This window comes from Phytohabitans maris, from assembly GCF_031085175.1.
GTDB classification, from domain to species: Bacteria; Actinomycetota; Actinomycetes; order Mycobacteriales; family Micromonosporaceae; genus Phytohabitans; species Phytohabitans maris.
Map to the genome: position 1 here is coordinate 115344 of NZ_JAVHUY010000013.1, position 55574 is coordinate 170917.

The 55574-nt window shown below is 72.2% G+C and carries 56 protein-coding genes and 1 tRNA gene (1 of these 57 only partly in view); 23 read left to right on the forward strand and 34 right to left on the reverse strand.

Annotated features, from left to right (window positions below; genetic code table 11):
• A protein-coding gene (locus tag RB614_RS15865; protein WP_308713257.1) for a helix-turn-helix transcriptional regulator crosses the window boundary here: on the forward strand, window positions 1-1750 show its 3' portion. Its footprint begins 1076 nt before the window's first position; 1750 of the gene's 2826 nt are visible here — the last part of the coding sequence; its start codon lies off the left edge, out of view; it ends in the stop codon at window positions 1748-1750.
• A 181-nt stretch (window positions 1751-1931) separates the two neighbouring features.
• Here the strand turns inward: RB614_RS15865 and RB614_RS15870 are convergent, their stop codons facing one another.
• The 5 genes from RB614_RS15870 to RB614_RS15890 form a co-directional block, all read right to left on the reverse strand.
• On the reverse strand, window positions 1932-2144 hold the full coding sequence (locus RB614_RS15870) for a hypothetical protein (RefSeq protein WP_308713258.1): 213 nt from the start codon (window positions 2142-2144) through the stop codon (window positions 1932-1934).
• 97 nt (window positions 2145-2241) lie between these two features.
• Window positions 2242-2445, reverse strand: coding sequence for a hypothetical protein (locus RB614_RS15875; protein WP_308713259.1), 204 nt, complete (start codon window positions 2443-2445; stop codon window positions 2242-2244).
• Window positions 2445-3500 (reverse strand): LacI family DNA-binding transcriptional regulator, encoded by a 1056-nt coding sequence (locus RB614_RS15880; RefSeq protein ID WP_308713260.1) that lies wholly within the window; start codon window positions 3498-3500, stop codon window positions 2445-2447. The genes RB614_RS15875 and RB614_RS15880 overlap by 1 nt, the downstream gene beginning before the upstream one ends.
• A 34-nt stretch (window positions 3501-3534) precedes the next feature.
• Window positions 3535-4167, reverse strand: a complete 633-nt coding sequence (locus tag RB614_RS15885) for a hypothetical protein (protein ID WP_308713261.1) — start codon at window positions 4165-4167, stop codon at window positions 3535-3537.
• Window positions 4168-4270: 103 nt separating this feature from the next.
• Entirely contained in the window at window positions 4271-4441 is a 171-nt protein-coding gene (locus RB614_RS15890) for a hypothetical protein (RefSeq protein WP_308713262.1), read from the reverse strand.
• Between the two features lie 1187 nt (window positions 4442-5628).
• Between RB614_RS15890 and RB614_RS15895 the strand changes: the two genes are divergently transcribed.
• A complete protein-coding gene (locus RB614_RS15895; RefSeq protein WP_308713263.1) occupies window positions 5629-8004 on the forward strand; it encodes a HelD family protein in 2376 nt (791 codons plus the stop codon).
• A gap of 132 nt (window positions 8005-8136) precedes the next feature.
• A complete protein-coding gene (locus RB614_RS15900; protein ID WP_308713264.1) occupies window positions 8137-9252 on the forward strand; it encodes a geranylgeranyl reductase family protein in 1116 nt (371 codons plus the stop codon).
• Between the two features lie 22 nt (window positions 9253-9274).
• On the opposite strand, the gene RB614_RS15905 is transcribed toward RB614_RS15900, so the two are convergent.
• From RB614_RS15905 to RB614_RS15915, 3 genes are read right to left on the reverse strand one after another with little or no spacing between them, the layout of a single operon-like run.
• A complete protein-coding gene (locus RB614_RS15905; RefSeq protein ID WP_308713265.1) occupies window positions 9275-10024 on the reverse strand; it encodes a hypothetical protein in 750 nt (249 codons plus the stop codon).
• A gap of 2 nt (window positions 10025-10026) precedes the next feature.
• Window positions 10027-10857, reverse strand: coding sequence for an endonuclease/exonuclease/phosphatase family protein (locus tag RB614_RS15910; protein ID WP_308713266.1), 831 nt, complete (start codon window positions 10855-10857; stop codon window positions 10027-10029).
• The gene (locus tag RB614_RS15915; RefSeq protein WP_308713267.1) at window positions 10767-12185 is read right to left on the reverse strand and encodes a prenyltransferase/squalene oxidase repeat-containing protein; all 1419 of its coding nucleotides are present in this window, start codon (window positions 12183-12185) and stop codon (window positions 10767-10769) included. The genes RB614_RS15910 and RB614_RS15915 overlap by 91 nt, the downstream gene beginning before the upstream one ends.
• Window positions 12186-12548: 363 nt before the next feature.
• Between RB614_RS15915 and RB614_RS15920 the strand changes: the two genes are divergently transcribed.
• From RB614_RS15920 to RB614_RS15935, 4 genes are all read left to right on the forward strand, one after another.
• Entirely contained in the window at window positions 12549-13469 is a 921-nt protein-coding gene (locus tag RB614_RS15920) for a MurR/RpiR family transcriptional regulator (protein ID WP_308713268.1), read from the forward strand.
• A gap of 30 nt (window positions 13470-13499) precedes the next feature.
• The gene (locus RB614_RS15925; protein WP_308713269.1) at window positions 13500-14807 is read left to right on the forward strand and encodes an extracellular solute-binding protein; all 1308 of its coding nucleotides are present in this window, start codon (window positions 13500-13502) and stop codon (window positions 14805-14807) included.
• 253 nt (window positions 14808-15060) lie between these two features.
• Window positions 15061-16041 (forward strand): carbohydrate ABC transporter permease, encoded by a 981-nt coding sequence (locus tag RB614_RS15930; RefSeq protein ID WP_308713270.1) that lies wholly within the window; start codon window positions 15061-15063, stop codon window positions 16039-16041.
• Window positions 16041-16883 (forward strand): carbohydrate ABC transporter permease, encoded by an 843-nt coding sequence (locus RB614_RS15935; protein ID WP_308713271.1) that lies wholly within the window; start codon window positions 16041-16043, stop codon window positions 16881-16883. The genes RB614_RS15930 and RB614_RS15935 overlap by 1 nt, the downstream gene beginning before the upstream one ends.
• A 417-nt stretch (window positions 16884-17300) precedes the next feature.
• Here RB614_RS15935 and RB614_RS15940 read toward each other — a convergent pair whose 3' ends face one another.
• The 3 genes from RB614_RS15940 to RB614_RS15950 all read right to left on the reverse strand — a co-directional run bounded on the left by RB614_RS15940 (window position 17301) and on the right by RB614_RS15950 (window position 19548).
• The gene (locus RB614_RS15940; protein ID WP_308713272.1) at window positions 17301-18242 is read right to left on the reverse strand and encodes a hydroxymethylglutaryl-CoA lyase; all 942 of its coding nucleotides are present in this window, start codon (window positions 18240-18242) and stop codon (window positions 17301-17303) included.
• A gap of 107 nt (window positions 18243-18349) precedes the next feature.
• On the reverse strand, window positions 18350-19117 hold the full coding sequence (locus RB614_RS15945) for an exodeoxyribonuclease III (RefSeq protein WP_308713273.1): 768 nt from the start codon (window positions 19115-19117) through the stop codon (window positions 18350-18352).
• A 23-nt stretch (window positions 19118-19140) separates the two neighbouring features.
• Window positions 19141-19548, reverse strand: a complete 408-nt coding sequence (locus RB614_RS15950; RefSeq protein ID WP_308713274.1) for a DUF2000 family protein — start codon at window positions 19546-19548, stop codon at window positions 19141-19143.
• 96 nt (window positions 19549-19644) lie between these two features.
• Between RB614_RS15950 and RB614_RS15955 the strand changes: the two genes are divergently transcribed.
• Window positions 19645-20493 carry an AraC family transcriptional regulator gene (locus tag RB614_RS15955; protein ID WP_308713275.1) on the forward strand — a complete coding sequence of 283 codons (849 nt, stop codon included), beginning with the start codon at window positions 19645-19647 and terminating at the stop codon, window positions 20491-20493.
• Window positions 20494-20503: 10 nt separating this feature from the next.
• Complete coding sequence (locus RB614_RS15960; RefSeq protein ID WP_308713276.1) at window positions 20504-22783, forward strand: alkaline phosphatase family protein; 2280 nt, start codon at window positions 20504-20506, stop codon at window positions 22781-22783.
• Here the strand turns inward: RB614_RS15960 and RB614_RS15965 are convergent.
• The 7 genes from RB614_RS15965 to srmL form a co-directional block, all read right to left on the reverse strand.
• Window positions 22758-23357, reverse strand: a complete 600-nt coding sequence (locus RB614_RS15965) for a DedA family protein (RefSeq protein ID WP_308713277.1) — start codon at window positions 23355-23357, stop codon at window positions 22758-22760. The genes RB614_RS15960 and RB614_RS15965 overlap by 26 nt on opposite strands.
• Complete coding sequence (locus RB614_RS15970; protein WP_308713278.1) at window positions 23354-24124, reverse strand: MBL fold metallo-hydrolase; 771 nt, start codon at window positions 24122-24124, stop codon at window positions 23354-23356. Before RB614_RS15970 ends, RB614_RS15965 begins: the two co-directional genes overlap by 4 nt.
• A gap of 55 nt (window positions 24125-24179) precedes the next feature.
• The gene (locus RB614_RS15975; RefSeq protein ID WP_308713279.1) at window positions 24180-24437 is read right to left on the reverse strand and encodes a Uma2 family endonuclease; all 258 of its coding nucleotides are present in this window, start codon (window positions 24435-24437) and stop codon (window positions 24180-24182) included.
• Window positions 24438-24509: 72 nt separating this feature from the next.
• A complete protein-coding gene (locus RB614_RS15980; RefSeq protein WP_308713280.1) occupies window positions 24510-24935 on the reverse strand; it encodes a type II toxin-antitoxin system VapC family toxin in 426 nt (141 codons plus the stop codon).
• Complete coding sequence (locus tag RB614_RS15985) at window positions 24925-25191, reverse strand: type II toxin-antitoxin system Phd/YefM family antitoxin (RefSeq protein ID WP_308713281.1); 267 nt, start codon at window positions 25189-25191, stop codon at window positions 24925-24927. Before RB614_RS15985 ends, RB614_RS15980 begins: the two co-directional genes overlap by 11 nt.
• Window positions 25192-25222: 31 nt before the next feature.
• A complete protein-coding gene (locus tag RB614_RS15990) occupies window positions 25223-26578 on the reverse strand; it encodes a lactate racemase domain-containing protein (RefSeq protein ID WP_308713282.1) in 1356 nt (451 codons plus the stop codon).
• On the reverse strand, window positions 26530-27660 hold the full coding sequence (gene srmL / locus RB614_RS15995) for a PheS-related mystery ligase SrmL (protein WP_308713283.1): 1131 nt from the start codon (window positions 27658-27660) through the stop codon (window positions 26530-26532). Before srmL ends, RB614_RS15990 begins: the two co-directional genes overlap by 49 nt.
• A 196-nt stretch (window positions 27661-27856) precedes the next feature.
• Here srmL and RB614_RS16000 point away from each other — a divergent pair, with 196 nt between their 5' ends.
• Window positions 27857-28708: a nucleoside hydrolase gene (locus RB614_RS16000; protein WP_308713284.1), complete on the forward strand. Its 852-nt coding sequence runs from the start codon at window positions 27857-27859 to the stop codon at window positions 28706-28708.
• 827 nt (window positions 28709-29535) lie between these two features.
• On the opposite strand, the gene RB614_RS16005 is transcribed toward RB614_RS16000, so the two are convergent.
• Window positions 29536-30279, reverse strand: coding sequence for a class I SAM-dependent methyltransferase (locus tag RB614_RS16005; protein ID WP_308713285.1), 744 nt, complete (start codon window positions 30277-30279; stop codon window positions 29536-29538).
• Entirely contained in the window at window positions 30276-31286 is a 1011-nt protein-coding gene (locus RB614_RS16010; protein ID WP_308713286.1) for an ABC transporter substrate-binding protein, read from the reverse strand. The genes RB614_RS16005 and RB614_RS16010 overlap by 4 nt, the downstream gene beginning before the upstream one ends.
• A gap of 570 nt (window positions 31287-31856) precedes the next feature.
• Between RB614_RS16010 and RB614_RS16015 the strand changes: the two genes are divergently transcribed.
• Together RB614_RS16015 and RB614_RS16020 are read left to right on the forward strand one after the other, a co-directional pair.
• Window positions 31857-32729 carry a helix-turn-helix domain-containing protein gene (locus RB614_RS16015; RefSeq protein WP_308713287.1) on the forward strand — a complete coding sequence of 291 codons (873 nt, stop codon included), beginning with the start codon at window positions 31857-31859 and terminating at the stop codon, window positions 32727-32729.
• Window positions 32726-32944: a DUF397 domain-containing protein gene (locus RB614_RS16020; protein WP_308713288.1), complete on the forward strand. Its 219-nt coding sequence runs from the start codon at window positions 32726-32728 to the stop codon at window positions 32942-32944. The genes RB614_RS16015 and RB614_RS16020 overlap by 4 nt, the downstream gene beginning before the upstream one ends.
• A 55-nt stretch (window positions 32945-32999) precedes the next feature.
• Here the strand turns inward: RB614_RS16020 and RB614_RS16025 are convergent, their stop codons facing one another.
• The 3 genes from RB614_RS16025 to RB614_RS16035 are packed head-to-tail and all read right to left on the reverse strand — an operon-like array spanning window position 33000 to window position 34976.
• Complete coding sequence (locus RB614_RS16025; RefSeq protein ID WP_308713289.1) at window positions 33000-33332, reverse strand: phospholipase; 333 nt, start codon at window positions 33330-33332, stop codon at window positions 33000-33002.
• The gene (locus RB614_RS16030) at window positions 33329-34693 is read right to left on the reverse strand and encodes a DUF4331 domain-containing protein (protein WP_308713290.1); all 1365 of its coding nucleotides are present in this window, start codon (window positions 34691-34693) and stop codon (window positions 33329-33331) included. Before RB614_RS16030 ends, RB614_RS16025 begins: the two co-directional genes overlap by 4 nt.
• Before the next feature lie 40 nt (window positions 34694-34733).
• A complete protein-coding gene (locus RB614_RS16035; RefSeq protein ID WP_308713291.1) occupies window positions 34734-34976 on the reverse strand; it encodes a hypothetical protein in 243 nt (80 codons plus the stop codon).
• A gap of 431 nt (window positions 34977-35407) precedes the next feature.
• Here RB614_RS16035 and RB614_RS16040 point away from each other — a divergent pair, with 431 nt between their 5' ends.
• Both RB614_RS16040 and RB614_RS16045 read left to right on the forward strand, forming a co-directional pair.
• A complete protein-coding gene (locus RB614_RS16040) occupies window positions 35408-35671 on the forward strand; it encodes a hypothetical protein (RefSeq protein ID WP_308713292.1) in 264 nt (87 codons plus the stop codon).
• 29 nt (window positions 35672-35700) lie between these two features.
• A complete protein-coding gene (locus RB614_RS16045) occupies window positions 35701-36660 on the forward strand; it encodes a TIGR03557 family F420-dependent LLM class oxidoreductase (protein ID WP_308713293.1) in 960 nt (319 codons plus the stop codon).
• Window positions 36661-36755: 95 nt separating this feature from the next.
• On the opposite strand, the gene RB614_RS16050 is transcribed toward RB614_RS16045, so the two are convergent.
• Together RB614_RS16050 and RB614_RS16055 are read right to left on the reverse strand one after the other, a co-directional pair.
• Window positions 36756-36959: a hypothetical protein gene (locus RB614_RS16050; RefSeq protein ID WP_308713294.1), complete on the reverse strand. Its 204-nt coding sequence runs from the start codon at window positions 36957-36959 to the stop codon at window positions 36756-36758.
• 213 nt (window positions 36960-37172) lie between these two features.
• Window positions 37173-38087 carry a diacylglycerol/lipid kinase family protein gene (locus RB614_RS16055; protein ID WP_308713295.1) on the reverse strand — a complete coding sequence of 305 codons (915 nt, stop codon included), beginning with the start codon at window positions 38085-38087 and terminating at the stop codon, window positions 37173-37175.
• A gap of 242 nt (window positions 38088-38329) precedes the next feature.
• On the opposite strand from RB614_RS16055, the gene RB614_RS16060 reads away from it, so the two are divergent.
• The gene (locus RB614_RS16060) at window positions 38330-40303 is read left to right on the forward strand and encodes an endo-1,4-beta-xylanase (protein WP_308713296.1); all 1974 of its coding nucleotides are present in this window, start codon (window positions 38330-38332) and stop codon (window positions 40301-40303) included.
• Between the two features lie 46 nt (window positions 40304-40349).
• On the opposite strand, the gene RB614_RS16065 is transcribed toward RB614_RS16060, so the two are convergent.
• The 3 genes from RB614_RS16065 to RB614_RS16075 all read right to left on the reverse strand — a co-directional run bounded on the left by RB614_RS16065 (window position 40350) and on the right by RB614_RS16075 (window position 43300).
• The gene (locus tag RB614_RS16065) at window positions 40350-41219 is read right to left on the reverse strand and encodes an ABC transporter permease (protein WP_308713297.1); all 870 of its coding nucleotides are present in this window, start codon (window positions 41217-41219) and stop codon (window positions 40350-40352) included.
• Window positions 41206-42138 (reverse strand): ABC transporter ATP-binding protein, encoded by a 933-nt coding sequence (locus tag RB614_RS16070; RefSeq protein ID WP_308713298.1) that lies wholly within the window; start codon window positions 42136-42138, stop codon window positions 41206-41208. Before RB614_RS16070 ends, RB614_RS16065 begins: the two co-directional genes overlap by 14 nt.
• 61 nt (window positions 42139-42199) lie before the next feature.
• A complete protein-coding gene (locus RB614_RS16075) occupies window positions 42200-43300 on the reverse strand; it encodes a LolA family protein (RefSeq protein ID WP_308713299.1) in 1101 nt (366 codons plus the stop codon).
• Window positions 43301-43397: 97 nt separating this feature from the next.
• On the opposite strand from RB614_RS16075, the gene RB614_RS16080 reads away from it, so the two are divergent.
• Entirely contained in the window at window positions 43398-44054 is a 657-nt protein-coding gene (locus RB614_RS16080) for a response regulator transcription factor (RefSeq protein ID WP_308713300.1), read from the forward strand.
• Window positions 44055-44095: 41 nt separating this feature from the next.
• The gene (locus RB614_RS16085) at window positions 44096-45415 is read left to right on the forward strand and encodes a sensor histidine kinase (protein ID WP_308713347.1); all 1320 of its coding nucleotides are present in this window, start codon (window positions 44096-44098) and stop codon (window positions 45413-45415) included.
• Between the two features lie 61 nt (window positions 45416-45476).
• Here the strand turns inward: RB614_RS16085 and RB614_RS16090 are convergent, their stop codons facing one another.
• On the reverse strand, window positions 45477-46883 hold the full coding sequence (locus RB614_RS16090) for a tetratricopeptide repeat protein (RefSeq protein ID WP_308713301.1): 1407 nt from the start codon (window positions 46881-46883) through the stop codon (window positions 45477-45479).
• Window positions 46884-46911: 28 nt separating this feature from the next.
• Window positions 46912-47376, reverse strand: a complete 465-nt coding sequence (locus RB614_RS16095; protein WP_308713302.1) for a MarR family winged helix-turn-helix transcriptional regulator — start codon at window positions 47374-47376, stop codon at window positions 46912-46914.
• Window positions 47377-47417: 41 nt separating this feature from the next.
• Here RB614_RS16095 and RB614_RS16100 point away from each other — a divergent pair, with 41 nt between their 5' ends.
• Window positions 47418-47939: a VOC family protein gene (locus RB614_RS16100; protein ID WP_308713303.1), complete on the forward strand. Its 522-nt coding sequence runs from the start codon at window positions 47418-47420 to the stop codon at window positions 47937-47939.
• Window positions 47940-47949: 10 nt separating this feature from the next.
• Window positions 47950-48819, forward strand: a complete 870-nt coding sequence (locus tag RB614_RS16105; protein ID WP_308713304.1) for a hypothetical protein — start codon at window positions 47950-47952, stop codon at window positions 48817-48819.
• Window positions 48820-48828: 9 nt separating this feature from the next.
• Here the strand turns inward: RB614_RS16105 and RB614_RS16110 are convergent, their stop codons facing one another.
• The 4 genes from RB614_RS16110 to RB614_RS16125 all read right to left on the reverse strand — a co-directional run bounded on the left by RB614_RS16110 (window position 48829) and on the right by RB614_RS16125 (window position 52616).
• Window positions 48829-49284: an RrF2 family transcriptional regulator gene (locus tag RB614_RS16110; protein WP_308713305.1), complete on the reverse strand. Its 456-nt coding sequence runs from the start codon at window positions 49282-49284 to the stop codon at window positions 48829-48831.
• Window positions 49285-49291: 7 nt separating this feature from the next.
• A complete protein-coding gene (locus tag RB614_RS16115; RefSeq protein WP_308713306.1) occupies window positions 49292-50287 on the reverse strand; it encodes an AraC family transcriptional regulator in 996 nt (331 codons plus the stop codon).
• Window positions 50288-50349: 62 nt separating this feature from the next.
• On the reverse strand, window positions 50350-51801 hold the full coding sequence (locus RB614_RS16120; protein ID WP_308713307.1) for a CocE/NonD family hydrolase: 1452 nt from the start codon (window positions 51799-51801) through the stop codon (window positions 50350-50352).
• Window positions 51802-52184: 383 nt separating this feature from the next.
• Window positions 52185-52616 (reverse strand): SsgA family sporulation/cell division regulator, encoded by a 432-nt coding sequence (locus RB614_RS16125; RefSeq protein ID WP_173032702.1) that lies wholly within the window; start codon window positions 52614-52616, stop codon window positions 52185-52187.
• A 349-nt stretch (window positions 52617-52965) separates the two neighbouring features.
• On the opposite strand from RB614_RS16125, the gene RB614_RS16130 reads away from it, so the two are divergent.
• The 4 genes from RB614_RS16130 to RB614_RS16145 all read left to right on the forward strand — a co-directional run bounded on the left by RB614_RS16130 (window position 52966) and on the right by RB614_RS16145 (window position 55305).
• Complete coding sequence (locus tag RB614_RS16130) at window positions 52966-53469, forward strand: TIGR02611 family protein (RefSeq protein ID WP_308713308.1); 504 nt, start codon at window positions 52966-52968, stop codon at window positions 53467-53469.
• 242 nt (window positions 53470-53711) lie between these two features.
• Window positions 53712-53783, forward strand: a tRNA-Val gene (locus RB614_RS16135).
• Between the two features lie 728 nt (window positions 53784-54511).
• A complete protein-coding gene (locus tag RB614_RS16140) occupies window positions 54512-54790 on the forward strand; it encodes a hypothetical protein (protein ID WP_308713309.1) in 279 nt (92 codons plus the stop codon).
• A 119-nt stretch (window positions 54791-54909) separates the two neighbouring features.
• Window positions 54910-55305: a VOC family protein gene (locus RB614_RS16145; protein WP_308713310.1), complete on the forward strand. Its 396-nt coding sequence runs from the start codon at window positions 54910-54912 to the stop codon at window positions 55303-55305.
• Window positions 55306-55574: the final 269 nt, after the last annotated feature.

Sequence of the window (55574 nt, forward strand, 5' to 3'; positions counted from 1 at the left end):
CCGCGGCGGTGCTCCAGCCGAGCGGGTGGCCCGACAGCTGCTGCCGGCCTTCCAGGGTGACGGTGCCGCTGGCGTGGCCGACGAGTGGATGGTGCAATGGCTGGTCGACACCGGCCAGCGGCTCGTGGCCCGGGCACCTGGTGCTGCCATCCCACTGCTGCGCCGCGCGGTCGCCGCGATCCCCGCCGGCGTAGCACCGCACGACCTGCTGGCCTGCCGGCTCGCCGACGCGTTCTACAAGGCGGGCGACCCGGCCAGTGCCGCGGAAGTGGCGACCGGCGCCCTGGAGTACGTGACCCGGCCGGACTACCTCGTCGACCTGCACTGGACGTTGACACAGTGCCGTGCGGTCGAGGGGCGTGCCGAGGAGGCCCTGGCGGCTCTTGAGCGCGCGCTGGAGACGCCGGTCGCCGGTACGCGTCACCGCACCCGCCTCCTGGTCCTTAAGGCTCGCACCCTGTGCATGCTGGGGCGGGTCGACACCGGCGGCCGGGTCGCCGAGAAGGCGCTTCGGGCCGCCACCGCGGCGAGCGACCGCTGGGCCATCGGGTGGGCGCTGGGCACGCTGATCGTCGTGCACGCGATGCGCGGCGAGTCGGCCCAGGCCCTGCCCTTGTTCGAGCGTGCGTTGGCGGTCGCCGAGACCGAGCCCGGCCTGGCTGACCTGCGGCTCGGGCTCCAGATCAACCAGGCCGCCGTACTCGGCAACGTCGACCGCTACGAGACGGCCATCTCCGGTGCGGTGCAGGCCCGCCAGATGGCCGACGAGGTGGGCAACCTCGTCCGGTTGGCGCAGGCCCAGAGCCTCCTTGGCGAGTTGCTCTTCGCCGTCGGCCGGTGGGACGACGCGCTCGCCGAAATCGACGTGTCCCAGCTGTCGAAGGACCCGGCGGCCGAGTGCCTCGACCTGGGTATCGCCGCCACGATCCGGTTGCACCGCGCCGACCCGTCGGCCAGCCGCCACCTCGTTGAGGCCGAGGAGCACGCGGCCCGCCTCGGTGGGCTGGTGATCGGCACGTTGGCGCTGGCCAAGGGGCTCGACCGTGAGCAGGCTGGCGCGCCAAAGGAAGCGCTCGCGGTGCTGATGGACGGCATGCTGGAGAGCGAGGAGATCGAGGAGCTCGCGGTCCTCCTGCCGGAGGCCGCGCGGCTCGCGGTCGAAGTGGCCGACCACGACACCGCTCGGACGCTGGTCGAGCGAGCCGAGTCGGTCGCGGGTGACTCGGGTGTGCCGCACCACATGGCCGTGGCGCCGCACTGTCGGGGGCTGCTCGACCGCGACCCTGAGCTCCTGCTCGCCGCCGCCGAACACTACGCGGCCGCTGGGCGGCCGTTGCCTCGTGCGCAGGCGCTGGAGGCGGCCGGCGCGGCCCTCGCCGAGCGGGGCGACCTGGGCGGTGCGCGCACCCACTTCACCAGCGCCTACGGGATCTACAGCGAGCTCGGCGCCGAGTGGGACCTGGCCCGTACCCAGGCGAAGTTCCGCTCGTACGGCATCCGTCGCGGGCCGCACGCGCGGCACCGCCGGGCCGATACGGGCTGGAGCAGCCTCACCCCGACCGAGATGAAGGTCGCCGGGTTGGTGGCCGAGGGCATGTCCAACCCGCAGATCGCGGCGCACCTCTTCCTGAGTCGGCGCACCGTGCAGACCCACGTCTCGCACATCCTGGCCAAGCTCCAGCTGCACTCGCGCACCGAGATCGCCCGCGAGGCGAGCCGGCGTGGTGCCGAGCTTGAGCAGGTTTCGTGAGGCTACGCTCCGTGATGGACGGCACTGAATCAGAGGCGTCTTAACGAGCGTTTTGTGCGGTCGGCCAGGTTAACGGCGCGGAAACACACTGCGCTTCGCAAATGCTCCGAGCAACTTGCACAAAATGCGATCCTGGCATTCGAAGAGAATGCCAGGATCGATTCGGGATCAGCCTGCCAGATCAACTCGCCTGTCGCTGGCGGGGAATGCGGGCCCGGGGCACCTCGATCAGTTCGTCGATGTTGAAGGGTCCGCCCATCGTGGTGCGGTGCTGCTGCATGTGCGCCCGCAGCCCGGCCTCCCAGATGGCCTGTTCGATCTCCGGCGGTGCGATCCACCGGTGCGAGTTGTCGCTGTAGTGCAGGTCCTCGTCGCCACGATGCATAACGCTCACCTACCCAGGCTCGCCGCACCGCACGGCCGAGAGATCCGCCACCTCAACGACTTTGGAACGCCAACCGCGTCGGTGACAGATATCAAGTATCCGCAGGTCAGGCGGCGGGTACGCAGGACTTCACGCGGCGTGGCTCGACCCGGTCGGCGAGCCGCCGGAGGGTCGTCGCGGCGAGCTGGCGCATCGAATCTCCTCGCTGCCGTGGTGGCCGTTCGGGCGTCGTGCGGGCCTCGGGGCGGGCGGACAGCACGTGGTGCTTGGTGGCCTTGTCCGCCATGATCATCGCAGTCGGGTCGAACATCAGACGCTCCCTGTGGAGGCCGGGCCGGTCGAGGCCCGGACGACGAGTTCGGTGGGGAGGACGACGCGGCGGTCGGCCGGATCGTCCGGCGGGTCGAGCAGCAGCCGCCCGGCGATGCGCCCCCGATCGAGGGCCGGCTGCCGGACGGTGGTCATGTGCGCCTGCGCGGCATCCGGGATGTCGTCGAAGCCGATCACCGAGACGTCGCGGCCGGGCCGCAGGTCGCGGGCGGCGAGCGCGTCAAGCACACCGAGGGCGAGCAGGTCGGTCGTGGCCACCACCGCGGTCGGCCGGGGTGCGCGGTCCAGCGCGTACGCCGCGGCGGCCGCGCCGTGCTCCCGGCTGTTGCCGGCGGCGCTGATCGTGATCACCTCGGACCACTCCAGCCCGGCGGCCGCGAACGCGTCGCGGTAGCCGGTCAGGCGCTCCCGGCTCACGTACGACCCGAGGTCCTCGACCGACGGCACGCTGACCTCGCCGGTGCGCCGGTCGGGGGAGATGTAGTCGGCGACGATCGCGACCCGGCGGTGGCCGAGCCGCATGAGGTGCTCGCCGGCCGCGCGGGTGGAGGCGATCTCGTCGATGCCGACGAAGAGCGATCCGAAGTGGTCGGAGTTGACCACCGGGATGCCGCGTGCCCAGGCCGCCTCCATCGCCTTGTACCAACCCGGGACGCAGTAGACGACGAACCCGTCGACCGCCGCGTTGCGCACCGCCTCGAGCGCGCCCTCGTCGTCGTCGCGCAGCGGCACGAGCAGCAGCCCGGTGCGGTTGTCCTCGGCCACCTCGGCCAGGCCGCGCAGGAACTGCACCGCGTACGGATCCGTGAAGGCGATCGAGAGCGCGGTCGTGAACAGCACGCCGATCGCCCCGGCACGGCCGCTGCGCAGCGAGCGCGCGGTCGGGTTGGGACCCGAGTAGCCCAGCTCGCGGGCGGCGTCGAGGATCCTTTCGCGCAGCTCGGGGGAGAGCTGGTCGGGCCGGCTGTACGCGTTGGAAACCGTGCTGCGCGAGACGCCGACCCGGTCGGCGACGGTCTGCAACGTGGGCTTCATGGCCGTAAGGCCCTTCTGTATCGATCCAGAGCTTCTAAATCGATACAGTACCCCTCGCGGACGAAACCGCAACCCCCGCGCCCACCCACTCCGCGGCCCGCGCCGAGGGGTGCTGCGGGAGCCGGTTGGTCAGGGCGACCAGGACGAGCGCGACCACGCCCACCGCGATCCGGCGCCGGCGGCGGCGGGCCTCGCACGCGTGCCACCAGGCCACCGCGGCCTCGGCCAGCGCCCCGGCCCGCGGCCGCTGAGTGGGGTCGAGGTGCGGCGCGAGCTTGAGCGCGACGCTGGACGCGACCCGGTGCGGCGGGGGTGGCGGCGGCGGGTCGACCGAGCCGGTGGACCAGACCTGCACCTCGACCGGCCACGTCTCGCCCAGCGACTCCAGCGGCAGCAGGTCGGGGGCGCGCCAGCTGTCCGCCCGCCGGGTGAAGGCGCGCCGCAGGTACAGATCGGTGGCGTCCGCCTGGTGCAACCGCCCCCGCAGCCGCAGCCAGCTCCACCGCGCCGCGACGTCGGTGAGCACGTCCGGGTACAGGCAGTCGGCGTCCCGCTCGGTGCCGACCACGCGAGCGGCGTCCTTCCGGAGGGCGTCGAGGTGGTGCTCGACGAACTCGACGTACTCCGGCGGTGGCTCCCAGGAGATGCGCGGCAGCAGACGGGGCATCGTGGCCTCCCTAGGCCCGTCGCCTTATGGTCCCGCCTTCCGCCGGGGAAGCCAAGCTCTGTGCATCGGCAGGGAAGCCAAGCTCTGTATCGGTTGAGAAGGGTCAGGTGTAGGACGGCTCCGCGGGCATCGACATCGGCTCGCCCGTGTTCGGGTCGTAGCAGAGGTAGCGGCCGTTCGCGTGGATCCAGCCCCAGATGTCGTCGAGCGCGAGTGGCAGCCCGCAGTGCGCGCAGGTGGCCTCCGCCGGTGCGGTGGCCGCCGGCGGTGTCACTGAGGGTGTCCCGTCCGTCACTGCATTCCCCTCCAAGTCAAGGCCTCTGAGCTGGGCGTCCGTCCATCTTGCGGCATGGCGGCAACCTCTGCATCCGCTGGTACGCCCCTCATGTGATCAATGATTCGGCCCGGCTGGCAAGTCCGGTACGTTGACCGGGTGACCGCGGGTCGGCCAAGTGCCGCGACGGCATGGGACTCCCGGCTCGTTCTTGATCATTTGGCGGGTCCACGACCCGGAGCCGGAGCGGCGAATCGCGGATCGCGGTGGCCACGGTCTGCGCACCCGCGCGCACGCGGGATCGGGCGAGCGGGTGTGATCGTGGTATTCCGCTGCCCCTCCAGGGGCACCTGAGTACCACGATCTGCCGCGAACCTGCCCGTGCCCGCCGCCGAGGGCACAGGCGCGGGTGCGCAGGCAAGCCGTGGTGAGACCATGATCACCTCGCGGGCGGGCTGCGTCACCAAGGCGCGGGCCGCCCAGGCCGCCAGCCGCGTCGCGCCCCATGCCGGCGGCCGTCCAGGGTTTCGGAGTCGGGGTGTTGGGCTGCGGGGTAGGCGGGGTGTGGCGCGTCCCGGCGTTTCTTCGGACACGATTTGCCCCGGCCCGCGCCAGCTGTGGGCCGTATGCTCCCGCGGGCACCGCGGAGGCCGGCGGCGAGCTGGCGCTCGCCGAGTTCCCCGGCCTCCGCTGCCGGCTCCGCGGCACAAGCCCAACCGGGGGTGTAGTTGCGGTCACCGTCCGCGGCGGGGTGCGGGGAAGCTGCGCGGTCGCACGCACAGACGGGGCAGCTCCAGAGCTTCCCGCACACGCACATCCGCCCCGGCGGCGGCTCCTCGCAGGGGCCGGGGTGAGATCGCCGACCGCGGAGGGTGAGGCCGCGGGAAGGGCACCCCAAGAAGACGCTCCGCCCGCGCAACGGTCCGGACCACGACGGACGCCGCGGTAGCCCACATTCTCTTCGGGGTTTGGATCCGCTCAAGGCCGCCAACGACCGAGGCCCCCCGCCTCCGTAGCCGCGGAGATCCAGTGTGGACGGTGACGCCGGGCTGGGCCGCGGGCCGGGGCCGGGTCAAAATGGGGTGCCGATTCGCGAGCCAGACTCCGGTCTGGTGCGCTATCTTTGTCGGCTGAGCACGACAAAAGGGCAGCACAAGCTGCCCCTCTCGCCGGCAAGTATAGAACGCATGGGAGCCGCTTTGTCAAGCAACTCCGCGGAGATTTCCCACGAGCAGGGATACGTCTCGGCTCTGTATCGACGGTTGGACGAGATGCGCGAGCAGTCCGGGCGCCGCCTCGCGACGCTGCTGCGACAGACCGGCGGCACCCCACAGGCGAAGACGGAGCGGGACAGCGGCGTCGCGCTCTACACGGATCAGGTCGCCCAATACGGCGCGGTGGAGGCTGGCCTCTGTTTCGGGCGCCTCGACTTCGACGAGGGCGAGGCAGCGGGCGAGGTAGCCGGCGAGCCGGCGGGCGAGGCGCCCAGCGCGGACGGGCGGATCGCCGGCGAGCACCCGCGTTACATCGGCCGTATCGGGATCTTCGACGACGGCGACGACCACCGGTCGCTGCTGGTGGACTGGCGGGCGCCGGCCGCTCGGCCGTTCTACCTGGCGACCGCGGCCTCCCCGGACGGCGTGCGGCGGCGCCGGCACATCCGCACCCGCCGGCGTACCGTCGTGGCGCTGGACGACGAGGTGCTCGACCTCGAGGCCGCTCGCGAGTCCGTCCACGAAGGACTGACCGGCGAGGCGGCGCTGCTCTCCGCGCTGTCGGCGAGCCGCACCGGCCGGATGCGGGACATCGTCGAGACCATCCAGGCGGAGCAGGACCACATCATCCGGGCGCCGCTCGACGGTGTGCTGGTGGTGCAGGGCGGGCCCGGCACCGGCAAGACGGCGGTGGCGCTGCACCGGGCGGCCTACCTGCTGTACACGCACCGCCGCGAGCTCTCCACACGCGCCGTGCTGATCGTCGGGCCGAACGAGACGTTCCTGCGCTACATCTCCCAGGTGCTCCCGTCGCTCGCCGAGACCGGCGTGCTGCTCGGCACGCTGGGCGACCTGTTCCCGGGGGTGATCGCCCGCCGCGCGGAGCCGGCCGAGGTGGCCGAGATCAAGGGGCGCCCGGTGATGGCCGACGTGCTCGCCGCGGCGGTACGCGACCGGCAACGGCTGCCCGACGAGCCGCTGCCGATCACGCTGGAGACGGCGGCGCAGGGCGAGACGCTGTACCTCCAGCCGGCGACCGTGCGCGCGGCCCGCGAGCGGGCCCGGCGTTCGGACCGGCCGCACAACCTGGCCCGGGCGATCTTCGACACGGAGATCGTGCACGCGCTCGCCGCCCAGCTCGCCGAGACGATCGGCACCGACCCGTACGCGGACGACCCGCTGGGCGGCGACGACGCACCCGGCGAGGAGATCCTCTTCGACGAGGCCGACCTCGCCGAGATCCGCCGCGAGCTGCGCAAGGAGCCGGAGGTACTGGGCACCCTCGACTGGCTCTGGCCGATCCTGACGCCGCAGCAGCTGGTGGCGGGCCTCTTCGCGTCCGACAAGCGCCTCGACGCGGTCGCCGGCCTACTGACGGACAGCGAGCGCGCAGCCTTGAGAAGGGACCCCGCCGGCGGGTTCGCCCCGGCCGACGTGCCCCTGCTGGACGAGGCCGCCGAGTTGCTCGGCGAAGACGAGGCGAGCAAGGCGGCGCTGGCCGAGCGGCTGCGGCAGGCCCGCGTGGCGTACGCGGAAGGTGCTCTTGAAATCGCCCGCGGATCCGTGTCGATCGACGCGGAGGACGAGGTGGAAAACGAGATCCTCTCCGCGACCGACATCATCGGCGCGAGCGAGCTCGCCGAGCGGCACGAGGACGGCGACCGGCTGACCGCGGCCCAGCGGGCGGCCGCGGACCGCACCTGGGCGTTCGGGCACGTGATCGTCGACGAGGCGCAGGAGTTGTCGCCGATGGCCTGGCGGCTGCTGATGCGGCGCTGCCCGAGCCGTTCGATGACCGTGGTCGGCGACGTGGCGCAGACCGGTGACCTGGCCGGCACCTCGTCCTGGGACGGGATCTTCGCGCCGTACGTGGCGGACCGCTGGCGGCTCGCCGAGCTCAAGGTCAACTACCGTACGCCGGCGGAGATCATGGCGGTGGCGGCCGAGGTGCTGGCCCGGATCGACCCGGCGCTGGAGCCGCCCCGCTCGGTACGGCAGACCGGCGTCGAGCCGTGGACCCGCGTGCTGGACGCCGCGCAGCTGCCCAAGGTCGTCATCGACGAGGCCGCCGAGGTCGGTGACGGCCGGCTGGGCGTGATCGTGCCCGCCGGCCGCCTCGCCGAGCTGGGGCTCTCGATCGCCGAGGCGGTACCCGAGGTGGTGCTCGGCGCCGAGCCCGACCTGGAGAAGCGCGTCGCCGTGCTCACGGTCCGCCAGGCGAAGGGGCTGGAGTTCGACGCGGTGGTGGTCGTCGACCCGGACGCGATCGTCGCCGAGTCTCCGCGCGGCCAGAACGACCTCTACGTCGCCCTGACAAGGGCGACCCAACGGCTGGGGATCCTCACCTGAGGGTGTCGATCAGGGAGTTGATGGAGTGACACGCCGGACGACACGCCCACCAACTCCCTGATCAACGCGCGCGGTGGGCGACCGGCGTGAGCGACGCGAGCCGCGCTGGCAGACGCGGCTATCCTGCGCGGAGTGGAGATGTGGGATGTCGCCGTCGTCGGCGGGGGACCGGCCGGCCTCTCCGCCGCGTACGCCGCGGCGCGGGCCGGAGCGCGCACCGTCGTCCTGGAGAAGGCCACCCACCCGCGGTACAAGACCTGCGGCGGCGGCCTGATCGGCACCTCGCTCGCCGCGGTCGGCGGGCGGATCGACGTGCCCGTGGACGATCATGTCGACCGGGCCACGTTCACGCTCGACGGGCGCCGCGAGATCAACCGCGCCAGCGCCGGACCGGTGCTGGCCATGGTGCGCCGCGAGGCGTTCGACCACGCGCTTCGCAAGGCCGCGGCCGACGCCGGGGCCGAGGTCCGCGAGCGGGTCACGGTCCGCGGCCTCGACGACGCCGGCGGCCACGTCGTGGTCCGACCATCATCTGGTACGCCGCTGGCGGCGCGAGCCGTGATCGGGGCGGACGGATCCTCGGGTATCACGTCCCGGCACGTCGGCGTCGCGTACACGCAGGTCGATCTCGGCCTGGAGGTCGAGCTGCCCATCCCGCCGGCCCTGCGCGAGCGGTGGCGGGGCCGGGTGCTCATCGACTGGGGCCCGATACCCGGCTCGTACGCGTGGGTCTTTCCCAAGGGCGACCGCCTCACCGTCGGGGTGATCGCCGAGCGCGGTCAGGGTACGGCCACGAAGGCGTACCTGCGGCGCTTCGTCGAGCGGCTCGGCCTGTCCGGCATCGAGCCGGTGCACGACTCCGGCCACCTGACCCGCTGCCGCGCCGCCGACTCGCCGCTGCGCCGCGGGCGGGTGCTGGTCGCCGGCGACGCGGGCGGGCTGCTGGAGCCGTGGACCCGCGAGGGCATCAGCTTCGCGCTCCGCTCCGGCACGTACGCCGGGGAAGCCGCCGCGGCCGGCGACCTGAGCCGGTACGAGTCCACTGTGGAGGCCAAGCTCGGCCCCGAGATGCGCACCGGGCGCCGCCTGCTGGCCGCCTACAACCGGCGGCCGGGCATGTTTCACGCACTGCTGGCGACGCCACCGGGCTGGCGGCTGTTCGTGAGGTTCTGCCGCGGCGAGCCGGTGCTCGTCGACGCGGTCCGCCACCGCCCGATCCGCGCCGCACTGTCGGTGCTGGCCCGCTGACCTCGTCCCTCCCCGCGCGTCCTCAGCCGGCCTGCGCCACCAGTTGCCGCGCGGGTGCCCGCCGCAGCTGGTCGTCGAGGCGGGACAGGCGGTCGCGAAGGTCCGCCGCCGAGAAGACCCGGCGCCGCGCGGGCCGCGGGAGACCCTCCCGGTCCGCGTAGATCGAGGAGTGCTCGCGCACCGAACGCGTCTCCAGGAAGAGCGTGGCGGTGAGCAGCGGCGAGGCGTCGATCCGGTGCAGCGCGTCGGCGGGCATGGCGTAGGTGCTGCCGGCGCCGAGATCGGCGTTGAGGCAGAGGCGGAGGCGCGTGTCGCCGAGGCGCTGAAACTCCCAGACGCCCTCGGCGGCCAGGCTCGTCTCGCGGAAGTGCACGAGCGCCTCGCCGTCGTCCGACGGCCGGTACACCCGCATCCGCACCTCGCCCGTGACGACGAAGGAGGCGAACGCGAAGCGGTGGTTGTGCACGTGCTCGCGGCGGCGCGCGGTCTCCGGCCACCAGATGTGCAGCCGGAGCTGTCCGAGCGGCTGCTGCGACAGCAGGATGATCTTGTCGAAGCCGAGCGGGTGCGGGTACGACCGGCGCGCCAGCGCCTCGGCGAGGTCGTCGGAGGCGAGGACCGAGCCGATCAGGTGCCGCAGCGCGGCCGGCTCCCCGATGCTCCGGAGTACGTCGCCCGCCTCGGCCGTGCGGATCGGGTCGCGCTGCCCGAGCAGAGCCAGCACCGGCTCCGCGAGGTCGGGCAGGGTCTTCGCGGTGGATGCGGCGGCCATCTTCACTCCCCGAGCTCGACCAGGCAGAGGCGGTGATCGGAGAACGTGTCCAGCACGCGGGCCGTCGGTGGATCGGGCACCTCGGGTGAGAACAGGATGTCGTCGGCCGCGAAGCCGCGATGGGTCACCTGGCCACGGGTGGTACCGGTGAGCCGGCGCCCGTTGACGTCGGGCAGGAGGCCACGGTCGGCGGTGTTGAAGTCGCCGGCGACGACCAGCGGCCGGCCGCCGAGCTCGCCAAGGTGCTTTCTCAGCGCCCGCCAGATCCCGTCGAAGTCGTCGTGGTCCGCCGGGCGCTCGAACATGTGGAACGGAAACATGTGCAGGGAGACGAGCGTCAGCCGCCCGCCGCCGGTGGCGATCTCGCACGCCAGTACACCCTTGTCGTAGCTTTCGTAGGTGCTGCCGCCGCGCGTTATCCGCAGCCGTGGGTTGGGCAGCTTGAACTCCCACCTCCCGGTGATCCGGTAGCGGCTGGCGATGGCGACGCCGGCCCGGGCGGCGGGGAAGAACGCGGACGGCGAGCACGGATAGCGCTGGATGTGCCGCAGGGCGGTGTTGGCCTCGATGTCGTCCAGGACGGTGGACCTGCCCGACCGGTCGAAATCCACCTCTTGCAGGGCGATGACGTCGATGCCCTGCGCCTTGACCAGGTCCGCGACGCTCGGTCGCGGATGATCCCGCTTTTCACAGCCCTCGGAGAGTCCTTCTTGGACGTTCCAGGTGGCGATGGTCAGCGGTGTCAGTACATCGGTGCCCGAGCTCGCAGCGCGACGTCGCGCAGCACCGACACTCCTTGGTACGCCATCCAGATCGGCTCCCGATCGCGCCATCTCCAGATCCCCCTCTCCTGACTTCTGACGACCGCCCGAACGGCCTCTTTGAGCTGTGTGGACCGGAGTGGCTCATGCCCTTCGAGCAGGAGCGCGCGAGCGACCCAGGCGGGCGTGAAGTGATAGACGAGAAGCGCGTCGACCTCGTCGTTGTACTTGCGCCGGATCTGCTCGTCCTGGATGCCGAGATCGAAGCTCTCGCACACCCACTCGGCCGCCGCCCTGGCCTGCTCGCTGAGCTCCCGCCGCTCGGGCAGCACCGCGGCCACGCGGTGGAGCGCGACGATCGCGCGTGCGGTGTGCGGCACGGACCCGGTGCTCCGCTTGTCGCCGAGCGTCGCGGCCCAACGCGGCCTGTCCCGGTCGCCTCCGGCGGTGCCTCTGGTGAGGCGGTCCACGAGGTCGGGGAGGAGCGGCGAGTCCGGCGCGAAGCGGGCGAGCGTGGAGACGGCGCTCGTCACCACGCAGGTGCTGCGCATACCGTCGGGGTCGCGCTCCTCGTCGAGCATCCGCTCGAGCGTGCCCACGAGACGCTGCCGTACCGCCCTGCTGAGACCCGCCGGGACCAGGGCGCCCAGGACCCAAGCCGTCACCTCCGGCCGGCCGACCTCGCGCTGGTTGCTCGCGGACCACCCGCCGCCCGGCCGTTGCATGGCAAGGATGCTCTCGATCACCCGGTGCCGCTCGACGGTCACGTCACGGACGTCGAGCGCCATCGCGATCCGCAGGCCGTACGACGAACCGATCGCGCTCGGTGGGACGTCGTCGCCGTAGAACTGCGACCACCCGCACACCTCCGTGTCGCCGCGCTGGCGGCACCGGTAATCGTGCAGGAGGCGTCGTCGCGTGCCGTCGAAAATCTCCGGGAGGGTGCCGTGGTCGTTTTCCACCGACTGCCGGGCCTCTGGCACTTTCGCCGAGCCCAGGTCGCCCGCCCCGATCTTCTTCGGCTGCAGGATCAGCCGAAGAAGCAGCCCGGCACAGAGCGCGATGACAACGGCGAAGACGTAGCGCAACCAGTCCTGCGAAAACCATTCCTCAGGCAGGTGGTCGAGCAGGAGGCTGTATGTGCTGAACGTCAGCGCGAAGGGCCCGAGGCCGGCGAGGGCGCGTAGAAGCAGGCGAAGGCGGTCGGACCACTTCGCTCGATCGGGGCGTGACCTGCCAGGCTCGGGCTGGGACGAGGCTGCCACAGCCGTTGTCTTCGGACCAGCGGTGGACATTGTGCTCCCGACTCGACGACCGATGACCACGGCTTTCTGGCATTTCGCGAAGCGCGAGCAATCTTCGTTGATCGCGTTTGGATATGGCCAGTGCGACTGGTCCACAGAGTACCGTGTGGGTCGCCATACCTTGCTAGCGCATTTGCATATCGCGCGAAGTGGATCCCGCCAGAGTGTGGTTTTTCGATTTGCGGGTGAGTTTATTTCGGAATGGATCGACCGTATGGATGAACCATTCTGGCTCGCGGGTCCAGACGTTGACGGCTATCCATCTGCCTGGCCCTTCTGGCGAGCGGGGCGACGGCTGGTGCTGGCGGTATGTCCCAATTGGGGGCCCCTGCTCGGGTTCGCCCCACCGGTTCGCGCGTAACGGTTTGAAAACCCCGCCCAGGCTCTTGCGCTTTGACCCGCGCTTCAGTAAGAAATATTACCACTAACAGTTAACTTTCTTTTCTGAAGGGCTTGCCGATGGTCGAGCGCGAGGTGGACGGGCACGCGCCGACGGCGGTGGTCGACGCGTCGGTGATCCTCACCGTGCGCGCGAAGCTGCCGGAGTTCACCGGAGCGCTCCAGCGGGTGGCCGAGCTGGTCCTCGCCGATCCGGCGAGTGCGGCCCGGTCCACGATCGTCGAGCTGGCCGAGCGGAGCGGCACCTCGCCGGCGACCGTCACCCGGTTCTGCCGTGCCCTCGGCTTCGAGGGGTACGCGGACCTGCGCCTCGGCATCGCCGCCGAGACCGGGCGGGCCCGGGCGGCCGGCTGGAGCGTCGACATCGGTCGCGAGATCGAGCCCGGCGACCCCCTCGAAAAGGTGCTCGAACAGGTCATGGCGGCCGACACCCGCGCCATGCACGACACCGCGTCGCGGCTCGACTTGTCCGAAGTGGAGCGTGCCGCGCAGGCCATCGCCGGCGCGTCCCGGGTCAGCATCTTCGGCGCCAGCGGCAGCGCACTGGTCGGCGAGGAGATGCAGTTCAGCCTCCACCGCATCGGGGTCGCGGCGTGGGCGTGGACCGACGTCCACAACGGACTGGCCAGCGCGGCGCTCTCCCGGCCGGGTGACGTGGCGCTGGGCATTTCCCACAGTGGACAGACCCGGGAGACCATCGAGATGCTCGCCGAGGCCGCCGGCCACGGCGCCACCACCATCGCACTCACCAGCTTTCCCCGCTCGGCCCTCGCCGAGCTGGCCGACGTCGTGCTCCTGACCGCCACCCAGGCCACCACGTTTCGGCCCGACGCGCTCTCCGCCCGCCACCCGCAGCTCGTCGTCCTCGACCTGCTCTACGTCGCGGTCGCCCAGCGCACCCACCAGCGTTCACACGCGGCCCTGCAACGCACCGCCCAGGCCGTGGACCCACACAAGGCCGCCAAAGACGGCCAGCACTGATTAACCCATCACCAAACCCTTGGAGGATCCGTGAGACACAGGATCGCAATCGCCGCGGCGCTCGCCGCGACGCTGCTGGGCGCGGCCGCGTGCGGCGGCTCCGACGACAGCGGGGCCAACGACACCTCGGCCCAGGCGCTGGACGGCAAGGGCAAGACCATCAAGGTCTGGCTCATGGTGGACGCCCAGTCGTCCTGGAAGGAGGTCGTCGAGGACGCGAACGCCCGGTTCACCGCGGCGACCGGCGCCAACGTGACGGTCGAGTACCAGCAGTGGGCCAACCACCTCACCAAGCTGGACGCCACCCTCGCCGGCAGCGACGTGCCGGACGTGGTCGAGCTCGGCAACACCGAGATGCCCAAGTACGTCTTCAGCGGCGCGTTCGCGGAGCTCGACAAGGGCCGCTTCGAAAACTCGGCCAACTGGCTGCAGGGCCTCGCCGGCCCTTGCGAGCTGGACGCCAAGACGTACTGCGTGCCCTACTACGCCGGTGCCCGGGTGCTGATCTACCGCACCGACCTCTTCGACGCCGCCGGCATCAAGGCGCCCACCAGCTACGCCGAGCTGACCGCCGCGGCGGACGCGCTCAAGGCCAAGAACGCCGCGGGCAGCAACAAGTTCGCCGCGTTCTACATGCCGGGCGCCTACTGGTACGCGGCGATGTCCTGGGTCTACGCCGAGGGCGGCCAGATCGCCAAGAAGGACGGCGACAAGTGGACCGGCACGCTCGCCGACCCGCAGGCGCTGGCCGGCCTGCAGAAGTGGGCCGACCTGGTCAAGGGTTACTCGTCGGGCGACGTGACGAAGGACGAGAGCGACCAGGCGGCGATCTTCGCGCAGGGGCAGTCGGCGATGTTCTACGGCAACGGCTGGGAGGTCGGCGCCGCGCAGGAGCAGCGCAAGGACCCGAACGACCCGAACTCCGAGCTGGTCGCCACCAAGGTGAAGGGGAAGGTCGCCGCGGCGCCGATGCCGGGCATCCCGTCCTTCCTCGGTGGCTCCAACCTGGGTGTCGCGGCGAAGAGCCAGAACCAACCGCTCGCCGCTGAGTGGATCAAGTACTTCACCGACACCAAGGCGCAGGAGGCCCTGCTGGCCAAGGCCGTCCTGCCGAACGCGACCAACCTGCTCGACAAGGCCGCCACCGTCAAGGGCAACGAGGCGACCGCGCTGGCCGCGAAGAGCAGCTGGTTCGTGCCGATGGCCGAGAAGTGGGCGGACGTCGAGAAAGCGGCCGTGCTCCAGCAGATGCTGCGCGACATCGTCACCGGCAAGAAGTCGGTGGCCGACGCGGCCGCCTGGGCCGACGGCGAGATCGAGAAGACCCTCAACGGCTGACCCGGTGCCGGGGCGCCCCCCCCCGCGGGGGGGGGGGGGGGGGCCCCCCGGGGGGGGGGGGGCGGCGGGGGCCCGGCCCCCCGGGGGGGGGCGGCCCCGACGGCGCGACCGAGACCCCCCCCCACGGCCGCCCGGCCGCCGCGCCGCCCGCGCCGGCGGGCGGCGCGGCCTTCCACCCGTGTCGCGTCCGCTGCCGCGGCGACCGCCCACGATGGCGGTGCGGACGCGGCCCCGGAAGCTCAGAAGGAGTGAGATGCACGCCGTCGACAGCCCGGCGACCGCGCCGCCGGCGCCTATCGCGCCGTCCACACCAGACAAACCAACCGCCCGGGTACGCCGTCGGCGCCGTCCCCAGTGGACACCCCTCTTCCTCGCCCTGCCCACACTGGTGCTGCTCGCCGGACTGCTGGCGTACCCGCTCGGCCGCATGCTCGTACTGTCCTTCCAGGACATGCAGCTGCGGCACCTCTTCTCCGGCGCCACCCCGCCCTGGGTGGGCTTCGACAACTTCACCCAGGTCCTCACCGACGGCGTCTTCTGGGGCGTCGTACGCCGTACCGCCATCTTCACGGTCGTCTCGGTGGCGATCTCGATCGTCCTCGGCCTCGGCGTCGCGCTGCTCATGCAGCGGGTCAGCAACGGCGTCCGGGTGGCGATGGTGATCGCCATGATGTTCGTCTGGGCGATCCCGCAGCTGGTCTCCGCGCAGATCTTCAAGTGGATGGTGGACGCCGACTTCGGCGTCCTCAACTACGCCATCGACCAGATCCCGGGCGTCGACTTCACCAACCACAGCTGGTTCGCCGACCCCACCCAGGGCTGGATCGTCATCACCACGCTCGTCGTCTGGGCCGGCATCCCGTTTCTGGCGATCACGCTGCACGCCGGCCTCACCCAGGTGCCCCAGGACCTGCGCGAGGCCGCACTGGTCGACGGCGCCAGCCCGTGGCAGACACTGCGTACCATCATCCTGCCCATCCTGCGGCCGCTGATCGTCATCGTCACCACCCTCTCGGTGATCTGGAACTTCGGCCTCTTCACCCAGGTCTGGGTGGTCCGGGACAGCAAGCCCGAGCAGGAGTACCAGACCCTCGCCACGTACGCGTTCACACAGGCGTTCGGGCGCAACGAGTACAGCCTCGGCTCGGCCATCTCGGTGATCACGGTGATCCTGATGCTCGGCGTGATGGCGTTCTACGTACGGCAGATGTTTCAGATCGGAGACGTCGACTGATGTCCACTCCACGCTCCCAGCGCTCCCGCGCGGGCACGGTGGCGGCCAACACCGTCGGCGTGCTCTTCGTGATCGTGATGGCCTTCCCCGTCTACTGGGTGCTGAACACCGCGTTCAAGCCGGCGTCCGAGGTGCTCTCGTTCACGCCGTCGTTCTTCCCGCAGCACCCGACGCTCGACAACTTCAAGTCGGCCATCAAGGCGCCGTTCTTCCTCGTCGACCTCCGCAACGGCCTCATCATCACCACGACCGCGGTGGCCGGCGCGATCGTGGTCGGCTTCCTGGCCGCGCTGGCGATCGCCCGCTTCCGCTTCTACGGCCGGCGCGCGCTCATCATGGTGATCCTCGGCGTACAGCTGGTGCCGCTGCTCGCGCTGCTGATCCCGCTCTACCTGATGCTCAACCGGGCCAACCTGACCAACAGCCTGGTCGGCGTCAGCATCACGTACCTGGTGCTGATCCTGCCGTACACGGTCTGGACCCTGCGCGGCTTCATCGCCGCGGTCCCGCGCGAGCTGGACGAGGCCGCCCTGGTCGACGGCTGCGGCCGCTGGCAGACCTTCTACCGGATCATCCTGCCGCTCACCGGCCCAGGCCTCGTGGCCACCTCGATCTACGGGTTCATCCAGGCGTGGAACGAGTTCATCATCATCAACACGCTCAACAACCCCGAGACCCAGAATCTGATGGCCTGGCTGCTGCAAAACCAGACCAACCGCGGCACCGCCTGGGGCCCGCTCATGGCCGGCGCCCTGATCACGTCGCTGCCCGTCGTCGTCTTCTTCCTGATCATCCAACGCAACATCGCGACCGGCCTCACCGCCGGCGCCGTCAAGGGCTGAAACCCAGACCTATCCCTGGTACGGGGGTGCGACGCCCAGCCACACCTCGGCACCGGGGCCTCTTGGGGCGGATGGGCACCCGGCTGGCTGTTGCGCACCGCCAGCCGGGTGCCCCACTCGACGTAGCCGGCGAACGCCGACCGGAACTCCGGGTCGTCCGGCAGCGACACCTCGTCCGCCGCGTCCATCAGCAGGTCGCCCCAGCGCCGCCGCTGTGGCTCGGTGATGGCCTTCCCGAGGTGCTGCCGCAGCATGTGCGCGGGTAACCACCCCGCTCGGCCGTGTACGCCGCCGGCCCATTCGTGCAGCGTCGGTGGGTGCACCATGGGTACAGCCCAACACGCCCGGCCCCGGTGCGCCAGGCCATGTACGACTGGGCCTGGCCCGCGCCGCCCGCACCGGTGCCACGATCGCCGGCTAGGCGGCGGCGACCTCGGCGGCGAGGGCGCGTACGACGGCGGAGGGGCTCTGGCGGCCGAGGCGCTGGGCCATCCAGAGGCTGGTGCGGACCAGCGCGCCCAGGTCCACGCCCGTCGCTATGCCCAGGCCGTGCAGTTGCCAGACCAGGTCCTCGGTGGCGAGGTTGCCGGTGGCGCTCTTGGCGTACGGGCAGCCGCCCAGGCCGCCGGCCGAGGAGTCCACCGTGGTCACGCCGGCCTGGAGGGCGGCGAGGGTGTTGGCCAGTGCCTGGCCGTACGTGTCGTGGAAGTGCACCGCCAGCCGGTCCGGGCCGACGCCGGCGTCGGCGAGGACACGGATCAGCGACGTGACGTGGCCGGGGGTGCCCACGCCGATCGTGTCGCCGAGGGAGAGCTGGTCGCAGCCGAGGCCGACCAGGCGGCGGGCGACCGACACGACCTGGGGGACGGGGACCTCGCCCTCCCAGGGGTCGCCGAAGCACATGGACAGGTACGCGCGGACCCGCAGGCCCTCGGCGCGGGCGCGCTCCACCACCGGCTCGAACATCGCCAGCGACTCGTCGACGGTGCGGTTGAGGTTGCGCTTGGCGAACGTCTCCGTCGCGCTGCCGAAGATGGCGATCTCGCGCACGCCCAGCGCCAGCGCCCGGTCCAGGCCGCGCTGGTTGGGGACCAGCACCGGGTAGCGCACGCCGGGCTTGGGGGGCAGGCGGGTGAGGAGGTCTTCGGCGTCGGCGAGCTGGGGCACCCACTGCGGGTGGACGAAGCTGGTCGCCTCGATGACGCCGAGGCCGGTGGCGGCGAGCCGGTCGAGGAACTCCAGCTTGACGTCGACCGGGACGATGGTCGACTCGTTCTGGAGGCCGTCGCGCGGCCCGACCTCCCAGATGGTCACGGACATCGGCAGCCCGGGCATCGGGACCCGCTGCGGGCTCAACATCCCTCGAACCTACGCCAGCTGGCCACCCCGACGCAGCGAGCCGCCCAGACGGGCGAAGCAGGCCGGGCGCAGCGAGCCGCCCAGACCCGGCGAGGCGGGTGAGCCGCCTACACCAGCTCGACCACTACCGGTGCGTGGTCCGAGGGGCCCTTGCCCTTGCGGGCCTCGCGGTCGATGTACGCCGACGTCACCGTCACGCCGGCGCTCGCGTACACCAGGTCGATGCGCATGCCCATGTTCTGGTGGAACATGCCGGCCCGGTAGTCCCAGTACGTGAAGGGGTGCGGTCCCTTCATCGGGGTCGGCACCACGTCGGTGAAGCCGGCCGCCAGGATCCGGGCCAGCGCGTCCCGCTCCGGCGCCGTGACGTGGGTGGAGCCGGCGAACGCCTTCGGGTCCCACACGTCCGCGTCGGTCGGCGCCACGTTGAAGTCGCCGGCCACGACCACGGGCTGGCCGGTCGCGAGGTCGGCGGCGAGCGCGTCGCGGAGGGCGGCGAGCCAGCCCAGCTTGTACACGTAGTGCGGCGAGTCGGGCTCGCGGCCGTTCGGCACGTACACCGACCACACGCGCAGCCCGCCGCAGGTGGCCGAGATCGCGCGCGCCTCCGGGTCGGGGAAGCCGGGCTCGGCGTCGAAGCCGCGGATCACGTCCTCGATGCCGACCTTGGAGAGGATCGCCACGCCGTTCCACCGGCCGTCGCCGTGGGTGGCGACCTCGTACCCGGCCTCTTTGATCTCGGCGGTGGGGATGGCCGCGTCCGCGAGCTTGGTCTCCTGCAGGAGCAGCACGTCCGGCCGCTTGTCGGCCAGCCACGGGATGAGCCGGGGCAGGCGCATCTTCAGGGAGTTGACGTTCCACGTGGCGAGACGCATCAAAAGAGCGTATGCCGGTGCGGTCAGGGATGCAGCGACAGGCCCTTCAGTACCTTGTCCACCGCGTTGCGCGGGCCGTGCACCGACAGGCCGACGAGCCGCAGCTTCTCGGCGGGTACCGCGCGCACCGCGGCCCGGTTGTCGCCGTCGTTGCCGGTGGTGAAGAGCTCCTCGGTGTACACGCCGACCGCCAGCCCCCGCTCGACCGCCTTGGCGCGCGCCTCGGTGAGCGCGGCGAGGTCGGCGGCGTACACGAGCACCGGCTGGCCGAACATCGGCAGGTAGGGGGTGCCCGAGCCGTCCTCGTAGGGCTCGCCGACCGTGGCCGGGAACGCGCCGGCGACGCCGGAGGCGAGGAAGGCGGTCACGTTCAGGCGCTGCCAGGCGGCGAGGTCGTCCCGGACGACGATAGCGATCTTGGTGGTGGCCATGCCGTCATGGTCACAGCGGCCGGATGCGACGGTCTTGGACGCTGGTGCGCGCCGGCGAGACGGAGGACGGTGGTGCACCGGGGGGATACTGGGACGGTGGGGGACTGGGCGCGATACTGGCGGGCCGCCGACCGGCCGCTGGAGGCGATGCACGCCCACTTCGAGCAGCACGTCTACCACCGGCACAGCCACGAGACGTACTCGTTCGGCGTGACCGAGACCGGCGTGCAGTCCTTCACCTGCCGGGGCGCGGCGCACACCTCCAGCGCCGGGATGGTGATGGCGTTCAATCCGGACGAACCCCATGACGGTCAGGCCGCCGACGCGCTCGGGTTCACGTACCGGATGGTCCACATCGGCCCCGACCTGGTCCGTGACGTGCTCGCGGACCGGGCCGAGCGCGAGGTCGGGCTGCCTTTGTTCGCGGAGCCGGTGGTGGCCGACACGCGGCTGGCCGGCGCGGTGGCCGGCCTGCACGCGGCGCTGGTGGGGCCGGCGACGGCGCTTGCCCGCGACGAGCGGCTGGCCGCGGCCGTGGCGGCGATCACCCGGCACGGCAGGAGCGCGCGGCCACCGCGCCGCACCGCCGCCGCCGGCATCGCGCGGCGGGTGCGTGACCGGCTCGAGGAGGGGTACGCCGAGGACGTCACCGCCGGCGACCTCGCGGCCGCCGCGGGCACCAGCCGGTTCGCGGTCTACCGCGCCTTCCGGCAGGTGTACGGGCTGTCGCCGAGCGACTACCAGCGCCAGGTCCGGCTGCGGCGGGCCCGCCAGCTGATCGGGGCCGGGAGCGGGATCGCCGAGGCGGCCGCGGCGAGCGGGTTCGCCGACCAGAGCCACCTGACCCGGTGGTTCACGCGCTGTTACGGGGTGACACCGGGCGCATACCGCCACGCCCTTCACCCCAGCACCGTTAGGGAGCCCTCATCACGAACCCGTCCGTAGAGTTGCCGGTGTGACACAGGAGCGCGATGTCGTCGCGACCCGCCCGGGGCGGGCCCGCGTGGGCCTGCGCGCCCTGCGCGGCTGGCGGCCCACCTTCCAGCGGGTGCGCGGCATCCTGCGCAGCGCGGTGACCTCGTTCATCGTGCTGGCCGGCACGTTCTGGCTGCTGCCCGGCGTGACCGCGAGCGGCCTCGTCGCGCTGCTCGGCCTGGTGGTGCTGGTCGCCGCCGTCGGCGCGCTGCTCCGCCCGCTCCTGCTCGCGATCGCCACCGTGCTCGGCGGCTTCGGCGCGCTGGTGCTGGGCGCGATGGTGCAGGCCATCGTGCTGTACGTGGCGCTGTGGCTCGCGCCCGACACCCACGTGGCCAACCTCCCGGTGGTCTTCGGCGCCTCGTGGGTGGCGGTGGCGCTCGCCGCGCTGGTCAACTGGTTTGCGGACGCCGGCACCGACGACGCGTTCGTCAGCGAGACCGTGCGCCTGATGGCCCGCGTGCGCCGCATCGAGGAGAAGGCGAAGCGCGTCTCGGCGAGTGTGGCCGGCGCCGCCGCCGAGGCCTGCCCGGACGGCCTGCTGGTGGTCCAGCTCGACGGCGTGCCCGCGCCGCTGCTGCGCTGGGCGGTCCGCGCCGGCAACCTGCCCAACATCGGCCGGTGGCTGCGCACCCGCAGCCACCGCCTGGCCGGCTGGCACACCGGCATCCCGGCCACGACGCCCGCCGCCCAGGCGGGCATCCTTTACGGCGACGTCCGCCGGGTGCCGGCATTCCGCTGGTACGAGAAGGACACCCGGCGCCTCGTCGTCACGAGCCGTCCCCGCGACGCGGCCGAGGTCGAGCGGCGGCTCGCCGGCGACCGGGGACTGCTGCGCGACGGCGGGGTGAGCATCAGCAACGTCTTCTCCGGCGACGCCGACACCTGCCTGCTCACGGTCAGCCACGCCGCGCTGCCCGGCCGCAACGCGCGCGGGTACGCGGCGTTCATGACCAGTCCGTACGGCTTCACCCGCGCGGTGGTGCTCGGCCTCGGCGGGGTGATCCGGGAGCTGCACCAGGCGCGGGTGCAGCGGCGCCGCGACGTACGCCCGCGGGTCAGCCGGGGCGGCGCGTTCCTCGCCCTGCGCCCCGCCACCACGCTGCTGCGCGACCTCAACGTCACGCTGATCGCCGAGCAGATGGCCCGGGGCGCCCCGACGATCTTCTGCGACTTCGTCGACTACGACGAGGTGGCCCACCACGCCGGCCCCGCCCGCCCGGAGGCGCTGGACGTACTGGAGTCGCTCGACCAGGTGCTCGGCATCCTCGAGCGGCTCTCGGTCGAGGCCGCCCGCCGCTACCACCTGGTGGTCCTCTCCGACCACGGGCAGAGCCAGGGCGCCACGTTCCGGCAGCGCTTCGACGAGTCGCTGGAGGAGGTCGTGGCGCGGCTGGCCCACGGCGGCACCAACGGCCACCGGCCCGGCGCGGCCACCCGTACCGTCGAGGAGTGGGGCCGGGTCAACGCCCTGCTCACCGAGGCCGTGGCCCGGCAGGGGCCGACCGCCGCCGCCACCCGGAAGGCGATCCGCAAGCACACCCGCGACGGCGAGGTGACGCTCGGCCCCGCCGACGAAGAGGCGAAGGCGATCGCCGAGCGCGACCCGGAGACCGTGGTGATCGCCTCGGGCAACCTCGGCATGGTCTACCTGACCCGCCACCCGGAAAAGCTCACCCGCGACCGGATCGAGGCCGAGCACCCCGAGCTCGTCGCCGGGCTCGTCGCGCACCCCGGCATCGGCCTGGTGGTGGTCGACGAGGCGGAGCACGGGCCGGTGGCGCTCGGCCGGCGGGGCAGGCACCGGCTGCGCGACGGGCACGTGGAGGGGGAGGACCCGCTCACGCCGTACGGGCCGCGCGCCCGCGAAGATCTCCTGCGCCACCAGGAGATCGACCACGTCGGCGACCTGGTACTGGTCAGCATGGTGGAGCCGGGCATCGACGAGGTGGCCGCGTTCGAGGAGCTGGTCGGCAGCCACGGCGGGCTGGGCGGCTGGCAGACCGAGGCGGTGCTCGTCTACCCGGCCGGCTGGGCGCTGGAGACCGACCCCGTGGTCGGCCCGGACGGCGTGTACCGCACGCTGCTCGGCTGGCTCGAGACGCTCGGCCTGCGCGGCGCTTCCACGCCGGCTGTCTCTCCCGCGCCCGCTGGTCCTTCGGCGGCGGCTTCGGGCGGCGCGGCGCCGCACGCCGATGCGCGAGCGGACGCCGACCTGCCGTCCGGGGCGCCGGTCAGGCTTCCGTCTGCCGGGGCCTGACGTCCGGGCTCTCCGCCGCCGCCTCCCGCCGCCGGCTGATGATCGTCGCGGTCTGGGAGATCAGCAGCACCAGCAGCACCGCGGCCACCACGCTCTGCCAGGGCTCCGGGAAGATCGCGTACCCGAAGATGCCGATCCCCGCGTACACCGTCGACCAGAGCAGGCAGGCCGGCAGGTTGGTCACCGCGAACCGCCGCCAGTCCAGCCCCATCAGCGCCGCCGCGAGCAGCACCGGTACCCGCCCGCCGGGCAGCAGCCGGGACACCAGCAGCACCGAGATCTGCCGCTCGTCCAGCTTCTTGCGCATCCGCTCCAGGCGCTCCGGGTCGCGTAGCCAGTGCAGCCGCCGGGCCAGCTGCTCACCGCCCCAGCGGCAGATCGCGTACATGCCGAGGTCGCCGATGTACGCCCCGCCCGCCCCGGCCACGACGACGAGCAGCACGTGCAGCGGGTTCTGGTGGGCCGCGTACGCCGCCGCCCCGCTCACCGCGGCCCCGGTCGGCACGATCGGCACCACCGCGCCGAACGTCACCACCACGACCAGCCACACCAGCGTGCTGAGGGTCGCCGTCACGGGGCGACCGTCAGGGAGTCGCCGGGGGTCAGGACGGTGACCCGGGTACCGGGTGCCACGGTCTCGCTGATCCGCGCGAAGTCCGGCCCCGGGTTGTGGAACCGGTCCGGCCGCACCCGCGCCAGCCCCACCGGCCAGAACGTGCCGAAGTGCACCGGCACCGCCTCCCGGGGCGCCGCCCGGCGCATCGCCTCGGCCGCCGTGTACGCGTCGAGGTGTCCCCGCCCCAGCGTCGGCCCCCAGCCGCCCACCGGCACCAGCGCCAGGTCGAGCGGGCCGAGGTCGGCCATCCCCTCGAAGAGCCCGGTGTCGCCGGCGAACCAGGTGTTGGCCGCGCCGTGCACCGTGTAGCCGACCGCCGCCGCCCGGTGCCGGGACCAGGGGCCGCGGGCGCCGTCGTGGGCCGCGGGGACGGCCCTGATCCGTACCGCCCCGACGGTCACCTCGTCGCCGATGGCCAGCTCCGCGCAGCGCCGGTGGTACGCGTGACCGAGCCGCTGCCGCACGAAGGCGCCCGCCCCGGCCGGCACCACGAGCGTGGTCTCGGGCCCGAGCCGCCGCAGGGACGCCACGTCGAGGTGGTCGGCGTGCAGGTGCGACACGAGCACCGCGTCCGGCTGCGCCGCGAGCCGTGGGGACGTACCCCGCATCCGCCGCAGGTGCGCGATCCGGTCGCCCAGCACCGGGTCGGTCACGATGCGCACGCCGGAGTCCTCGACCCAGACGGTGCTGTGCCCCCACCAGGTGACCTGGACCTTGTACGTCACGCCGCTACGGTACGGGACCGCCCGCCGCCCACCCACTCACCGGGCTCGTCGCGGCTCATCCGGCCAGCTTGGACACTAGCCGGTGCCCGGTCACCTCGTAGGTGCCGTCGCGCAACTCGTGCATCGTGACCATGCCGTCGACCTCGTCGGCGTCGGCGTCACCCCGCACGATCCAGTAGCGCTCGATGCCCAACGCCGCATAGACGGCGAACTTGGCGACCGCGTCGTTCTCCTCGCTGCGGTCGGAGACCGCCTCCACGACCGTGTGGATAACCGTGCCGTCGTGCGTGGTCTCGCGCGCTCCCAGGCCCACCGGCGGGCGGGAGTCGGCAGTTTACGGCGCTGCGCACCCCGGACGGGTCACCCCAAGCCGTGCCGCGACGGCCTACGCGGGCGTCTCCGGTCGGCGGACGGCTACGACGTCGAGGAGACTGTCCAGGCCGGCGAAGTCGTCCGGGTTGGTCGTGTAGAGCGGCAGCTGGTTGACGAGAGCTGTCGAGGCGATCATCAGGTCGGCGCGTCGGCGGGGCTTTCGACCAGCTGCCAGGACCGACGCGGAGAGAAGGCCGAACGCGCGAGCTGCTTCGGTGTCGAACGGCAAGGGCTCGAATGTGGACTCCACGTGCTGGAGGAGGTTGACCCGGAGGGAGCGCTCCACCGGATCATCCGCGTAATACGGCCCGGCGGAGAGTTCGGCGAGTGTTATCGCACTGATGAAGAGCTCGTCGGGCAGGTCGGCGGCGTCGAGGTTGCTGTGGTGGATGAGGATTTTGGTGTCCGCCAGGCCCCGCGTCGGCGGCTTACCACTCACGGCTGTCCAGATCGTCGTCAAGGTGGGCGTCGAGGTCAGCACGGAAACGGTCGGCGTCGATCCGCGGGGCCGTGGCGAATACGGCGAGGAACTCCTCTTTGGGCACCGCGGTGCGACGTCGCAGCGGGATCAGGCGGGCGATCGGCGTGCCGTTTCGAGTGACGGTAAACGACTCACCCTGCTCGACCCGGCGCATGATCTCGCCGGACTCGTTGCGCAACTCGCGCTGGGTGATTTCGCGGGCAGCTTCGGCCATGCCACCATTCTACGCGAAGTGCTACTTGGTGCTACGGCGCCAATCGGTAGAGTTGCTCGCCGGCTTTGGGGACGACCAGGGTGTCCTCGTCGGCGGCGAGGGCGGCCAGGTCGAGGGTCGCCGGGTCTGCCCAGCCGAGGTTGACGGCGGCGCAGTCTTCCGGCGGGATGGCCGTCGCCAGCGTCACGGCGATGCGGCAGCGCTCCACCCCGTCCGTGTACGTGCCGGCGCCGCGCGCGTGGATCGAGTGGGCCAGCACCGTGCGGGGCACCTCCGCGAGCTCGCCGGCGTGGGCGAGCAGGTAGTCGCGGCAGTGGTAGCCCACGCGGCGGATCATCGCATCGTGGGTGACCGAGAAGGTGGTGACGTGCGGGGCGTAGACGATCACCTCACCGCCGTCGGCGACGACCGGCTCGACCTTGTACATGCCCTTGGCCGCCGTCCACAGGTCGTCGTACATCGGGGGCACGACCGAGACCACCCGCCGGTACGGGCGCTCGACGTACCGGACGTGCACCCGCGCGGAGTGCTCGGCGGCGGCCGCCCACGCCTCGGTGGTCGTACCCACGTACGTGCCGAGCACCTCGGGCCCGAGCACCTCGGGCCCGAGCGGAGAGGAGCCGGGCGGTGAGGAGCTGGGCGCAGAGGAGCCGGCCGGTGCGACCACGACCGCCACGGCCAGGCGGCGGGCCGGGATGCGCTCGGCGGCCGCCTGGATGACCGCGCGGACCGGGGTGAGGCCGGGCTTGCCGATGATGTCCATCGTGCCGATCAGCGCGCCCAGCCAGTGAAATGCGTCGATCACCTCGGGGCCGGAGACGCCGGGGAAGAAGTACTTGTCGCCACCGGAGAAGCCGACCGACTCGTGCGGAAACACCGGCCCGAGCACCAGGCACGCGTCCGCCTCGGCGACCAGCCGGTTCACCCGTACCCGGATGGGCTCGGCGAGAAGCCCGGCGGAGGCCGCGGCGACCTCGGTGGCCGGGATCTCGCCCAGGTCCGTGAATGTGGCCGGGTCGTGCCAGGCGTGGTTGTGCACGGCCACGCCGGGGTAGCGGGCCGCCCACCCGCCCGGCGGCAGGTCGAAGCGGCGCTCGATGGCGTCCGGCGGCATCGGCTGGTGCGTGCCGAGCGCGATCAGCACGTCGAGCGAGGCCACCCGGCCGATCAGCGCGTCGTGCACCTCGGCGAAGAGGCGGCCGAGCGGGATCGACCGGGTGCCGTCCGGGACCAGCACCACCAGGCGGGCGCCGTCCAGGTCGAGGCGTTGCAGCTCGCCGCTCAGGCCGCTCGATGGACCTTCTTCAACGCCCCCTCGCGGCCCGTTGTGGGCAGGCGTCAGGGTCGCGGCTTGGCCTCCGCCCGGTCCGCGTCGAAAAGAGTCCATTCGTGCTCCTCTCCCTCGTGCAGGCCGGCGTAGATCCGGTCGCGCAGCGCGTTGGCCTCGGCCGAGGTGAGCGTGCGGGTGAGGTCGCGCAGGACCACGCGGAGCAGCACGTTCTTCTGTCCGGGCCGCAGTCCCATTCTGGCCCGTGCGGAGTCCGGCAGCTCGGCGTACCCGGTCTCGGACCGCACGACGATCTCCTCGACCGCGCCGGCGTCCGGCCCGAGCAGGTCGCGCACCCGGTCGCCGAGCAGCTCGGCGTCGAGGTCACCGGCGACCGCGAGGGAGAGGTCGCGGTGCGTGGCGGGCATGGCCGAGACCGGCCGGTACGGGGTGAGGTCGCGCATCTGCGCCGCCACCCGCGGGTCGGTCGAGCGGAGCAGCCGGATGTCGTCTACGCCCTTGGCGAGCATCACGAGCCGGTCGAGGCCGAGCCCCATCGCCAGGCCGCTGCCCCCGCCGGTCACCTCGGGATGAGCCAACCCGCACTCACCTACCTCGATGTATCCGGACGCTCCGCCGCTCGGCGCTCGTCCGGCGACGTAGATCTCCCGGCCGGCCAGCGTGTACGGGTGGACGCTCGGGACGGTGTGCCAATCGTGGCCGGGCAGCACCGCCGCCACGACCAGGCCGATCATGTGGACGAGGTCGGCCTCGGTGAGCGGGGGACCGGAGCGGCGGATCCGCCACAGGTCGAGCTGGTGCGGCTCGCCCACGTGGTGGCGGTCGATCACGTCCCGCCGGTAGCAGATGCCGGGCACGCTGAGCAGCACGTCCGGCAGGCGGTTGGCGTCCAGCAGGGCGGGGACGCGGGCGGTGGTGTGCGAGCGGAGCATCCGCCCGCCGTCCAGGTAGCGGCTGTAGCGGCGGTCGCGGGTCACCGCCTCGGCGGAGTACCGCAGCCGGTCGTAGTTGTCGGCCACGGAGACGATCCGCGGGCCGGGGTCGCGGCGCACCGGGATCCCCCAGGCGCGGGCGAGGGCGTACTCGATGGCGGACACCACGTGCTGCATCGCGTGTTCGCCGGCGTCGGGGTCGGTGAGGTCGCGCAGGTCCAGGGCCGCGCGGAGTTCTTGGGGCGTCATCGTGAGTCCTCGGAAAGAGACGGTGGAAAGGGAGCGAGCCCCCGGCGTGGCCAGGGGCTCGTCTCGCGCCGTCTCCGTCAGCGCAGCCGCGGTCGCCCACCGGTCACCCGGGGGCGGCGAAATCGCGTCGCGGCGTACGTCACCCGTCGAGTGTGCCGCCTGGGCCCGCCGCCCGGCAAGCGGGTTGAATATCGGCGTGCCGGAAAAGATCCTGCTGGACACCGACATCGGTTCGGACATCGACGACGCGGTCTGCCTCGCGTACCTGCTCGCCCACCCCGGCTGCGACCTGCTCGGCATCACCACGGTCACCGGCGAGGCGGGCAAGCGCGCGATGCTCGCCTCCGCCCTCTGCCGGGTGGCCGGCGCGGACGTGCCGATCCGCCCCGGCGCGGAGACCACCCTCGCCGGTGCCCCGTCGCCGCAGGCCCTCGCCCACCAGGCCGACCGCCTCGGCGGCTGGCCACACGAGACGGAGTTTCCGGCGGGCGACGCGGTCGACCTCCTGGCCCGCACGGTCCGCGCGCACCCGGGCGAGGTCACGCTGCTGACGATCGGGCCGCTCACCAACGCCGCCCTCCTCTTCGACCGCCACCCCGACGTGGCCGGGCTGCTGAAGGCGCTCGTCCTGATGGGCGGCCGCTACACGACCGAGGGCAAGCCGGAGTGGAACCTCCGCTGCGACCCGGCCGCCGCCGCCCGGGTCTTCGCCGCGCCGGTGCCCCGCGTCCGCGCGGTCGGCCTCGACGTGACCCGCCAGGTCTACCTGGACGCCGACACCTTCAGCGCCCGCTGCGCCGCCCCGCTGCTGCGGCCGGTCCGCGACTTCGCCGCGGTATGGTTCGCCGAGCGGGACGGCATCTACTTCCACGACCCCCTCGCCGCGGTCACCCTCTTCGACGCCGAAGTGTGCGCCTTCACCCGCGGCGAGGTAACCGTGGACGCGGACGGCACCACCGGCTGGCACCCCCGCCCGGACGGCCCGCACGAGGTCGCGACCTCCGTGGTCCCGGACCGCTTCTTCACGGAGTACTTCGCCCGGTTCTGAGGCCCGCGACCTCGCGCGAGCGCCCCCCCGGGCGGCAAGGGCTCAATTCCAATGCGGACCCGGGCCGTGAACGGGCTCTTACCTCTGCACGGACGGTTACCACGTCCATGCCGTTCGCCGTCCCGCACAGGCGGACGATCATGGACAGCGTCGGGCGGTTATCAGATCGTGGTACCGAGGTGCCCCTGGAGGGGCACTGGGATACCACGATCACCGGTTGGGGTCGGGTTTGGGGCGCGCCCGTAGGGGTGGCGGTGATCGTTCGTCCCTTTTCGGGGTGACGCGCTGGGGAAGACGCGGGTGCTGGGAAGGCGGGGGTTGCGGTGCGTCCGTGGCGAAAACCGCCCCGCCAGGGGCAGCGATTCGCCACGGACGGTTTGGCGATCCGGTCAAACCGTTCGTCGGCCCGGCCGGTAGGGCGGCTCCGGTCGTTGCCGCGTGGATCGTGGGCCGGGCGGGCAAGTTGGGGTAGAAGCCCAGCCCGCGGCCCTACCCGCCGCGGGCCGCGGTCTCAACCCGGGCCCTGCGGGGAGCCGGGTGGGCTTGTGTCGCGGGGCCGGCAGCGGAGGCCGGGGAACCCGGCGAGCGCCAGCGAGCCGCCGGCCGCAGCGGTGCCCGCGGGAAAGCACCCAAGAAAACGCTCCGCTGCGTTCCACGTCTCCCCAGGGGACCCCGCGCGTGCGGTCCGCAGCTGAGGCAGACCGGGGCGACGGGGGATCGTGGTTTGTAGCTGCTGCCAGCGCCCTCCGGCGCGGGTCGCTACGAGGGTGGGGCCGGGCCGGCCGGTCGCGGGAGACGCGGGGGAGCTGATAGCGGGGCGCGGGGCGCTACCAGGGTGGGGCCGGGCCGGAGGTGGAGTAGAGGGGGTGGCCGCGGAGCACCAGGCCGGAGCCGGGGTCGGCGGCCAGCTGCCGCACGCGGTCGAGCTCGGCCGGTCCCAGGCCGGCCGCCAGGAGCCGGCCGCGGTGGCGGACGGTGTCGACGGCGAGCAGCAGCGCGCCCGGGTCGCCGGCGGCCCAGACCGGTACGTGGATCTCGGTGTCCACTGTGGTCAGCCCGGCGGCGCGGGCGGCGGCGTGGGCGCGGGTCGCCCAGGTCGGGTCGACGCCGAGGCCGGGCAGGATCTCCTTGGCGAGCAGGCGCAGGCAGCGCTCGACCAGGGTGGCGTCGCGCGGGCTCGGGGCGCACAGCACCGCGTCGTCGGGCCACAGGTGCCAGTCTTCGACCACCAGCGTGCCGCCCGGTCCCAGCGCGGCCACCAGCCGGCGCAGCAACGCCTCGGGGTGCCGCACGCACATCAGCAGCAGGCGCGCGCGGATCAGCCCGTACCGGCCGGGAGCGAGCACGGCGGGCGGAAGCGGGTCGCCGGACGCGGTGACCACCTCGCCGCCCGCGCCCACCCGGTCGCGCAGCCACACGGGTACGGCGCTGCCGGCCGGCCCCAGGTCGAGGCAGCGCGTGCCGGTCAGGTGGGGCAGCCCGGCCAGCCGCCCGATGCTGATCGAGTCGAGCGCGGCCGCCAGGTACACCTCCCGGCGCACGTCCAGGTCCGCGGCGCTGACCGTCCTCATCGGACCTGGCCGCTCACGAAGTCGAACGCGACGAGGTCGGCGGTGGGCAGGTCGCCGGCGATGATGCCGGTGCCGCGCAGGATGGCGATGGCGCGGGCGACCCGGGCCCCGTCGAAGGCGCCGACCACGCCGTTGGCCCGGATGTACGGCTCCATGAGCCGCACCTCGGCGGCCGCGGTGACGGCGTCCGTCGTGGGCACGTACTTCCGCAGGATCTGGCCGGTCTCCTCCGGGTGCTCGATCGCGTACACCAGGCCGTCCATCAGCGCGCCGGCGAAGCGCCGCACCAGGTCGGGGTCTTCGCGGAGCACCTTCGTCGAGGCGATGAGCGCGTTGCCGTACAGGTCGGTGAGCACGTCCGAGTACGGCAGCACGACCGCCGCCCGGCCGCCCGCCGCCTTCTCCACCGCCGGCCTCGCCACCACGAACTGACCGACGCCGTCGACCCGCCCTGTGGCGAGCAGCTTTGGCATCTGCGACGCCTCGACGCCGATCCACTTCACGGTGCGCGGGTCGAGGCCGGCGAGCTTGGCGTACGCGGGGAAGAGCAGCCACGGCGCGCCGCCCTGTACGCCGCCGATCGTGCGCCCGGACAGGTCGCGCGGCGTGGTGACGCCGGTGCCGGAGAGGGCGGTCACGGAGTTGAGCGTGCGCTGCTGGACCGCCGCGACGGCGCGTACGTCCGAGCGGTACTTGCCGTTGCCGAGCACGATCATCACGGCGGAGAGGTCGTTGGCGGAGAACTGCGCCCGCCCGGAGGCGAGCAGCCCGAGGTTTTCGGTGGTGCCGGAGCCGGGCCGGATTTCGACCTCGATGCCGGCGCGGTCGAAGAAGCCCTTCTCCTTCGCCACCCACGCGTACGACTCGCGGCCGAACGAGCCGACCGCGGTCAGGTAGGTCACCTTGTCCGCCGGCGCGTCTTCCGGCGCCGCGCCGCCGCTGTCGCAGGCCACCGCCGCGAGGAGCACCGCGAGCGCGGCGGCGGATGTGCGTCTGACCAGGTTCACGTTTCCTCCGGATGGGGAATGGGCGGGCGTGCCCACGCATGTGGCGCGTCTGCGGGAGGCGCGCGGGCACGCCCGCCGGCCTCACCCGGCGGCGCGGAATCGGTGTCGGCACACCGCCGGGGAGTCGTTTTCGACAGGAGTGGATCGGGCCGCGTCTCGCACTCGCGTCCCGGGCCCGGAGAGCGAATGCCCTCCCGGTAGTTCATTTGCAAGATTTCACTGAAGCCGTTCCTGCTGTGCCTTTTGCCGGTCATGCTGGGAGCCCGGCCACGTCGCCGTGCTCGCTGGTGAGCACGCTGCCAAAGGCGAATTGTTGGAGCAAGGACATCGATGGGAAAACCGATCCCGCCCAAGTATTTGGGCGGGTTTGGCCAAGATGTTTTCCGTCGAGTGCACAGTGTCGTGGCTTTGCGAAATAGCAAAGGCAAACACGTTCCCAGGGCCCTGGCATACGAGGACCATGCCGTGGTAGAAATCTGACCGGATCCGGCGGCTCGCATCCGCTCGCTTCCCCCTATTTCACAAGCCTTTCCCTGGCCACCGGTTCAGATGTCCATTTGAGAGGGTGGAATGCCGACCAAACGAGAGCAGTTCGTCCAGACCATTCGTGCCCAGTGGCTCGGCCAGCGAATGCGCGAGCTCCGGGAAGAGCGCGGCCTGACGCTCAAGTACATCGCGGCGTACCTGGGCGTGGAGTTCTCCACGCTGGCGCGCTACGAGCGGGCCGAGTGGCCGTTCCGGCGCGACCACGTCATCTCGCTGCTCGACGTCTACGGGGTGTACGACGAGCGCGAGCGGGCCCAGCTGGTGCAGCTGGCCCAGGACGCCTGGCGGGTCAACCGCTGGGACGACGACTTCGAGGGCACCGTCTACGACCAGACGTTCGTGGACTACCCGTGGCTGGAGTCGCGGTCCGAGGAGATCTGCACGTACTCCACGATGGTGTTCCCCGGGCTGCTGCAGACCCGCGACTACGCGGAAGCGGTGATCCGGTACACCGAGGGCGTGCAGGCCAACCAGCAAAAGGTCGACCGCTGGGTGCGGCTGCGCATGGAGCGGCAGCTCATCCTCGACGAGAAGCCGCCCAAGCGGCTCGCCGCGCTCGTGGAGGAGTCCGTGCTGCACCGGCCGATCGGGGGCCGCCTGGTGTTGCGTGCCCAGCTCGAGCACCTCGCCCGGGTGGTGGAGCGGCCCCACGTCGAGATCCGGGTGATCCCGACCCGGGTCGGGCTGCAGGCCGGGCTGAGCGGCAGCTTCACGCTCTTCAAGATGCAGCGGCCGTACCCGGAGGTGGCCTATGTGGAGCATCTGGGCGGGCGGCTGTTCATGGAGGCCTCACGCGCGCACCGCTACTCCAAGGCGTACGATGCCTTGCGGGAGGTCGCACTCAGCTCGGCTGAGTCGATGGCGCTCATCGCAACACTCGCGGAGGAGTTGTCATGAGCGAGTCACTGCCGGGCGCCGCCTGGCATGTCAGCACCCGGAGCGATGGTCTCGGCGGCAACTGCGTCGAGGCCGGTCCGCTGGCCGATGGCAGCGGCCGGGTCGCGGTCCGGCACAGCAAGGCACCCGACGGCGCCACGATCGTCTACACCCGAGGCGAGTGGGAGGCGTTCATCGGCGGCGTAAAGGACGGGGAGTTCGACTTCACCGCCTGACGGGCCTGCTCCGGTTGGGGGCGGGCACTGCCTGCCCCCAACCGGGGTCCCACACTCAGGGCGCCTGCCACCACTCGATCTCGGTGACCGCGGCGCCGGCCACGACGACCGTGCCGGCGGCTTCGGTCGGGGTGCGCCAGATGACGTACGGGCCGGCGGGCAGCGCGGGAAACACGGCGCTGTACCGGACGCCGCTCGACACGTGCCGCTCGCGTACGGCGACGTGCGTGCGTACGGGCGGGTCCTGGTCCATCGGGCTGATCTCGATCTCGCGGCCGTGCCACTCCGGCCCGGTCACGATGACGAGCGCGCCCGTGTTGCCGCCGATGTCGAGCACGACACTGCCCACACTGGACGGTCCGAGCATGTGATGCGTGTGCGTGCTCATGACGGGTTGTTGAAGCCGTCGTAGGGGATGCCGAGGTAGGGGAAGCGGTTGAGGAAGGGCGCAGTCACGTCCTTCGCGCTCAGCCCCTGCTCCAGGATCGCCACCGCGTCGTCCGGCGTGAAGTCCTTGTCCACCAAGGCGAACGTCGCACCCGCCACGGCCCGCAGCGAGATGGAGACGACGTCGTCGCGCACCCGCCGCCCGTTCGGAAAGCCGGCCAGGTCGCCACCGAGTACGCCGAGCGGGTTCTCCTCCTTGCTGGGCTTGATGTCGGTGTTGAGCCGCAGCATGTCGGCCTGGATCTCGCCGGTGTTGTTGGTGAAGCCGTCGATCAGCCCTTCCGGGATTCCGGTCAGCAGCACCGCCACCAGGTCCGCGCGCGCCGTCTTCGCCTTGTTGAGCGCGTCCAGGTTGTCGAAGACACCCGGGTACAGCACCGGCAGGAGCCGGGCGAGCTCGGGCTGCTCGACGAACTGGACGAAGTTCTTGTCTTCGGTGGGCGGCAGGCTGTTCCACAGGTCCTTTTTGGACATCGGCACGATGACCTCGTTGAAGAGCGGGTTGCCGAGCCGCGACACCTGCACGTTCGGCCCCACGTACACGTCGTCGCTGTTGTGCCCGTGCAGCACCCGGACCTGGCGCCGGCTCGCGCTGGTCCACACGCCGATGACCGGGCTGGACTTGCCGCGCAGGTCCTTGATGGGCACCTGGAGCGCGATGCTGTGCACGTTGACCCGGTCGGTGGCGTTGACCGCCTTGCCCGCCTCCTGGAAGGCCTTCTGGCCGAGCAGGTGCAGGTTTTGGAACGGGCGCAGCGTGCCCAGGTCGAAGATGGAGCCGAGGTCGACGAAGAAGCCCTCCGCGCGCTGCCCGGCGAAGACCTTCTCGCCACTCTTCAGCTTGAACGTCGCGTCCGCCGCGAGCCCCTTGTAGTCCGGTATGGACAGTGGCCCGACGTTCGCCGGCGGGCAGGGGACGTTGCGGGCCAGTATCCGCGCGTGGCCGTTGCCGTCCACCTTGGTGATGCTGTAAAACTGCCGCCGGTTCCAGTTTTCGCTGTCCAGCGCCTCGATCGGCCCGGTGTTGTAGAGGAACGTGTTGTCGTCGTTCAGCTTCGTCTCGAAGCGGAACTGGTATGTCACGTCCGCGTGGCCGTCGCCGTTGTTGTCGACGTGGATCTCGTAGAGCACGTCGTCGCCGAACTCGAAGAAGTTGGGACCGGACGCCGGGCTCTGCAACGGCACGTAGTTCGCGATCAGCGTGACCGTGTCGGGATGGTCGGGGCTGACGAACGCGTACAGGTCGGTGCTGTCGGCCACCGGATCCTTCGATATCTCCGGGGCCTCACGATGAGAAGACATGCGGGAACCACCTCACAAGGCTTGGGAAAAAGAGAAGCGCTTACTTGCGGCGTGCGGCCTTGGCCATGCGTGCGGCCAGATCGTGGTCCCGCACCTCGATGCGCCGCTCTCCGGCGAATATGTCGAGCCGGCCCGCCTTCAGGTCTTTGACCTGCACCACGATCGTCTCGCCGGGTGCCGCTCCGGCCTCTTCGAACGCCTCGCTGAGGCTGGCCACGCTGACCACGGCGCCGCCGACTCCGACGGTGGCCGCGCCGAGCAGCACATTGCGTCGGCTCAACATCGGCGTTCCTTTTGCCCGGTGGGCGTTTCTCACGGTCGTCCCTTCCAGAACAACGAACAGAGAACTTCCGCCGGACGCCCGCCCTGCCGGCATCGGTGGATACGGATACCGGTGGGGAAGGGTTCAAACCCACTTCCGCGCCGCACCGCCCTGAACCGGTTAAGCGGCCCGCTTGGCCGCGGGTTGGTGCGGCAACGCGCCGGCCGCCGACGCGATGGTGCTGCGTCGGCGGCCGGGAAGATCTATCTACCGATGGGAGCGCTCCGGCAAGGATAGAACCAAATCACTGCCCAGGGAAGGCGTCCCACGTGCCGGACGCGGGTCGGATTCGCCGAAACCGATAATCCGGATTTTCCCGGAGCGTGGCGCTACCTTCGGGTTTCCGGCCACTGGCGTCTGGGCATGCACGGTGTACGGGAGGGGGCAACACCATGGGCAACAGGCTGATACTGCGGCTGGCGGTCCTGGCCACCGCGGTCCTCGCGATCGTAGGTCCACCAGCGGCCGCCGCCGCGGCCATCCAGGGCGCGGCGGCGCCCGCCTCGGGCGGGCACGGAGACATGCTGTTCATCGCTGGCGCCGGCATCGTCATGCTGGTGGCGGTCGGCGCGCTCGCCGCGGCCCAGAGCCGGGGGCGGGACGCGGCGGCGGGGCCGGAACCCGGCCCCGATCCGGGCGACGATCCCTGGGTGTAGTGCGGTGGGCGCCGGGTAAGCCCACGGGCATGGTTGCCGTTGGATACACGCTCATGTGCGAGCAGACCGGTCCGAGGGAGCTCGTCGACCACGGGCAGCGCGCCGAAGGGGCCGGGTTCGACTTCGAGGTCATCTCCGACCACTACTACCCGTGGCTCGACAGCCAGGGCCACTCGCCGTACGCGTGGTCGGTGCTGGGCGCGGTCGCGCACACCACCTCGCGGGTCGACCTGATGTCGTTCGTGACCTGCCCGATCCGGCGCTACCACCCGGCCGTGGTGGCGCAGAAGGCCGCCACGCTCGGGCTGATGTCGCAGGGGCGGTTCACGCTCGGCGTCGGCGCCGGCGAAAACCTCAACGAGCACGTGGTCGGCGCCTGGCCGCACGTGCAGCAGCGGCACGACATGCTCGAGGAGGCGCTGCAGATCATGCGGTCGCTGCTCGACGGGGAGACGGTCACGTACTCGGGGGAGTACTACGACGTGCCCGAGGCGTACCTGTGGGACCGGCCGGCGGGCGGGGTACCGATCGCGGTCGCCGCCTCCGGCCCGTCGTCCAGCGCGCTCGCCGCGGAGTACGGGGACGGCCTGATCGCCGCCGACCCGGACGCCCGCGTGGTGGACCTCTTCGACCAGGCGGGCGGCGAGGGGAAGCCGCGCTTCGGGCAGGTGCCGGTCTGCTGGGGCCCCGACGAGGGCGAGTGCCGCAAGCGGGTGGTCGACCAGTGGCGCTGGGCCCCGCCGGACTGGAAGGTCAAGGCGGAGCTGCCCGGCCCGGACTCGTTCGCGTCGGCGAGCCAGTTCGTGCGCGAGGAGGACCTGGTGCGCATCGTGCCGTGCGGGCCGGACGTGGAGCAGCACGTCGAGGCGTTCAACCGGTACGTCGACGCCGGCTTCACACACGTCGCCCTGGTGCAGGTGGGGGGCGAGAGCCAGCCCGAGTTTCTGGACTGGGCCGAGCGCGAGCTGGTTCCCCGGCTGCGGGGCTGAGCCTCCCCGCGTGATCTCCCCGCACGTGATCGAAGCTCCCGTGACGTCGCTAGAACGACTTGAAGGGAGCTTCGATCACCGGGGGCACCCCGGGTTCAGCTGCGGCGGAACGCGTACCGCCGGGGCTGCGCGGCGCTCTGGCCGCCACGGCTGGCCTTGCCGCGCCGGGCGGCGGCCGCCGGCTTGGCGGACCGTCCGGCCTTGCGGCCTTCCTCGGCGTCGCCGTGCGGGAACGCGGCCGCGACGCTCTGCGCGGCCAGCTCGTCCGGGTCGACGTGTACGGAGAAGTCGGCAGGCATGGGATGTCTCCTTCCAGTGACGGAGTCCCGGGCGCGCGCGAACGCGAGGCACAGGAGGACGACGCCCGAGACAGAAGCGGATGAACGCGGTCTCAGAAGGCTGTCGTCAGGAGATCATGCCGCCACGGTAACCCGCCCGGCCGCGCGCCGCCACCGCAATAAGCCGAGTCCGCAATAAGCAATAAGCCGAGTCCGCAGTAAGCCGAGTCCGCATTACGCCGAGTCGGCGAGGTCGGGTGAGGGGGCCGGGCGGGGTACGCAGAGCCACAGCGACTCGGGCCGCATCTCGGCGCGGAGCACCCGGCCCGGCGCGATGAGGTCGCCGTCGAGCTCGCGGGGCTGGGCGCGGTTGCTGGTGACCTGCACGCTCCGGGCGCGAAACACCTCCATCCGCGGCACCCGCCGCCGGCGCCGGGCCACCGCCCACGCCAGCGAGGCCCAGTGGCCGAGGGTGCGCGGGGTGAGCACCGCCACGTCGAACGACCCGTCGTCCGGCTCGGCGTCCAGCAGCAGCCGCAGCCCGCCCTTGAGCCGCCCCACGTTCGCGATCAGGACCGTGCGGGCGCGGCGCCGGATCGGCGGGTTGTCGTCGATCCGGATGGAGACCCGCATCGGCCGGTCGCGGAGGTGGCGCAGCGCGCCGAAGACGTACGCCGGCCAGCCGATCCGCGCCTTCGTCGTCTCCGAGGTGGCGGCGAGCATCTCCGCGTCGAAGCCCATCCCGGCCATCACCGCGAAGCACTCCCCGTCGACCGCGCCCACGTCGATCCGGCGGGTGCCGCCGGCAAGCGCGACCTCGACGCCGGCGATCAGGTCGTGGGTGAGGCCGAGGTTGGCGGCGAGCAGGTTGCCGGTGCCGCTGGGCAGCACGGCGAGCGCGACGTCGGTGCCGGCGAGCTCGGTGACGCAGGAACGCACGGTGCCGTCGCCGCCGCACGCGAAGACCACCCGCGCCCCGCCCTCGACCGCCCGACGCGCCTGGCCCCGGCCGGGGTCCTCGCGGGTCGTCTCGTACCAGGCCGGCGCCGGCCAGCCCGCCTCGGCGAGCAGTGCGGTGACGGTCTGGCGCAGCTCGTCGACGTCGAGGACCTTCGACGGGTTGACCACCACGGCCGAGGGGACTGTCACGGAAACGAGTGTGCATGATCGGCGTTGACGCGTGTGTCCACCCGCCCTAACATCGATCACCATCTAGGCCGAGCGCGTCCCGGGAGCCGGCGCGCGTCGTGGGCCGACCTTCGCGCCGCCTCCCATGGACTGGGCAGACGTGGCAGGCAGCGCGCGTACCCACGAGAGGAATCACCATGCTTACCTTTCGTTCGCGACTGCGAGGCTCGGTCGCTAGCGCTCCCTCACTCCTCGCGCTCACGATGCGCGGAAACAGGCGCCACGGGCTCCCGTTCGCGCTCGCCGCGCTCGCGGCGTCCGTCGCGGTCGCGATCCCGCTGGCCGCCGCTCCCTCCGCGAGCGCCGCGGAGCCGGTCGTCGTGGCCAACCACACATTCGAAAACAACAACATCCATGGCTGGGCTCCGCGCGCCGACGAGACCGTCGCGGCGAGCACGGCCGTGGCACATTCGGGTACGGGGAGCCTGCTCACCAGTGGACGGACCCGCACCTGGGAGGGGCCGACCCTCGACGTACTGGACACAATGGACAAAGGTGTCCGGTACACCATCTCGGTCTGGGCCCGCCTCGCGGCCGGCGGCGGCTCGGCGCAGGCCCGGCTGAGCGTCGAGCGGCGCACCGCCGGCACGGCCAGCTACGACCAGGTGGTCGGCAACACCAACGTCTCCGACGGCGGCTGGGTCAACCTGCAGGGCCAGTACACGCTCGCCCACGACGTCGACTTCCTGACCGTGTACGTGGAGACGGCCAGCGGCACCGCGTCGCTGCACATCGACGACTTCACGCTGTCGTACACGCCGGCGACCCCGATCCAGACCGACATCCCCTCGGTCAAGGACGTGCTCGGCGACCACTTCCCGATCGGTGCGGCGATCAGCGTGCCGCAGACGCTCGGCGAGCACGCCCGGCTGCTGAGCAAACACTTCAACTCGGTCACGCCGGGCAACGCGCTCAAGTGGGACGCCACCGAGCCGACCGAGGGGACGTTCCGGTTCACCGACGCCGACGCGATGGTCGACTTCGCCCAGGCCAACGGCATGCAGGTACGCGGGCACACGCTCGTGTGGCACAACCAGACACCGGCCTGGGTGTTCCTCGACGCGAACGGCGCCGCCATGACCCCCACCGCCGCCAACAAGGCGCTGCTGCTGTCCCGCCTCGACGCGCACATCCGCGCGGTGGTCGGGCACTACGGCACCGACATCGCCACCTGGGACGTGGTCAACGAGGTCGTCGACGAAGGCCAGTCGGACGGCCTGCGCCGCAGCCGGTGGTACGAGATCGCCGGGCTCGACTACATCCGCACCGCGTTTCGGGTGGCCCGCGAGGTCGCGCCGGCCGCGAAGCTCTACATCAACGACTACAACACCAACGTGCCGGCCAAGCGCGACAAGCTCTACAGCCTGGTGAGCCAGCTCAAGGCCGAGGGGGTACCGGTCGACGGCGTCGGGCACCAGATGCACGTCAACGTGGACTGGCCCTCGGTCAGCGAGACCGAGGCGATGATCCAGAAGTTCGTGCCGCTCGGCGTCGACCAGCAGGTCACCGAGATGGACGTGAGCATCTACACCAACTCCGGCGAGTCCTTCCCGACCCCGCCGCGCGACCGGCTGATCCGGCAGGCGTACAAGTACCGCGACCTCTTCGACCTCTACAAGCGGTACTCGTCGGAGCTGACCTCGGTGACCGTGTGGGGGCTGGCGGACGACGACACGTGGCTCGACACGTTCCCGGTGGTCCGCAACGACGCGCCGCTGCTCTTCGACGAGCAGTTGCAGGCGAAGCCCGCGTACTGGGGCATCGTGGATCCCACCAAGATCGAGACCACCGCCTCCCCGACGACCCCGACGGCGGTACCCACGACGAGCGCGCCCACCAGCGCGCCGCCCACGACGAGCTCGCCGCCCGCCGGTGCCTGCCAGGTCACCTACCGGGTCGTGGGACAGTGGCCGGGCGGCTTCCAGGGCGAGGTGCGGGTGGCGCCCGGGCGCGCGCTGACCAGCTGGACGGTGGGCTGGGCGTTCCCGAACGGCCAGCAGATCAACCAGCTCTGGTCCGGCGCCTACACCCAGAGCGGCGCGGCCGTCACCGTGACCAACGCGGCGTGGAACGGCGGCGTGCCGGCGAACGGCTCGGTCACGTTCGGCTTCATCGCGAGCTGGACCGCCACGAACGCGGCACCGACCACGTTCACGGTCAACGGCGCCCCCTGCTGAGCGGCGGGCGACCCCCGGGCCGGCACCGCGCTCGGGGGTCGCTCCCTCATGACGTAACGTCGCGGGCGCCGAAACGGGCCCAAGCCGCGCTCAGGAAGATCACGATGTAGGCGGCCGCGGAGAGCAGGCCGTGGCGTACCGGGTCCCAGGCGACGGGGTCGCGGAGCAGGTCGCCGAAGTTCTCCCACCAATGCGTCAGCAGGTACGGGTGGAGCCAGTCGATCTGCGGGATCACGCCCAGGATCCAGCTGAGCATGTTGACCATGACGATCGCGATCGTGGCGCCCATCGGCTGCTCGGTGAGCGTCGAGACGAAGAGCCCGACGGCGCCGAGCGCGGCGAGGCAGGCGGTCAGGTAGAGGCAGATCGCCAGCAGCCGCAGCAGGCCCTCGCCCATCCCGATCGTCGTACCGGACAGCAGCGTGACGTCGCCGCCGCCGAAGAGCACCAGCCCGGCCACCAGCCCGGTGCCGGCGACCGTCGCGGTGGCGATGAAGGCGCCGGCCACGATGCCCGCGTACTTCACGGCGAGCAGGCGGGTGCGGTGCACCGGCACGGTCAGCAGGTAGCGGAGCGTGCCCACGTTCGCCTCGCCGGCGACCGCGTCACCGGCGAGCGCCGCCACCGCGATCGGCAGGAAGAGCTGGATCTCGAGGGCGAGCGCGGCGAGCGCCACGAAGAGCCCGTTGCCGCTGATCGACGAGAGGAACTGCGGCGCGCCCTCGCCGCCGCCGGCCGAGGTCGGGCTGGCCACCTTCACCGCGATCGCGATGACGATCGGGACCGCGGCCAGCACCGCGAGGCCGGCCTGGTTGCGCCGGCGCCGGGCGATCAGGCTCAGCTCCGAGCGGAGGAAACGGAACGGTACGCCGACCCCGCCGGTGGCCGGCCGGGCCGCCACCTCAACCGCTGACATCGAAGCCCTCCCCGGTCAGCGCCACGAACTGCTCCTCCAGGTCGGCGGCGACGACCGCGAAGCCGCTTACCGGTACGCCGTCGTGCACCAGCGTCGCCACCGCCTTCTCCGGGGCGACCGGACCCAGTACCCCGGTCGCGCTGTCGCCGTCGTGGGTCACCTCGGTGAGGCCGAGCTCGCGCAGCACCCGGGCGGCGTCGGCCGGCCGGTCGGTCCGCACCCGCGCGCGCGGCGCCGCCTCGGCCCGCAGGTCCTCCAGTGTGGACTGTGCCACCAGGTTGCCCTGGTGCATGACGCCGACGTGGCTGCACACCTGCTCCACTTCGGACAGCAGGTGGGTGGAGAGCAGCACGGTCGCGCCCTCGGCGGCCAGCGCACCGATCAGCGAGCGCACCTCGCGGGTGCCCTGCGGGTCGAGGCCGTTGGTCGGCTCGTCCAGGATCAGCAGGTCGCGCGAGGCGAGCATGGCCGCGGCCAGCGCGAGCCGCTGCCGCATGCCCAGCGAGTACGCCCGGAAGCGCTTGCCGGCCGCCGCGCCGAGCCCGACCCGGTCGAGCGCCGCCCGGATCCGGGCGTCCGCCGTCGCCGCCCGGGCGGTACGGTCGGCCGCGTCCAGCCGCCGCAGGTTGTCCATCCCGGACAGGTACGGGTGGAAGCCCGGCCCCTCGACCAGCGCGCCCACCCGGGGCAGCACCGTCGCGGCGCCGCCGGGCATCCGCTCGCCGAGCAGGGCGTGGCCGCCGGACGTGGGCCGGATCAGGCCGAGGAGCATGCGGATCGTGGTGGTCTTGCCGGAGCCGTTCGGGCCGAGAAACCCGTAGACCGCCCCGCGGGGGACCGCCAGGTCGACGGCGTTGACCGCGACCTGGCGTCCGAACCGCTTGGTGAGTCCACAGCTCTCGACCGCGAACGCGGTCACTGAGCCTGCCTTCGTTCGCGACTGCGGGGCTCGGTCGCTAGCGCTCCCTCACTCCTCGCGCTCACTTGTGCTCCAGGGCTACCTCGTACAACCTCTCCGGCGCCACCAGGCCGGCGTAGACGGTGCCGTCGTCGCTGAGCAGGACGCTGAAGAGCCGGCCGCTGAGCAGGTGACCGCTGCCCCAGGCGCCGCTGACCGGGGTGAGCATGCTGAGCACCTGGGCCGCCTGGTCGCCCTCCTGCCCGGCCTCGCCGTCTTCGCCACCCTCGACCACGGCGACGGTCGTCCAGCCCTCGCCGACGGTGGTGAAGCCCGCGTCCTCGGGCGTCTTCGGTGCCGTGTCGGGCTTGGCGGCCTCCGGCAGGCCGGTCGACTCGTCGACCTGCGCGCCGGGCGGCGGGTTGAAGCGGAACTGCGCGTCGTCCGGCCGGGCGAAGTCGACCTGGGTGAACGCGATCTGGAACGCGGTCTGGTCGCTGCCCTTCGGGAAGACCTCCAGCCGCAGCGGCACGTGCTCGGCCGCGTCGATCGCGATCCGCACCTCGCCGACGAGCGATGCCTTGTCGCGCGGCGCGAGCACCAGCTCGTACGCGTCGCGCCCGGCGATCGTCGCGGACCGGCCGACGGTCACCTCGGTCGTCGGATCGACCGCGGCGAGCGCCCGGTCGGCCGCCTCCTGCGGGGTCATCGGCAGGTCGCTGGGGAGCGGGTGGGCCTTGGTGTCCGCGTCACTGATCGTGCGGTGGACGGCCTTGTTCTCCTTGCTCGACCAGAGCCACAGATCCTTGCCGTTGCGGATCACGTCGGTCTCGCCGAGCGTGCCCATCAGCGCCACCCGGGTCTTGTCCGGCCCGGAGTACCAGACGCGCAGCTGGTTGGTGTCGGTGAGCAGCGACGTGATGTCGGCCGTGCCGCTGCCGCCGCCGGCCAGGCTGGGCAGGTTGGGCAGGCCGAGGTCGGCCGACTGCACCACCGTGCCGGAGAGCCCGTCGAGCCGTGCCGTCTGCAGGTCGACCAGAAGCTGCTGCGCCGTCCGCGGGGGCAGGCTGGGCTCGGCTGTGGCGGCGAGCGTGCCGACGGCGGCCCCTCCGCCGACCACCACCGCGACGGCCGCCGCTGGCACCAACCAGCGGAGCGCGGGTCGGGAGTTCATTACTGGCATGTTTCGCACCTCCTGGCACTCATCGTGCGCAACCGGCCCTGTGAGAGCGCTGAGAGTGCCTGTGGCCTCACTCAGCAAGGATGGCACGCTTGGTGGCGTGCGGTTGCTGGTGGTGGAGGACGAGGCGCGGCTGGCGACTGCCCTGCAGCGCGGGCTCCAGGGCGAGGGCTTCGCGGTCGACGTGGCCGGCGACGGCCCGACCGGGCTGGAGATGGCCCGCCACGGCGGGTACGACGCGATGATCCTCGACGTGATGCTGCCGGGTTTGTCCGGCTACCGGGTGGTCCGCCAGCTCCGCGCCGAGGAGCACTGGCTGCCGGTCCTCATGCTCTCCGCCAAGGACGGCGAGTACGACCAGGCCGACGGCCTCGACTGCGGCGCCGACGACTACCTGACCAAGCCCTTCTCCTACGTGGTGCTGCTGGCCCGCCTCCGCGCGCTGCTGCGCCGGGGTGCGCCGCAGCGCCCCACCGTGCTCACCGTCGGCGCGCTCCGCCTCGACCCGGCCGAGCGGCGGGTCACCCTCGACGGGGTCGAGATCACGCTCACCGCCCGGGAGTTCGCGCTTCTGGAGTACCTGATGCGCCGCTCCGGCGAGGTGGTCTCCAAGACCGAGCTGCTCGACCACGTCTGGGACGCCAGCATCGAGACCGCGCCGAACGCGGTGGAGGTCTACGTCGGGTACCTGCGCCGCAAGCTCGGCCGCGACGTCCTGGAGACGGTCCGCGGCGCGGGATACCGTCTGTCGGCATGAGAATGCGCTGGTGGCGCCGGATCAGCCTGCGTGCTCGGCTGATGTTCATCGGCGTCGCCGGGCTGGCCGGCGGGCTCGCGGTCGGCGGCGTCGTGATGGTGTACGCGCTCGGCCTGGCCCTCCAGTCGACCGCGGACAGCGAGGCCCGGCAGAGCGCCGAGGGCGTGGCCGCGATGGTCGAGGCCAACCAGGCGCCCCAGCCGCTGCCGGTGATCGGCGACGTACGGGTGCAGGTGGTCGACGACCAGCACCGGGTCCTGGCCGCCTCGATCGACGCCGACCGGCTGGTGCCGGTGCTCTTCCCGGAGGAGATGCCACGGGCCCGCGCGGGGGAGAGCCTCTACATCCCCGGTGACCGGCTCGGCATCCGCGGGCCGGTGCGGGTGGTCGCCGAGCCGGCCGGCACGGATACGGTGCTCGTGGCCAAATCGATGGCCGACCTCGCGCAGAGCGTGCGGCTGCTGCGCAACATCCTGCTGATCGCGTTCCCGCTGCTGCTGGTCGCGCTCGCGGCGGTGGCCTGGCGGGTGGTCGGGCTCACGCTGCGGCCGGTGGAGGCGCTGCGCACCGGGGCCGAGGAGATCACCGGCGGCGCCCGCCCCGGCCAGCTGCCGCTGCCCGACTCGCACGACGAGATCCACCGGCTGGCGGTCACGCTCAACGGCATGCTCGACCGGCTGGAGGCGGCCCGGGCCCGGCAGCGGGCGTTCGTGGCGGACGCGGCGCACGAGCTGCGCAGCCCGCTGACCAACATGCGTACCCAACTCGAGGTGGCCCAGCGGCTGGGGGAGCGCACCGACTGGCCGGCGGTCGCCGACGACCTGCTGCTCGACACCGAGCGGCTCAGCCGCCTCGTCGACGACCTGCTGCTGCTCGCCCGGGCCGACGACGCCGGTACCCGGGCGCTGCGCAGCGTACCGGTGGAGCTGGGCGAGCTGGTCACCTCGCTGGCCGAGCGCTACCCGTCGCCCCCGGTCACCGCCGCCGTCGCCGAGGATCCACTGTGGACCAACGGGGAGCCGGAGGCGCTCGCCCGGGTGGTCGCCAACCTGGTCGACAACGCCGTCCGCCATACCCGCAGCACCGTACGCGTGGAGGTGAGCCGCGACGGCCCGTACCAGCTCGTGACCGTGACGGACGACGGGCCGGGCATCCCGGTCGCCGACCGCCAGCGGGTCTTCGACCGCTTCACCCGCCTCGACGACGCGCGGGCCCGCGACGCCGGCGGCGCCGGTCTGGGGCTGGCGATCGTGCGCGAGCTCACCCGCCGGCACGGCGGCACGGTCCGGCTCGCGGACGCGAGCCCCGGTCCCGGCCTGCGCGCGGAGATCCGCCTGCCCGCGGCGCCCTGCCCCGACTAGAAAGCTGTGATCGAAGCTCCTTTCAAGTAGTTAGAACGACTTGAAAGGAGCTTCGATCACTTTAGCCCGTGCGGGTGGTGCAGACCGGCTTGGCGCGGCCGAGGTTGTTGCCGGGGTAGACCACGGCGATCTCGAAGCAGAAGTCGCTGTCCTGGTCGAGGCCGTGCACGACGTAGGTGGTGCTGCCCGCGGGCAGGTCTTCGAACGGGCGCTGCTGCTGCCCCTTCGGCGCGCCGGAGACGCGCACCTTGCCCTGCGCGCCCAGCGGGTAGGCCCAGCGCAACGTGATGCTCTCCCCGCCGTCGTCGAGCGTCACCCGGCTGGGTGGGGTGCCGGGGCGGGCGCGGGCCGGGCCGGTGGGGCTGGCCGGCGGCCTGCTCGCGGGCGGCGCGCTGGTCTGCGGTGCGGTGGTGGCCGGGGGCGGTGGCCAGCTCGCGGCCGGCGGGGCGGTCTCCTCGGGGTCCTGGCCCCGGTCGACCGCGGCGAGCCCGACCACGACCGCGACCGCGCCGATCACGGCGGCGACCAGTGCCCCGGTGACCAGCGGCGCGGGCCCGCGCCGGCGGCGGCGCTGGCGGGGCACGTGCACGGGCAGCCGGGCGGAGGTCTCGTCCGGGCGCCAGGTCTCGGCGACGTCCGGCGGCACCGGCGACTGCGGGCGGTGCGGCGGCGCCTCCCCCTGCGCCGGGGGCAGGTCGAGCGGCGAGCCGTCGACGTCCTGGAGGCCGGGGTACGCCTCGTCGTCGGTCGGCGCGGTCGGCAGGGCGGGGCCGCCGCAGTTGTGGTGCGGGTTGGCCGGGGCGCGGGAGAGCGCGGCGATCTGGGCGACCAGCGGGTCGTCGGGCTCGAGGTAGGCCCGGGTCAGCTCGCGGGCGTGCGCGAGGTGCTGGTGTGCCTCGGTGAAGTGGCCGCAGTCGCGCTCCATCGCGCCGAGCCGGGCCAGCATGCGGATGCCGGCGGGGTGGGCGTCCCCGTACGCCTCGCGGGTCATGTCCCACGCCTCGGCCAGCCGGGCCCGGGCGACGTCGCACTCGCCCCGCGCATACTCCACTGTGGCCAGATCGGCGTGCGCGGCCAGCACCTGCGGCGACTCCGGCCCCTCCAGCGCGGTGAGCCCCTCGATCACCACCGCGTACAGAGCGGCGGAGTCGGCCTGGTTGCCGGTGCGGTGCAGCACGGCGGCGAGCGTGGCGGCGGCCCGGATCGTGCGCTCGTCGGAGGGGCCGTAGAGCCGGCTCTCCGCCTCGTACGCGAACGCGGCCCAGGCCCGCGCCGAGTGCGGCTCGCCCAACCGCACCAGCACGCGCGAGTGGAGGCTGGCGGCCTCGGCGAGAGCGGACGACGCATTGCCCGGATCGGTGTCCGCGGCCGCGAGCGCGTCGCCGAGCAGCGACTGCGCCGCGGAGAGGTCGCCCGCCTCGAAGAGGTCGTACGCCCGCGCGGTCACTTCGGCCAGCCCTGTAGACATCTGCCTCATCGTGCTGGACCGGCCACGATCAGTACAAGGCCCTGCCCGGATCGAGATGGTCCAACATCGCCTCGCTGATCTGCCGCAGCTGGGCCGCCTGCTCCGGCGTCAGCTGGTCGAAAAGGTGCGTGCGCACACCCTCGACATGCCCGTGCGCGGCCTCTGCCAGCACCTGGAAGCCCTGGTCGGTCAGGACCGCCAGCTGGCCGCGGCGGTCGGTGGGGCAGTCCTCGCGCCGTACCCACCCGTACTCCTCCAAGCGCGCGACCGCGTGTGAAAGCCGGCTACGCGACGACAGTGTGGCTTCGGCCAGATCACTCATCCGCAGCATGCGCTGCGGTGCCTCGGAGAGGCGGACCAGTATCTCGTAGTACGCGTGCGGCATCCCGGCGTCGCGCTGCAGCTCGCGGTCGAGCCGGTCCCACAGCGCCCGGGAGGCGTGCAGGAACGCGCGCCAGGTGCGCTGCTCCTCCTCGTCCAGCCACCTGGTCATAGACTTGTTGAGCTTTCAATCATCGGCGTACCGTGCTTGTCATGGGTGTACATCGGCTCAACCATGCCGTCCTCTTCGTCCGCGACGTCAACCGTAGCGTCGCCTTCTACCGTGACGTCCTGGGCTTCCGACCGATCGCGATGACCCCGGACGGCTTCCAGGGCGCCGCCTTCCTGCAGGCCCCCGACTCCACCAACGACCACGACCTCGGCCTCTTCGAGATCGGTGACGGCGCCGGACCCTCGCCCGCCGGCCGGAGCACGGTCGGCCTCTACCACCTCGCCTGGGAGGTCGACACGCTCGACGAGCTCGAGCGCATCGCCGGCAAGCTGGTCGAGGCCGGCGCGCTGGTCGGCACCTCCGACCACGGGACCACGAAGAGTCTCTATGGCAAAGATCCGGACGGTCTGGAGTTCGAGGTCGTCTGGCTGATCCCGGCCGACCTGCTGGACCCGGCCGCCCTGGAGGCCCGCAAGCGGATCCGCCCGCTGGACATCGCGCGGGAGAAGCAGCGCTACGGTCCCACCACCCGAGGCGGCGTGGGAATCTCCGTTTCCGCGTAACTTATCTGGCATGAGCGCGATCGCCGGGGCCGTCCGGGAGCTGCTGGTGCGCTACCTCGACGCCTGGACCCCGGGCGCGCTGCACGGCGCGCGGGGCGCCACGTTCGCGTACGGCTGGGCCACCGCCCCCGACGAGCCGACCGCCGAGGCGGCGCTGCGGGTGTTCGCCGAGTTTGCCGACCGGCTCCGCGGCCGCCGGCTGGCGGTGGTGCTCGTGGGGCCGGCCCCCGGCCCGCTCGGTGCCCGGCTGGACGCGGTGCAGGCCGAGTTGGGCACGCCACCCGAGCTGAGCGTCCACCCCGTCGACGGCCCGCTCGACGACCGGCTGCCCGCCGCGCTCAAGGCCGCGGGCGCCGCCGGCGCCCCGCTGCTGGCCTTCCTGGACGGCGCCGGGCCCGCGTCACTGGCCGCCGCCGGCACCGGCAAGCCCGCCGAGGTCCTGCTCGTCTCGGGTACGGGTGAGCTGCCGGCCCCGCCCATGCCGCTGACCGCCCATGTGGAGCTGGTAAACACCTCGGACGCCCGCCTGGTCACCTTCGCGACGGCGGCCGGCAAGGGGCTGGAGGCGTTCAAGAACGCGCTCTGGGCCGTCGACGAGTACGCCGGCGTCCGCTACCGCGACCCGCGCGACCCCGAGGGCCACCTGCTGGACATCTCGCTCAGCCCACACCCGGGCCCGCTACGCCGCGAGCTCCTGGCCCACCTGGCCACGGCCGGCCCGCGGACGGTGACGCAGCTGCGCCAGTTCACACTGACCCAGACCGTGTACCGCGCCACGGACACGGTCCGCGTCCTGACCGCCCTGCTGGCGGCCGGCACCGTGACCCGCACCCCAGACCGCGGCCGCCTCGGCGGCGACGTCCTCATCACCCTGCCCTAACGACCGCCCTCAGCGGGGCTCCCAGGCGTCCGGGCGGGTGGTGAGCTTGCGGACGTGGGCCGGCATCCTGCCGCTCACCATCTCGGCGAGGCTGACCTCGTCGACCACGTCGCGGACCGCGGCCCGCACCGCCACCCAGAGCCGCGGCAGGTTTTCCGCCGCTCCCTCGTACCTGGTCTCCTCCGGGCGCAGCCCACGCACGCCGGCGAGAGGGCCGTCGACCGCCCGCAGGATCGAGCCGATGGTGATCTCGCGGGGTGGGTGGGCCAGCGTGTATCCGCCCTCGGCGCCCCGCTGGGCCCGCACGATCGCGGCGCGGCGCAGGTCGGCCAGGACCGCCTCGAGGAACTTGCGCGGCATGTCCTGTTCGTGCGCGATCGCCTGCGCGGACATGAGTGACGGGTACGCGGCGGCCAGGCTGAGCGCGGCGCGCACCGCGTAGTCACCGCGGGCCGAGATCTGCACGCCTACATCATGCCTGCACGTACCCGGTCACGGGGTCGAGGGGTGGTCGTGGCGCGGGCACGCCGGCCCAGCCGCCCGCCACGGCCTCGGTGGCGGGCGGGCCCGGGGCTTCGCCGCCGGCCGCCTCGGCCCGGAACGCACCCGGGCTCTGGCCGGCCTCGCGCTGGAAGAAGCGGCCGAAGTTGGTCGGCTCCGGGAAGCCGAGCCGGCGCCCGATCTCGGCGACCGGCAGGTCGGTGCCGGCCAGCAGCCGCTTTGCCTCCAGGGTCACCCGGTCGTCGATGACCTGCTTGGCGGAGCGGCCGGTGGCGGCGAGGCTGGCCCGGGTCAGCGTACGCACGCAGCAGCCGAGCCGGTCGGCGTAGTCCTCGACGCGGCGGGTGCGGGCGTATCCCCGTTCCAGCTCGTCGCGGAAGCGGTCGAAGGCCTCGACCTCGCCCGCGGGCCACAGGCCCTCCGGGGGCTGCGCGCCTGCCACCGGCGGCGGGGCCTGCGTGGACTGCGGGCCGAGCAGGCGGACGCGGAGCAGGAGCGTGGCGAGCTGCTGCCGCAGCAGCTCCGGCGACAGTCCCCGCTCGCAGTCGACGACGAGCTGGCTGACCTCGTTGATGACCGCGTCCTCGTCTTCGCCGGCGAGCTGGCGGTGGGTGGGGCCGCCGTCGGGCAGCTCCGGGACGGTGACGGCACCACCGCCGGCGGCTCCGTCCACACTCCCCGGATCGGGCGCGGCCGGCCACGGTCCGGGTGTCCAGCACAGCAGCGTGGCATCGAGCCCGGGCTGGCCGCCGGGGCGGACGAGCTGGCCGGGGCGCGCCCAGACGAGCGTGCCCGGCCGGCACTGGTACACCTCGAAGTCGACCTCGTGCGTGCCGTGTCCCTTGGTCACCAGCATCAGCCGGTGACGGTCCAGGATGGACGCACCGTGTGGCGCGAGGTCACGCAGAGTGGCGGTGGTGATGCCGGCGCCACCCGCTCCACCTGCGGACTGACCGAAACCGACCATCCCACCGACCGTAGCCGCAGCCGCGTGACCTCGCACGTCCTGATGGAGAAGCTGCCGGTTGCTCAGCGCGACGGCACGTCCACCCAGCTCGACCCGCTGACCGCGATCGCCGCCCCGCGCGGGTTGGCGTCGAGGTACAGCGGGTCCTCGGTGTCGACGACGAGCGCGAGCCGGTGGCCGGCCGGCACGTTCCAGGCGGTCGCCGGCAGCGCCAGGTCGATCACCTGCTGCCCGCCCGACAGCCACGTGTACGGCGCGTGCGTCACCAGCCGGCCCGTGCCGAGCAGGTCCACGTCGTACAGGTAGGCGACGACCGTCCCGGTCCCGGCGCCCGGCGTGACCGTGAGGTGTACCCGGGGGATGCCGCGCACCGCCACGCCACCGGGCAGCAGTCCGGTCTGCCACACCGCCGCGCGTGACCGGTCCACGGCGGGGAGCCAGGCCAGCGGTGGTATGCCGGTGAGCGCTTCGAGGCCGTTGGTCAGCAGCACGACACCGGCGTTCGCGACCGTGTCACCGTTCGCCCGGAAGGTCGCCGCGGAGAGCGGGTAGCGGGTGGTCGAGCCGGTCACGTCCGCCCAGTCCGCGTACGACTCGACTCCGCCGCCGCGCACCCGCAGCACCACCGGCGCGCCGCCCGCCGGTCCGCCCCGCAGATGCTCGTCGAACCACTGGCGGGCGCTCGCCCACACCTCGTTCGGCAGGCCGGCCAGCCCGGTGAGCTCCGGGATCGCGTGGTCGCCGGGGGAGAGCTCCAGCCGCTTCGGACCGGGCAGGTCGCCGAAGAAGTCGACGAGCTGGTTGGGGCCGAAGATCGAGTCGCCGTACGCGTTGGCGAGCAGGACCGCCGGCCGGTTGGCGCGCAGGCCGTCCAGGTACGCCTCGGCCGAGCGGATCCGGCCCCACGCGGCGATGCCGTCGACGTTCCGGTTGGCGAAGTAGTCGGCGACGATCCCCTCGAACTCGGCGCTCGGCCGCCCGAGCAGCTCGGCGGTCGCCTGCAGCAGCCACACCGCCTGCGGGTGGCGGGTCTGCCCCGCGTACAGCGACTCGACCAGGTCACTCCACCCGGAAAGGGCGACCACCGCGCGGACCCGCGGGTCCTGGCCGGCCGCGATGAGGCTGATGCCGGCGCCGTACGAGACGCCGCCCAGCCCCACCCGCGCCGGGTCGGCCGTCGTGTTGGCGTCCAGCCAGTCGATCGCGGCGGAGACGTCGGCGATGTCCTTCGGCCCGGCCGTGTCGATCTGCCCGCCCGAGGACCAGAAGCCGCGGGCCGTGTAGGAGAGGACCACGTAGCCGGCCGCGGCGAGCGAACGCGCCTGGGCCAGGTACTCCGCGTCGTTCAGCCCCCAGCTCGAGATGAAGACGATCGCCGGGTGCGGGCCCGGCGTGGTGGGGGAGACGAGGTTCGCCTTCAGGAGCGCGCCGTCGCGCGCCGGAAGATCGACCGCACGGAACGCGGTGGTCGCGGCCGCGTGCGCGGGAGCCGGCGCCGCGGCGAGCAGGATCAAGATTCCGAGTACGGCGGTGAGGAGCCGGACCGGTGCCGTGCTAGCTCGGGCTGCGGTGGCCGGTGCCGGTCTGCTGCCTCGTGCCGGTCTTGCTCGCCGGGGCGTGGCGAGCTCGTGCCTGGAGAGCGCCATGGTGACCTCGCGGGGGACTGGCCGGACCCGGAGGACGGCCGGGTCCGGCGAGCGAGCCGCGGTGGCGCCACCACGAAGATGTTACTGAACGGTAGCGTAGGTGTTAACCGGGTCACAAGAGGGGAACGTCGATGTCTTGGCACCGGTACCCAGGCTGGGAGACGACCGCGCCGCGCGGAGTCGGCAGCTCCGCGCGGCGCTTGGGTTTCGGTGTCTGCTCGGCGCGTCGGCGCCGGCGCCCCCGCTGTCTGTCAGCGGCCGGCCAGCAGGCGGTTGACCGCCGCGTCGACGTCGAGGTGGTCGGTCTCGCGACCGCGCGGCACCACGACGTAGGTCCGCCGCAGGAACCGCACCAGCACGCTGCGCGGCACCTCGAAAAGCGCGTTGCCGTCGGGTGACGACAGCGCCAGCGCGACGAAGTCCCCGCGCGGCGTGGCCCAGGGCCACACCCGCACGTCGCCGATCCCGGCCGGCTCGTCCAGCCCCGTGACGAGCAGCTCGCGCGCGAAGGACCAGCTGACCGCCTCACCCCCCGCCGATTCGGCGTGGAACAGGACGTGGACCGCATATGGATCGGCCGGGTCGTAGCGCAAGCTGGCCCGTACCGGCAGCGCCGTCGCATCCGGTGCGACGAGCCGCAGTGACGTCTCGACCTCTACGGTCGTCGGTCGGATGGCACTCATGGACGATCTCCCCCCGGCACCGCTGCGGGACGCATTTGCCCCGCGTCTCCCATACTCAGTGGATACTCCTGATTACGCTCCGCCATACGCTGATCTCACCCAGTAGTGGGAAGACGGCCCCGATTTGCCACAAGATTGAACCGCTTTCGGATAGGATGTCCGGTTCTTTTTTCGTGGTGGTTGCCGCCCGGCGTCGGGTGTGGCTCAGACGTCGACTCACTCCGGTAACGTCCAGTGGTCCGGATGAGTGACGGGCGGGACGAGACTGCGGAGGCGAAATGGCCCCAAAAGAGGCCATACTGGGTGACGGTATGGGCGCCCGGCCGTGGTTCCGGGGGGTGGACCGGCGATGACGGGGACAGACGTGGTGGACGCCACAGGAAGGTCGGGCGGCGACCCGACGCCTTCAGGTGACAGCCCGCGGTCGCCTAGCGGCGACGGTGTCGACGCGGGCCTGCTCCACAAGCCCAGCTGGCGCGCCCGGATAAGTACCACGCTGGAGGTCATCCGCGCCAACCCCACCGGCCGCCTGGTACTGAAGGTCGCGGTGGGCCTCGCCGGACTGCTGGTGGTCGCGGTCGGCGCGCTGCTGATCCCGTTGCCCGGCCCCGGTTGGCTGATCGTCCTGGGTGGACTCGGCATCTGGGCGATCGAGTTCTCCTGGGCCCGGCGCCTGCTCACGTTCACCCGCCGCTACCTTCGCATGTGGACACACTGGGTGACCCGCCAGTCCTGGACCGTCCGCATAGCGATAGGCCTGTTCGGCATGCTCTTCGTCGGCGCGGTCGTGTGGATCTCGGTCTGGCTGAGCTTCGGCGTCAACCTGGTGGACGAGGCACTGACCCGCTTCTGACGGGGTTGCTCCTCCCGGCTCCTGGCCCGTCGGGCCGCTTGCTTCCTGGCCCGTCGCCTCCTGGCCCGTCGCGGCCGATGCTTCTGGCGTGTCGCTTCCGGGCCCGTCGCGGCGCGGTTTCTGGCGCGTCGCTTCCTGGCCGTCGCGGCTCCGTTTGTGGCTCGCCGCGGCGGGTTCGCGCGCGACGCGCGGGGGCTGAGGTGCGCGCCGGGGAGCGGATCGGGTACAGTCGTGCGCGCTGAGGGCGATTAGCTCAGCGGGAGAGCGCTTCGTTCACACCGAAGAGGTCACTGGTTCGATCCCAGTATCGCCCACACGAAAACGCAGGGCCCAGACGCGTCCCGAACACGGTTCAGGCGCGCCGTGCGCGAGCTGGCGCGAACCGTGAGCCGGGCTGGCCTGCTGCCGTCTGAGCAATGTCGGCAAGTCGGTGCTGCGTATGGTCACCGGGCGCCCGGCACTCGCCCTCGGCTCGCGGCGACCGGCCGGCGGACGGCGCAATCACGGATGGTCTTCCCGATAATCGGCCCACCGGCGGTCGCCAGCCACGGCGTTAAGTGACTTTCCGTAACGACTGATCAGCGCATTGACGTCGTGGGTGCCGCTCGGCCGGGCAGGATCTGGAAAGCTCCTCAGATATGCGCTCGATGCATGGCCAGGACGTTGAACGAGCCGTGGCCGAGATGGTGCACGTGCTCACGCCCCACCGGTCCGCGGACTGGCGATGCCGGGCAGGCGCGCTGGACTGGAGCTGCTGGACGACGGTTACCCGGCTGTCGCGAATGGAGTATCACGTGGCGTTGTCGCCGGTCGGTCCTGCGGGGAGGGGTCCCGGTTGGGGTGGGGTTGCATGGCTCCCGTGATGCGCAGAACATCGTCTACCGCTGTCGTCGTTGTTGTGTCGGCTGCCCTCACGTCGTGTTCGGCGGGTTCTTCGGATGCGTCCGGGTCCGATGGCACGGCGGCTTCCGCGCAGGTGGCCACGGCGTCGCCTTCACCGGCTGGGCCGTGTGCTGACGGGTCGTGCCAGATCGAGGTCGCGGTGGGCGATGTGGTGACCGTGCCGGAGAGGTTTGGCCTCGGGCCGATCGAGGTTACGGCGATCACCGCCACCGCGGTCGAGATGGTCGCTCCGGTGACCGGGTCGGGTTACAGCATTTCGGGGTGTTCCGGTGGCGGCGGTGTGTCGTCGCAGGGGGGTGGCGGTGTCCGGATGAGCTGCGAGGTGGGCACCGTCGCGACCGTCAACGACGTTATGAGCCTGGAGGTCGTCGAGATCGGCGACACCGTCGCCGTCCTACGTATCGAACCGGCCGGGTGACATGACCACGTGCGCGGCTGTCGAACGCCGGCGTCGCCGCCCTGGAGAGTTGACTGCGGCCGAAGCGCGGCTGGTTATCGACGCGTTCGAGCTGGGAGGAGCATGAGAAAGTTGGGCCCATGGCTTCGAGAGTGCGGTGGGTCGACTTCGACTGTGCCGATCCGTTCACGGTGGCGAGCTTTTGGGCGGAGGCCCTCGGATTGCGTCACGACCCGGACAACAAGCCGGGGGAGGAGGAGTGCGTACTGCTCTCCGGGGCGGACGTGATCGAAGGCGGCATGCTGTTTCAACGCGTTCCGGAAGGAAAGGCCGCGAAAAACAGGGTGCACCTGGATCTGCAGCCGACTGACCGTACGCGTGACGAGGAGGTCGAGCGGCTTCTTGGCTTGGGCGCTGCGCTGATTGCCGACCATCGCAACTCGGACGGTACGGGGTGGGCGGTGCTGGCCGACCCGGAGGGAAACGAGTTCTGCGTCGAACGCAGCGCGAAGGAACGTGCCGCCATGGGCGGCTGAAACAGCCGGGTGGGGGGCCGATCGTCCCGTCGCATCCGTCAACGCGACGACGTCGGCCTCGGCGAAGCGGCGCAGGAGGTCCCCGAGCGTGGTCGGGTCCGGCGGGAGCCTGGCCCCGAGCCCGTTCATCAATTGCCCCGGTCCGCCTCAGCTGCTGACCGTTTGCGCGGGGTCCCCGGGGAAACGTGGAGCGCAGCGGAGCGTTTTCTTGGGGTGCTTTCCCGCGGGCACCGCTGCGGCCGGCGGCGAGCTGGCGCTCGCCGAGATCC

Bases quoted from the DNA above. Each gene is read 5' to 3' on its own strand.
- RB614_RS15875 (WP_308713259.1), bottom strand. From the start codon at position 2,445: ATGTTCGACCCGACTGCGATGATCATGGCGGACAAGGCCACCAAGCAC.
- RB614_RS15880 (WP_308713260.1), bottom strand. From the start codon at position 3,500: ATGAAGCCCACGTTGCAGACCGTCGCCGACCGGGTCGGCGTCTCGCGC.
- RB614_RS15885 (WP_308713261.1), bottom strand. From the start codon at position 4,167: ATGCCCCGTCTGCTGCCGCGCATCTCCTGGGAGCCACCGCCGGAGTAC.
- RB614_RS15895 (WP_308713263.1), top strand. From the start codon at position 5,629: ATGGGAGCCGCTTTGTCAAGCAACTCCGCGGAGATTTCCCACGAGCAG.
- RB614_RS15905 (WP_308713265.1), bottom strand. From the start codon at position 10,024: ATGGCCGCCGCATCCACCGCGAAGACCCTGCCCGACCTCGCGGAGCCG.
- RB614_RS15910 (WP_308713266.1), bottom strand. From the start codon at position 10,857: ATGGCGCGATCGGGAGCCGATCTGGATGGCGTACCAAGGAGTGTCGGT.
- RB614_RS15920 (WP_308713268.1), top strand. From the start codon at position 12,549: ATGGTCGAGCGCGAGGTGGACGGGCACGCGCCGACGGCGGTGGTCGAC.
- RB614_RS15930 (WP_308713270.1), top strand. From the start codon at position 15,061: ATGCACGCCGTCGACAGCCCGGCGACCGCGCCGCCGGCGCCTATCGCG.
- RB614_RS15935 (WP_308713271.1), top strand. From the start codon at position 16,041: ATGTCCACTCCACGCTCCCAGCGCTCCCGCGCGGGCACGGTGGCGGCC.
- RB614_RS15940 (WP_308713272.1), bottom strand. From the start codon at position 18,242: ATGTTGAGCCCGCAGCGGGTCCCGATGCCCGGGCTGCCGATGTCCGTG.
- RB614_RS15945 (WP_308713273.1), bottom strand. From the start codon at position 19,117: ATGCGTCTCGCCACGTGGAACGTCAACTCCCTGAAGATGCGCCTGCCC.
- RB614_RS15950 (WP_308713274.1), bottom strand. From the start codon at position 19,548: ATGGCCACCACCAAGATCGCTATCGTCGTCCGGGACGACCTCGCCGCC.
- RB614_RS15985 (WP_308713281.1), bottom strand. From the start codon at position 25,191: ATGGCCGAAGCTGCCCGCGAAATCACCCAGCGCGAGTTGCGCAACGAG.
- RB614_RS15990 (WP_308713282.1), bottom strand. From the start codon at position 26,578: ATGGACTCTTTTCGACGCGGACCGGGCGGAGGCCAAGCCGCGACCCTG.
- srmL (WP_308713283.1), bottom strand. From the start codon at position 27,660: ATGACGCCCCAAGAACTCCGCGCGGCCCTGGACCTGCGCGACCTCACC.
- RB614_RS16005 (WP_308713285.1), bottom strand. From the start codon at position 30,279: ATGAGGACGGTCAGCGCCGCGGACCTGGACGTGCGCCGGGAGGTGTAC.
- RB614_RS16015 (WP_308713287.1), top strand. From the start codon at position 31,857: ATGCCGACCAAACGAGAGCAGTTCGTCCAGACCATTCGTGCCCAGTGG.
- RB614_RS16020 (WP_308713288.1), top strand. From the start codon at position 32,726: ATGAGCGAGTCACTGCCGGGCGCCGCCTGGCATGTCAGCACCCGGAGC.
- RB614_RS16025 (WP_308713289.1), bottom strand. From the start codon at position 33,332: ATGAGCACGCACACGCATCACATGCTCGGACCGTCCAGTGTGGGCAGT.
- RB614_RS16030 (WP_308713290.1), bottom strand. From the start codon at position 34,693: ATGTCTTCTCATCGTGAGGCCCCGGAGATATCGAAGGATCCGGTGGCC.
- RB614_RS16035 (WP_308713291.1), bottom strand. From the start codon at position 34,976: ATGTTGAGCCGACGCAATGTGCTGCTCGGCGCGGCCACCGTCGGAGTC.
- RB614_RS16040 (WP_308713292.1), top strand. From the start codon at position 35,408: ATGGGCAACAGGCTGATACTGCGGCTGGCGGTCCTGGCCACCGCGGTC.
- RB614_RS16045 (WP_308713293.1), top strand. From the start codon at position 35,701: ATGGTTGCCGTTGGATACACGCTCATGTGCGAGCAGACCGGTCCGAGG.
- RB614_RS16050 (WP_308713294.1), bottom strand. From the start codon at position 36,959: ATGCCTGCCGACTTCTCCGTACACGTCGACCCGGACGAGCTGGCCGCG.
- RB614_RS16060 (WP_308713296.1), top strand. From the start codon at position 38,330: ATGCGCGGAAACAGGCGCCACGGGCTCCCGTTCGCGCTCGCCGCGCTC.
- RB614_RS16065 (WP_308713297.1), bottom strand. From the start codon at position 41,219: ATGTCAGCGGTTGAGGTGGCGGCCCGGCCGGCCACCGGCGGGGTCGGC.
- RB614_RS16075 (WP_308713299.1), bottom strand. From the start codon at position 43,300: ATGCCAGTAATGAACTCCCGACCCGCGCTCCGCTGGTTGGTGCCAGCG.
- RB614_RS16085 (WP_308713347.1), top strand. From the start codon at position 44,096: ATGTTCATCGGCGTCGCCGGGCTGGCCGGCGGGCTCGCGGTCGGCGGC.
- RB614_RS16090 (WP_308713301.1), bottom strand. From the start codon at position 46,883: ATGTCTACAGGGCTGGCCGAAGTGACCGCGCGGGCGTACGACCTCTTC.
- RB614_RS16095 (WP_308713302.1), bottom strand. From the start codon at position 47,376: ATGACCAGGTGGCTGGACGAGGAGGAGCAGCGCACCTGGCGCGCGTTC.
- RB614_RS16100 (WP_308713303.1), top strand. From the start codon at position 47,418: ATGGGTGTACATCGGCTCAACCATGCCGTCCTCTTCGTCCGCGACGTC.
- RB614_RS16105 (WP_308713304.1), top strand. From the start codon at position 47,950: ATGAGCGCGATCGCCGGGGCCGTCCGGGAGCTGCTGGTGCGCTACCTC.
- RB614_RS16115 (WP_308713306.1), bottom strand. From the start codon at position 50,287: ATGGTCGGTTTCGGTCAGTCCGCAGGTGGAGCGGGTGGCGCCGGCATC.
- RB614_RS16125 (WP_173032702.1), bottom strand. From the start codon at position 52,616: ATGAGTGCCATCCGACCGACGACCGTAGAGGTCGAGACGTCACTGCGG.
- RB614_RS16130 (WP_308713308.1), top strand. From the start codon at position 52,966: ATGACGGGGACAGACGTGGTGGACGCCACAGGAAGGTCGGGCGGCGAC.
- RB614_RS16145 (WP_308713310.1), top strand. From the start codon at position 54,910: ATGGCTTCGAGAGTGCGGTGGGTCGACTTCGACTGTGCCGATCCGTTC.